Genomic DNA, 57395 nt, shown 5'->3' with positions numbered 1-57395 from the left:
GTCACCGGCGAGCTCATGCCCGAGGTCGCGGCGAAGCTCACCCGGCTGTTCGACGCGCACCTTGCACCGCGCTCGGGCGGCGGGTTCATGACCGACGAAGAGCGGGCACGCATCGCCGAGTTCGGCGAGACCCGCACCGCCGACCAGCAACGCCACGACGTGCTCGCCGCCGCGATCGACACCGCGGCGCGCTCGGGCGAGCATCCGACCATCGGCGGGGCTGCTCCGACGGTGCTCGTCAGCGTCCGGGCATCCGACCTCGCTGCCGGGCGAGGGGTCGCGCACGCCGATGGCACCGAAATCCCGATCTCCCTCCGTGCCGCGAAGCACATGATCTGCACCGGCGGCACCCAGATGGTCGTCTTCGACGACCACGGGCGGATCATGGCACTCGGCTCGGCCGAGCGGTGCTTCACCTCGCACCAACGCCGCGCGATCACCCTGCGTGACGGCGGATGCCTCATCCCCGGATGCTCCGTGCCCGCGGCGTGGTGCGAGATCCACCACGTCATCCCCGACATCGATGGCGGGCCAACTCATCCCGACAACGGCGTGCTCCTGTGCTGGTTCCACCACCGCACGATCGATACCTCGGGCTGGGCCATCCGGATGCACCGCGGCGTGCCGCAGATCCGCCCGCCCGCGTGGCTCGACCCCGGCGGCCGCTGGCGCCCCGTCACGAAATCCCCGACCAGGCTCGCCGACCGACGCGACCGAAGACCCGAGGCGCCGGCAGCGTGAACTGCCCGCGCGCTACTCGAGCACGTCGTCAGGAGCGTCGACCCCTGAACGCATCGACCGAGGAGGATCGCATGAGCGACACCAGGGGCCGCGACGACCGCGCGAACATCACCGAGAGCAACGGCCCCGATCTCGAGGCCGGTGACTACTCCTCGACGCCCGGGTCGCCGCCGTCCAACCCGCCATCGGTGGAATCGGTGAGTGGGGCAGCACTCGTCGTCGAGCCGGGGATATCGTCGCCGGTCCTCGTGGGGTCGACCGTTCGCTCGTCGTCGGGCTTCGTCTCAGCGGCCACTTCGGGCGCGTCGGGGTCTTGGGTGGTTCCGTCGGGTGCGGTCGAGTCGGTCATCGGATGCTCCTTCATCGAGTCGACGGTCAGCTGGAACTTCGGACCACCGGGATGGTCGGAATGGGTGTCAGCCTTTCGCGGTGCGCGACGCCGCGGAAGGGGTTGACATCGAGCGGTGCGGAATCGGATGCCGCGGCATCCGCTCACCGACTCCCGCTGATCGTGTTCAGCGCGAGCACGATGATGAACCCGTTGAAGAAGAAGCTGAACACGGAGTGCCAGGTCACGGTCCAGCGAACGCGGGAGGTGGTCTCGACATCGTTCGCGGTGAAGCTCGTGCCGATCTGGAACGCGACGTAGACGAAGTCGACGAGCCTCGGATTCGGGGTCTTCGGGAAGCGCATCGCGGGCACGTCGTCGCCCCTGGAGATGCCCGGGCGCTCGTGGTGGTACAGCCGGAAGTAGATCTGCGCGAAACCCCAGTGCAGGAACCCCCATGCGAGCACCATCGCCCAGACGCCCACGATGTCGATCGCGCTGCCGACCACGGGGTCGCTGTGGAGCAGGAGCAACTCGCTCGCGGCCGAGACGCCGATCAGGCTCGCTGCGATCGTCGTGACGAGGGCGACGCCGCGGCTCGGCGCCCGCGGCGGGATGGTTGCCTCGATGCCGCGCCATTCGAGGCGCGACGACCAGCCGATGATCGACATCCACGCGATCGCGTACAGCGTCGAGACCGCACACCAGGCGGCCATCAGTCCGAGCTCCAGCAGCGGGCCCGATGCGACGATGAACGCGACGCCGAGGCCGACGATGAGCGAGAGCGCGATGAGGTTCACAATGCGGATGGTGCGCATCGCTGCCGTCGACGGGCGGCGGCTCGTGACATCCGTCATGCCTGCCCCCCATCGAGCGCCGTGCCTGCGACCCGATGAACGACTCGCGTACCCATGTTGCCCGAGGTGCGGCTCGAGGACCAGTGATCGGCGCAATGTCGCAAATCAAAGCCCCGTTCACGGGCCGGCGTTGCGGGGTGCAGATGGTTCCGCCCATGACTTCGCCGACCATCCGTTTTGCAACCCTGTGCGGCGCGGCATCCGACGAACTAGCCTGAACGCATCGACCGAGGAGGTCAGTATGAGCGACACCACAGACCGCGACGACCGGGACTTCGCCGACGACGCGAACGAACAGGCGCGGCTGCACGCCGAGCACAAGCGCGAACTGGGCGTCGATCCGTTCTTCGAGGGTGCGAACATCACCGAGAGTGACGGCCCCTACCTGGAGGCAGGCGATGACCTCGACACCGGGGGCGGGCACCGCACCCCGCGCGACTGAGCGCCACGAGCTGGGAGCGCGTCGTGGCGGTCACGCCGGGCGTAGCTCATGAGAGGTCCGGCCAAGTCGTGAGATAAGAGCGGGAGCACTGGGTTTCAGGCGGCCTCATCCGTCGAGGTGGCGCCAAGCAGACCACGGCTGGTCCCACCCGCCACCGGATACAGCGACCCAACGAGGGAGACGACGTGGCGGCACGCATCGACATCGACGGCCTGAACACCTGGACCGAGACGCGCGGAAGCGGTGAGAACACCGTCGTACTCCTTCATGGCGGACTCAGCAACAGCGACGTCCTCTTCGACCTGATCGGATCGGGCTTCGAGCAGGACTTCCGCGTCTTCGGGTTCGACCGTCGCGGCCACGGCTACACCGCCGATACCGACGAGCCGTTCCACTACGACGACATGGCCACACACGCCATCAAGGTGCTCGAGCACCTCGGCGAATCGAAGGTCCACCTCGTGGGATGGAGCGATGGCGGTATCGTGGCGATGCTGGTCGCGCTTCGCCGGCCCGACCTCGTCGACCGGCTCGTGCTCATCGGCACCAACTTCCATTTCGAGGGCATTCACGAGCTGGATCTGGGCGACGATGCACCGCCCGTGGGACTGCTCGAAAGCTACGCGGAGCGCTCACCCGACGGTGCCGACCACTTCCCCGTCGTCGCGGAGAAGTTCATGGCGATGATCACCACCGAGCCGACGCTGACGACCGACGATCTCATGCGACTCGAGCATCCGACCCTGGTGCTCGTCGGCGATGACGACCTCGTGCGTCTTGACCACACGGTCGCGCTCTATGAGGCGCTGCCGGCCGGTCGACTCTGCGTCCTGCCCGGCGCCTCACATACCGTCGTCATCGAGCGTCCGCAACTCGTGGCCGCGATCATCGAAGATTTCCTCGAGGGTGCCGAGCCACCCGAGACCCTCCTCCCGATCCGGCGCGCCCGATTGGGAACCTAGGGAACCTGTTCGGCGATGTCTGAGGCTGGTGCCCCGAACAGGTCCGGTCCGGGCTGGCCGGTGAACGCGTGCGCCTGTCGTCGCCGGGCTCTTGCCGCGGCATCCGCGAGCCCGTAACGTCGCGAACGACCGCGTCCCATCACCGATGATCGGAGCCGACATGCCCGCAACCGCGCTTCCCCCCAGCGGCGACCAGCCCGGCCGGGCGGCCGGCGCGACGAAGACCTGCGACGCGAGCGGCATGGCCGAGATCCACCGGATGTTCCGGGCCGGGTTCAGCGAGGGGCCCACGCTCGTCAACGGGGTCACCGAGGGTGACTCGGCGCACGCCGACGTCGTCGGCGACCACCTCGACATGCTCTCGGTCGGCCTGCACGCCCACCACGAGGGCGAAGACTCCGGGCTGTGGGGCGCGCTCGAGAGCCGGGCGCCGTCGTGCGCCGTGCACGTCGCGCGCATGAAGGATCAGCACGCCGTGATGCTCGTGCACCTCGGCGAGCTCGATGCAGCGCTGCCCGCGTGGCGGGCGAGCGGTCGGTCGTCGGATGCCGCGGACGTGCTCACTGCCCTCGACGGCATCAATGCCGCGCTCGCCGTGCACCTGCCCGACGAGGAGCAGCACATCGTTCCGGTCATGGAGACGGTCATCACCCAGAAGGAGGTCGACGCCCTCAGCGAGCACGGACGCAAGGCGACGCCGAAAGGCCACATGTTCCAGCAGCTCGGGGCCATCCTGGCCGCGCAACCCGACGGCGGCGACGAGTGGCAGCGTGAGCACTTGCCGCCGCCGGTGCGACTCATCTGGCGGCTCGTCGGCAGGCGCAAGTACGAGGCGAATCGGGCGGAGCTGGTCGCCGGCCGGCGAGGGTAGGCGGGTCGGCGCCGTCGGCGTGCTTGCGGGCACCCGGGCTCAGCTTGCCGGCGGCACGTCTCAGCCGTCGTGCACGTCGAGCTCGCCGCCGTGCTCGTCGCCGCCACCCCCGCGCCGCTTCCGGCGAGCGGGCGACAGGCGGCTCGGGCGGGCGGGCCACTCCGCCGGGTCAGCGTGCGCCCAGCACCGGCACGAGCAGGTCGACCCCGCGGCGGGCGAACTCCGCGGCATCCGTCACCTCGCCCCGCCCCTCGTAGGCGGCGAGGAACGCCCGGTGAAACGCAAGACCGACGAGTAGTCGCGCGGCGGCCTCGAGGTCGGCGTCAGGGCGGATGCGGCCGGCCGCTTGCTCCTCGGCGAGGAGTCCGGCGACCAACGGCACGGTGTTCTCGGGCCCGTAGCCACGGGCACGGACGCCGTCGCGGTGCTCGGCGAGCAGTTCGGGCGCGCCGAAGATCGACGCGGCCATGGGGAACGTGCGCGTGAAGAACGCGAGCAGCGCGGTCACGATCGTGGCGAGCGACGACGGCAGGTCGGTGCGATCGGATGCGGCGGGCAGCTCGATGCCGGGCATCCGCTCGGTGAGCACGGCGAGGAAGAGCTCCTGCTTGTCAGCGAAGTGCTTGTAGAGCAGCGCTTCGGAGCAGCCCGCGGCGCGGGCCAGTTCGCGGGTCGTCGCGCCGACGAGGCCGCGCTCGACGAGCACCGTGGCTGCCGCGTCGAGGATGCGGTCGCGGGTCGACGAGACGGGAGTCATGCGGTCCTTCCACTTGACAGGTGAGTGTTCGCTCACCGTATCATCGATGGGTGAGTAAGTGCTTACTAACTCCAATGCATACTTACCCCACGAGGAGAAGGAGACACTATGCGAGTTGCGGTGCTGGGAGCGTCGGGGCGAACGGGCGGTTTGGTTGCGGAGGAGGCGCGAGCCCGCGCACACGAGGTGATCGCGGTCGTGCGGCGTGCCGCGTCCGCACCCAATGGCACGACCGAGCGGATCGCCGAGGGTCGGGATGCCGCGGCACTTGCGGCCGCGCTCGCCGGCTGTGACGCCGCGGTGTTCGCGATTGGTCCGTCGGGGACGAGCGCCGATCACTTGGTGATGCGAGAAAGCATGCCGGCACTCATCGAGGCGATGCGGATCGCCGGCGTGCGCCGGCTCGTGGTCGTGAGCGCGAGTGGGCCGTTCACACAGGGCGATGACCCGTTCCTGAAGTTCGTGGCGAAGCCGATCGTGCAGCGCATCCTGCGCGAGCCGTTCTCCGACTTCGTTGCGACCGAGCCGGTGGTGCGCTCGAGCCGGCTGGACTGGACCATCGTGCGGCCGCCGCAACTGAAGGACGGCGCGGCCCGCGGACGCTATCGGCGCGCGAACGGTGCGGGTGTTCCGTTCGGTGTCTCGATCCGCCGTGCCGACCTCGCGCGCGCCGTGCTCGACGTGCTCGAGGACCGCGAGACGGTCGGCGCGACTATCACCGTCGCCGCCTGACAGGGCGGGGTCGGCTCGGCGGGGTCACCCGTCGTGCACGTCGAGCTCGACCGCGATCTCGTCCCCCTGGCCGATGCCCTCCGCCTTCAGCACCGCCTTCTTGAGCGGCAGTGCATAGGTGTCGGCCGAAGGGAAGATCGAGGTGTTCCACGTCGTGCCGCCGACCGTCGCGGTCACGCGAACGGAGTCGAAGCCACGTGGCATCCGTGGCCGATCGGCGATGTCGGCGCTGGGCTCGGGCGGCACGTCGACGAAGAACCAGTTCCTGCGGGCCGACCACTCGTAGATCTCGGCGGTGAAGCGGATGCGCATGACGGCGATCGTACTCGGCGGATGCGAGTGCGGGTTCGTTGCCGGGTACCCATGCCCATCGCTGCCCGTGTGCACCGCGCATATTCTGGCGCGGTCGGCAACCGCCGGCATCGACGAAAGGACCACATTTCGTATGACTCTTCGCACCCGCCGCCATAAGTTCGCCCTCGCACTCGCCGCAGTGTCGCTCGTTGCGACTGGCGCCGTCAGCAGCGCCGGCACCGCAGCACCCGCCGAGGCGAGCACCCGCTGTGTCGACAATGTCTACGGCTATGGCGGCTACTCCACGTGCATCGGATACATCCAGAAGCTCCTCAACTTCCAGAGGATCGGGCTCTCGAGCACGTATCACAACCCCGCGGGGCCGTACCCGACACTCGCAGTCGACAACAGCTTCGGCTCCGCCACCCTGAAGGCCGTCCTCGCCTCGCAGCGCTACTGGGGCCTCAAGGACGACGGGTACGTCGGCCCGAAGACCTGGAACATCATCTGCTCCCCGCAACAGGGACCGGGCCCGGTCGCCGGCTTCCCGTACGCTGCTGCGCGCGCGGCCGGCTGCGACATCTAGCATCAGCCGGGACGGCGGCGCCAATCGTGAGACACCGCCGTCCCGTGGCTGTCCACTCGCCGGCCGCGGCCGCCCACTTGCTGGCCGCGGCCGCTATACCCCGCGTCGGCCGTGGCGCCCATGAAGTCCGAATTCCGCTGCTCCTGGAGCTTCCATGGCGGCCCGACGGGGCGAGGATGGAGGCATGTCCCGCCGGCACGCCACGCTCCCGACCTCGCTCGGTGACCTGCTCGTGGTCGCCGACGCTGACGGGCTGACGGGGATCTACTTTCCGGGGCACTGGCACCCGCCGAGCGCTGATTCGATCGGGGCCGAGGTCGACGCGGCATCCGATGACCTCTTCAGGGAACTGGGCGAGCAGCTTGCCGAGTACCTCGACGGCCGCCGCACCGCCTTCGACCTGCCGACCGCCGCCGCCGGTGACGCGTTCGAGGAGGCGGTGTGGAGGATGCTCCGCGAGATCCCGTTCGGCGCGACGACCACCTACGGCGAGTTGGCCATGCGGCTCGGCGATCGCAATCTGGCGCGGCGGGTCGGGTATGCGGTGGGCCACAACCCGCTGAGCATCCTCGTGCCGTGCCACCGCGTCGTGGGCGCGAGCGGCTCGCTCACGGGGTACGCGGGCGGCCTCGAGCGCAAGCAATTGCTCCTCGAGCTCGAGGGTGCGGAGGTCGTGGCGCAGCGGCGGTTGTTCTAGTTGGCGTCCATCCCGAACCGGGCCGATACGCTCGGCAGCATGGCAACTTGGAACTTCATGGTCGTGTTCATCGGGATCATCATTGCGGCCGTCTTCTTCGGATTGCAGTACCTCGTGATCCGGTACGGGGTGCTGCATGCGTTGCGTGCCCACACGGTGTCGAGCACGACGGGCGTGTCGATCGTGTCCGCAGTGCCGCTGCGTCTTGCGCAGGTCAGCGAGGCTGAGGCGGAGCCGGGGCGCTCCTGAAACTCGGCCTCTTCCGCGCGTGACTGGCGCCCTGCCGGGAGGAAGATGGGTCACGAGGAGGCGACGATGACGGATCGCGCGAACTGGCTCGTGGTGGCGCAGTTCCTGCTCCTCGCGCTGTTGCTCTTGCCGGGCGATCCGCTCTGGAGCGAGACGTGGATCACCGTGCTCGCGGTCGTGCTCGGGCTCGTCGGAGCCGCCCTCGTGATCGCCAGCGCCACGGTGCTCGGCCGCGACCTCGTGCCGTGGGTCGCGCCGCATCCCGGTGCGCCGCTGCGCACCCATGGCGTGTTCCGATTCACGCGCAATCCGATGTACCTCGGGCTCCTCATCGCGACGGCCGCGTGGGTGTTGTGGCGTGGGCGCATCGAGCTCATCGTGGTGTGGGTGCTGCTCGCCGCGGTGCTCGTCGTGAAGGCGCACGTCGAGCAGCGGCGCCTCATCGACGCGTTCGGCGACGCGTATCGCGACTATGCCGAGCGCACGCCGCTGCTGCTGTTCGCGCGCGGCATCCGCTGACCGTCGATCCGGCGGCCGCGGCCGGCTCGATGAGCTGGCATTCCCAGAATGCACCTCGGCATCGTCCGAGCGTCGGATGGCGCCGCCGGTTGCGCTGACCGATTCCGAGTCGGCTGAGGTGGTTTCGCCCGCGTAGCGGGCGCTGCGAGATCGCCGTGGGCGCGACTTGTCCTCAACAGGCGCCGCGAAAGCGCACTTTTCCACAGCCTGATCAGGCATTTATAGCGATCCGAATGTCAGTGGTGCCGGGAAGAATAGACCCATGACCGGCACCCGTGAAGCGCTCGAGCAGCTCCGCTCGATGCTCGCCGACGTGCTCAGGTTCGACGACGCCTCCCGATACTCTGACGATGAGTTGCTCGTCACGATGGGCGAGCTGGAGGCGCTGGGTCGGCTGGTCGATGCGCATCGTGCCGCGTTCGCCGGTGAGGTGGCCGAACGGTCCCAGGTTGAGCTCGGTGAGCAGCGGCTCTCGGCGCGCAAGTCGTGTCGCTCCGCGGTGGAGCTGGTCGAGCGGGTCACGCAGGTGTCTGGCTTCGAGGTGCGGCGGCGTATCGCGCTAGGGTCTGCGACGCGTTCGCGTTCCGGTTTCACCGGTGAGCCGATCGGGGCGGCGTTCCCGATCGTCGCTGCCGCGCTCGCCGCAGGCGATCTGGGTGCGGATGTGGCGTGCACGATCATCCGAGAGCTCGACCGCACTCGTACTGTCGCCGACCCGATCTCGCTCGCGGCGGCCGAGCAAGCACTCGTCGCCGAGGCGACCGGTGGCGGCGACGGAGCGCCGGTGCGGTGCACGGCCGATGAGTTGCGTGTGCAGGCGCAGGCGTGGTCGACGTTCCTCGACCAAGACGGCCGCGAACCTGAAGATGAGCGGGCGATGCGGCGCCGAGGGTTCCGGTTGGGGCGGGCACGCGACGGATTGATCCCGGTGGCGGGTGAGCTGATGCCCGAGGTCGCGGCGAAACTGACGCGGCTCTTCGATGCGCATTTGTCGCCGCGCTCCGGCACCGGATTCATGACCGATGAGGAGCGGGCGGCGGCTGCCGAGTCAGGTGAGACCCGCAGCACCGATCAGCAACGTCACGACGTGCTCGCCGCGGTGATCGACACGGCGGCGCGTTCAGGCGAGCATCCGATGATCGGGGGCGCCGCGCCGACCGTTCTCGTCAGTGTCAGGGCTTCCGACGTCGAGTCCGGTCGTGGTGTCGCGCACGCCGACGGCGTCGAGGTTCCGATCTCGCTCCGGGCGGCTCGGCACATGATGTGCACCGGTGGCATCCAGAAGGTGGTCTTCGACGACAACGGCCGCATCATCACCCTCGGCTCGCCCGAGCGTTGCTTCACCCCGCACCAGCGTCGCGCGATCATCCTGCGCGACGGCGGATGCCTCATCCCCGGATGTTCGGTCCCATCCTCGTGGTGCGAGATCCACCACGTCATCCCCGACGTCGACGGCGGCCCCACCCATCCCGACAACGGCGTGCTCCTCTGCTGGTTCCATCACCGCACCATCGACACGTCGGGCTGGGGCATCAGGATGCTCCGCGGCGTGCCGCAGATCCGCCCACCGGCGTGGCTCGACCCGGGCGGCGGCTGGCGCGCCCTCACGAAATCCCCGACCCGGCTCGCCGACCAACGCGACCAGCGCGGCAGAAAGCCGGCCGCGTGAGCACGGACGACCCCGGTGGTTGAGTAGCGCCGGGCGTAGCCCGACGCGTATCGAAACCACACCCCGGTGGTGGAGTAGCGCTGGGCGCAGCCCGACGCGTATCGAAACCACACCCCGGTGGTGGAGTAGCGTCGGGCGAAGCCCGATGCGTATCGAAGCGGTCGGCCCGCTTCGAACAAAACCGTTTCGCAGCGATGGCCGGAAGCTGCGCGTGCTCCCGGCCATCGCCCATCAGGCCACCGCCCATCAGTACTCCGCCCGCACGGCCGGCGCGCGCGACGTCAGCTCACTTCACCTCAGCGGCTTGAGGTTCTTCACCGCCTTCTTCACGAGCTTCTTCGCGGCATCCGCATCGCTTTGCGTCGCCCGCGAGCCGGCAAGCACGACCTCGCCGATCGCAACCGCTTCGTCGAGCCTGGCGAGCGAGGCATCCGTCCACTTGGTTCTGTCGACGGATGCCGAAACGGCGAGCGCCGACTCGAGCGCCGACGTATCGACCGGATCGGCCGCGGAAGCCGCGACGAGACGCACGTCGTCGAACACGCCCCACGCTCCCGCCGAGAGCGCGAAGTCGGCGTGCACCCCGACGACGCCGTCGCCGCCGACGACCACGGTGGGCACGGTCGCGGTGTGGAACTCGTTCCACGCCGAGAACTGCAGCGGTGCGCTCCAGCTGCCCTCCGACGTCGCCGCCGACAGCGTGCGCTGGTCACCAGCGGGGCTGCCCGTGCCCTGCGTCGTGGCCTGCAGCGTGTAGGTGCCGGCGGGTACGCCCGCGAGGGTCTGCGACACCGACGTCGTGTATGCCTGCCCGCTCCAGAACGTCACCGCGAAGTCGCCGTCCGACCCGTCGGCGGTCTGCGTTCGAGCCGCGGGTCCGGTCAGCAACCACGCGCTCAGGTCGGCGCTCTCGAAGCTGTGGTTGCGCACGAGGTTCGCCGCCAGCACCGTTACCGCCGCGACGACGTCGAGACCGGTCGAGGTCTGCCCCGGGATCTCGTACACGCCCGGTCCGCGAATCCAGTCGACCGCACGGCTCCAGGTGACCGACGGATGCTCCGTGCTGCCGTCGTTGTAGGTGACCGTGATCGTCGTGGGCAGCGACACCGGCGCGGCATCCGTCACCGTCAATGCCACCTTCTCGACCGACACCACCTCGCGCGGTGCGACCGCACCGGTGCGCACGTATTCGAACGTTCGCAGCGATTCCAGCGGAGTGCCGTCCCATGCGAAGAGGGCCTGGTTCTCCCACGCCGAGCCGCCGAACCATTCGCCGACGTGCACCGGGTCGTACTCGTTCGCGAAGCTCGTCGCCCAGCCCGAGCCGTCGCGCTCCCACAGCGCCCGGTTCGCGTCGAGCTCGCTCGGCGGCCCGACCGGCAGCCACGCGGGCTCCCAATAGAACACGCCGATGCCCGCGTCGCCCACGGCCGCGACCGCGGCGATGACGTCGCGCAGCTGCGTCGCCTGCCCCTGCACGCTCGCCGGGTAGTCGTCGGTGATCGTGCCAGCGCCGATGACGTTGGGGTGCCCGTCGCCGTCTTCGAGCGTGTGCGCCCACGAGGTCTCGGCGACCATGACCTGCTTGCCGTAGGTCGTCGCGATGTCGCTGAGCACGATCGTGAGGTTCTCGGTCGAGCCGTGCCAGTACGGGTAGTACGAGCTTGCGAACACGTCGTAGTCGACGCCGAACTGCGCGAGGCCGGCGGCATAGGTCGCATAGCGGCCGGATGTCTCGGGGTTCGTGAAGTGCACCGCCACGAGCGAGTCGGGCAGCACCTCGCGCACGGCGGCAGTGCCCGCGGAGACCAGCGCCGCGAACTGCGCGTCGATCGCCCGGCCCTCGCGGGTGTATCCGGCGATCGCGTTGTTCGTCTCGTTGCCGACCTGCACCATGCTCACATCGACGCCCGCGTCTTCGAAGGACTGCAACGCGTCGGCCGTGAAGTCGTGCAGCGCCGTGACCGTCTCGGCGGGGGAGAGCCCCGCCCACGCCTTCGGCACGAGCTGGCGGGCCGGATCGGCCCAGAAGTCGGAGTAGTGGAAATCGACGAGCACGCTGAGGCCCGCCGCCGTGGCACGTTCGCCGATCTCCACGGCACGTGCAACGTCGACGGTGCCGCCGCCATAGCCGCGTCCTTCGGCATCGAACGGGTCGTTCCACACGCGCACCCGCACGCTGTTCACGCCGCTGTCGGCGAGCACGTCGAAGAGGTCGGCCGGCTGCCCGGCGGCATCGCGGAAGACTACGCCGCTCTCCTCGAGCGAGAGCACCGTCGACGCGTCGACGCCGTTCACGAAGTCGGACGCGAGCCCATCGACCTTCTCGACGAAGATGCCCGCCTCGACGGGGCCGTCGGTCTCCTCCGACCAAGCCGCCGACGCACCCGCGGGCACTGCGACCAGGGCGGCGAGCGCGACCGCGATGGCGACGACACCTGTTCTTGCTCTGCCGGTTGACCTGCCTGTTCTTGCTCTGCCCGCTCTTGCTCTATTGCGATTCCGCAAGTTTCTTGCTCCCTCTTCATTCGGCAGCCCTTCCGGGTCGCCCACCGGAGAGGCGAGGGCGTCCGCGGCGCTGCGGTGACGAGCAGTTCTCTGTCGAGACTGTGTGCGCTCCCAGTATTACCACATGCGATCTAGGTTGTGACAGTGTTGATGCGCTCATCAAGAGGGCAGTGGGCGGCTTGGAAACTCGGAGCGATCCCAGTGGGATGGCTTCGTCGGCCGCGCCGGACCATCCGTGGTTGCGGTGCCACTCGCCGTGTCAGGGGGCGTGGAAGCGTGAAGCCATGGCCAGACACCACCAACACGGCATTCCGATGAGCATCGACTACGTCGAGATCTCCGTCACCGATATGGCGGCCGCACGCGAGTTCTACGGCGCCGCGTTCGGGTGGGAGTTCAACTCTTACGGCGACGGGTACTCGGGCATCCGCACCGCGGCTGAAGAGGGAGCCGCCGAGGCGGGCGGGCTCGTCCTCGCCGACGAAGTGACGCGCGGGGGCCCCTTCGTGCTGCTCTACAGCGACGACCTCAACGCCACGGCCGCTGCGGTCACGGATGCCGGCGGCGAGATCGTGGACGGCCCCTATGAGTTCCCTGGCGGTCGCCGCTTCCACTTCGTCGACCCGAGCGGCAACGAGCTCGGTGTCTGGGCCGAGCAGTAGCGCCGCGGCTCCCGCGGCGAACCCTTGGTGTGCGAGATGCTGGTGGTATGCCAGCGAGCGCCCCGACCCCGACCCCTGACGCGCTCGAGGTGCTCGCCCGCCGGGCCAGGCGACTGAGCCGCGAGGCCTCAGGCGCTCGCATACTCATCGGCATCACCGGCAGCCCCGGTGCGGGCAAGACCACGCTGGCGCACGCGCTCGTGGCCCAGCTGAACGGCGGCGCGGCCGAGCCGCCGGCGGTGTTCCTGCCGATGGACGGGTTCCACCTCGCGAACGCGACCCTCGACCGGCTCGACCTGCGGCATCGCAAGGGAGCGATCGAGACGTTCGACGGATGGGGCTTCGTCGAGTTGCTCGAACGCGTGCGCCGCGACACCGATCACACCGTCTACGCGCCCGCCTTCGAGCGTCACGTCGACGAGCCCGTCGCGGGGGAGATCGCGATCGAGCCGTCGGCACGCATCGTGGTCGTCGAGGGCAACTATCTCCTGAGTGACGTCGAACCGTGGTCGCGTGTGCGCGAGCTGCTCGACGAGTCGTGGTTCTGCGACACGCACGACGACGAGCGGATGCATCGCCTCGTGCGCCGGCACACCGAGCACGGCCGCTCGCCCGAGGCGGCGCGCGAGTGGGCGATCGAGGTCGACGGGGCGAACGCGCGGCGCATCGCGCCCGCGCGCGAGCGCGCCGACCTCGTGGTGTCGGGCGACACGTGGGAGGCGATCGCCGAGCGGGCGTAGGCTGCCCGTTCGTCGCGAACCCTCGCCGGTGAACTCGGTGCCTGCCCTGAGGCCGACGACCGCTGTTGAGCGAAGAATGCCGCGTGGCGGCGGCATCCGCTCGCCGCTCTCACCGGCAGCCGCACGACTCGACCCGAACGCGCCGACGACCGCCTCGCGCATCGAAAGCGGGCAATCTCATGGGAATCATCAACGGCGCGCAGAACTGAAGCCCAGCCAGACGCCGGGCATCGCACCTCGCGTCCTCGTGAAAGTCGACGAGAGCGCGCGCTTCGACCACGGCGACATGGTGCTCGACAACCTCGCCTACGTCGCCGGCCTGCTCGCCGAGCGGCAGGACGCCATCGCGAAAGAAGCGCATCTCGAGTCCCTCGTCGGCGACGACGAACCGCTCGGTCGGGGGCGGCGCGCCCGGTTCGCACCGTGGGTCGCGATCAAGGTGAAGGATCCGGATGCCGCGGCGCAGGTCGCGAAGGACCTCGGCGCTCGTGACGGCATCAGGTCGGCCTACGTCGAGGGCGGCCCCACGCCGCCACCGGTGAACCCCGGCGACGACCCGCGCAGCGGCGACCAGGGGTACCTCGACGCAGCGCCTGAGGGAATCGGCGCACGGTGGGCCTGGACTCGCACCGACGGGTCGGGTGTCGGTTTCGTCGACCTCGAGCAGGGCTGGACCCTGAACCACGAGGACCTGGCCGCCGCAGGGATCACGATCATCTCCGGCGTGAGCAACGCCTACACGGGCCATGGCACCGCGGTGCTCGGCGAAGTGGTCGCGGTGGACAACGCCCGGGGCGGGCTGGGCAGTGCGCCCGAGGCATCCGCTCGAGTCGTTTCGCAGTGGCGTACCTCGACGTCGTACAGCACCGCAGCGGCGATCGTCTCGGCGACGGATGCCATGTCGCCCGGCGACGTGTTGCTGCTCGAGGCGCAGACCACGATGTCGCACTGGAGCGGCTACCTGCCCGTCGAGGTGGAGGACGCCGTGTTCGACGCCATCCGCGACGCGGTCGACGCCGGGATCGTCGTGGTCGAGGCGGGCGGCAACGGCGGGAACGACCTCGATGCCTACACGGATGCCGCGGGCCGGCACATCCTCAACCGCGACGATCCCGACTTCCGCGACTCCGGCGCGATCATGGTCGGCGCGGGCAGCTCGTGGGCGCCGCACTCTCGACTCGGCTTCTCGAACCACGGAAGCCGCATCGACTGCTACGGCTGGGGGGAAGGAATCGACACCACCGGCGACGGGTGGACCGGCACGTCGACGACCGAGTACACGAGCTGGTTCGGCGGCACCTCGGGCGCGAGCCCCATCGTCGCGGGTGCGGCGCTGCTGCTCCAGAGCTGGCGGCGAGCGGCGACGGGCACGACGATGTGGCCCGGCACCGTGCGCTCGTGGCTGAGCGCGAACTTCAACACCCCGAGCGCCGACCCCGCCGTCGACCGCATCGGCGTTATGCCGAACCTCCAGGAGATCTTCGCCGCGATCGAGCGCACCGACCGGTTCCGCCCGTTCCAGGATGAGTACCTGGAGTGGGGCTACATCCTGTTCGGCATCCTCGACGACGCACCAGGCGTGATCTGGGTGCCCGGAAGGGGCCCGGTCCCGGTCGATCCCGACTGGCGCACGATCGGTGCCCGTCACCAGCGCGCGCTCGCGAAGGAGCTCGCCCGGGAGTTGTCGCAACAGGGCGTGCTCATCGGCGCGGAGCAGCTCGAGAAGGCGACGAGTGCTGCACTGGCCGCAATGGTGGGGGAGCTCGCCACGCGCTCAGAGGAGCTCGCGCTTCGCTGAACGGGCGAAGCGCCACCCCCTTGCCGCCCCACCGGGCGAATGCCAGCATGGGTGCGTCATCGCACATCTGAGGGGAATGCCGGATGGGGACGGTCCTGCTCTTCGGCGCCGTGGCGTCGAGCGCCCTCATCATCGGGGCGGCCATCGGGGTGCGGTTCGAGCTCCCGAAGCGGCTGTTGGCGATGCTCCTCGCCTTCGCGGCCGGCGCGCTGATCACCGCGCTGACCTTCGAGCTCTTCGAGGACTCGTATGAGCGCGGCGGGATCTGGCGCGCCGGGATCGGCCTGTTCGTCGGCGCCCTGGTGTTCACCTTGCTCAGCGCGTTCCTCGACCGGTGGGCGCAACGTCGATCTCGCCCGAAGTCCGCCGATGAGTATCGCGGGAGTGTCAAGCTCGACACGGATGCCGCCGCGGCCGAGCGACCCGCGACCGCGGCATCCGTTCGGGGTGCAGCCGGCGTGGCGCTGCTGGCGGCGGTCACCCTCGACGGCGTACCCGAGAATCTCGCGTTGGGCATCTCCGTGCAGGAGGGGACCGGCGGCGTCGCGCTGCTCGCCGCCATCTTCGCCTCCAACCTGCCGGAAGCATTGGTGGGCGCGGCGTCCATGCGCGAGCAGGGCCGGCCACGGGTTCAGGTCCTCGGTCTCTGGAGCGCGTCCGCGGTGCTGGTCACCGCCGCGGCGGTCATCGGTGCCGGCCCGCTCTCTGGCAGCGACCCCGAGATCGTGTCCCTGCCGCTGGCGTTCGCCTCCGGCGCCGTGATCGCGTCGCTCGCCGACACGCTGATGCCGGAGGCCTACGAACACGGGGGTCCGGCCGTGGCGCTCAGCACGGCGGCCGGGTTCGTGCTGTCGTTCACGCTCTCGTTGGCCTGAGGCTGGGCACGCGGTGGCCGGCGCGGGCCGGCATCGTGCCAAAACGGCGTCCCCGGAGATTTTGGCAACGCCAGAGTCTTGACTCGCTGACAACGATGTCATAGCTTGTCGCCAAGACGTTTTGCCAAATCGTCTTGGCACCTCAGATCCTGCACAGACAACTTGCACAGACAACTCGAACGGAGTGAAGTAATGAAGCTTCGCACTCGCACCCGGTTCCCCGGCCGGCGCGCACGCGTCGGCATCGCCGCCGCGACCACGCTCATCACCGCCATCGCCCTCACCGGGTGCGGCGTCGGCGGTGGCGGAGACGCATCCGCCGATGCCGACACCCTCACGGTCGTCGTCGAAGGCGGCGGCAAGGCCGAACTCGAGCCCATCGCCGACCTCTACAAGGAGGAGACCGGCACCACGGTCAAGCTCGTCGAGCTTCCGTATGCCGGCCTCTACGACCGCATCTCGACCGAGCTCTCGAGCGGCAGCCCCACCTTCGACGTCGCCGCACTCGACGCGATCTGGCTGAGCGCCTTCGCCGACGGGCTCGCCCCGCTCGACGACCTCTACACCGACGACGTGAAAGACGACCTCTTCGGCGGCCTCGTCACCGAGGCCAAGGTGAACGACAGCTTCGTCGGCATGCCCGTGTGGACGAACTCCGAGATCCTCTTCTACCGCACCGACCTCTTCGAAGACCCCACGAACAAGGCCGACTTCGAGGCGAAGTTCGGCTACCCGCTGGCCGCCCCCACCGACTGGGAGCAGTACCGCGACGTCGCCGAGTTCTTCACTCGCGACACCGACGGCGACGGCCAGACCGATCTGTACGGCACGGATGTCAAGGGTGCCGTCGAGACCGAATGGCTCGCCACCGTGTCGCAAGCCGGTGAAGAGCACATGGTGCTCGATGCCGAGAGCGGCGACGTGACGATCGCGAGTGCGGAGCACCTCGAGGCGCTCGACTTCTACACGAGCCTGCTCCCGTACGCGCCATCCGGAGCCTCGCAGCTCGACTGGGCGGGTTCGCAGAACCTGTTCTACCAGGGCAACCTCGCCATGATGCGCTTCTGGGGCCATGCCTACCGCGCGACGCCCGACGACTCGGTCGTGAAGGACTCGATCGGCGTCGCACCGATGATCGCCGGCCCCGCCGGCATCGGCGGAGTTCCCGGTGCGTGGTACCTCTCGGTGCCGACCGCCGGCGCGAAGCAGGAGGCGGCGAAGGAGTTCGTGCAGTTCGCCTACGAGCACAACGACCTCTCGGCCGACACCTCGCTCGGTCTCGTGGCACGCAAGTCCGCGTTCGAGGCGAAGAGCGGCGAGGCCGGCTTCGAGAACTACCCGGCACTGCTCGACACCCTGAACGCGCCGCAGACCCTGCCGCGCCCGGCCACTCCCGAGTGGCAGGAGATCGTCGATTCGGTACTCGTGCCGATGCTCCAGAAGGCCGTCGAACCGGGGGCAGACAATGCCGCCCTGCTCGAAGAGGCCAAGTCGCAGATCGAAGCAATCATCCAGTAGTCCGATCGAACCACCGGCATTTCCAACCACTGGCAAGGACGTCAACGTGGAAAGCACCACCCAGCAGTCCCTGACCGGGGCGGTCGACCAGACCGCCCCGGGCGGGCCGGGCGAGCGGCGGCTCGCGGCATCCGCTCGAGGCCCCGGCCGGCCACGCACTCGCCGCCACCTCAGCGACCGGGCCTTCGCCCTGTTGCTCATGGCGCCGGCCGGCCTGTTCCTCGCCGGCTTCGTGCTGTGGCCGCTCGTGCGCTTCATCGCCGACAGCTTCTTCGAGATCTCGCCGATCGCGGGTGGCCCCCGCACGTTCGTCGGGTTTGCGAACTACGCGACGGCGTTCGCGTCGGAAGCGTTCCAGAACGCGTCGGTGCGCACCGTCGTCTACACGCTCATCGTCGTCGCCCTCGAGTTCACGCTCGGGCTCGCGGTGGCACTGCTCTTCTCCGCCCTCGGGAGCCGGTCGAGCGTGTTCCGCACGATCTTCATGTACCCGCTCATGATCGCGCCGATCGTCGCGGGCCTGCTCTGGCGGTTCCTGCTCATCGACAACTTCGGCATCGTGAACGAGTTGCTGTTCCGCGCCGGCCTCCTGCAGAGCCCAGACCAGATCCACTGGCTCTCCGATCCGAACATCGCCCTGTTCTCGGTCGCGATTCCCGACATCTGGCTCACGACCTCGTTCATCACGCTCGTGCTGTTCGCGGGCCTGCAGAACATCCCGGGCGACGTGATCGAGGCGGCCCGCATCGACGGGGCGCGGTATCCGCGATTGCTCTTCAGCGTCATCATCCCGCTGCTTCGGCCGGTCATCGCCGTCGCCCTCATCGTGCGCGGCATCGACGCGGCACGAGCGTTCGACATCATCCTCATCCAGACGGATGGCGGCCCACAGGGGAGCACCACCACATTGAGCCTCTTGATCTACCGCACCATGACCCGCTTCGGCGAGCCCGGCCTCGCGAGCGCGATGGGTACGGTCTACCTCATCGTCATGCTCGCCGTCGCCATCGCCGCGATCGCGCTCATCTGGCGCCCGGGAGGTTCGGCACGATGAACGGTCTCGAAACCCGCGGCAAGAGTCGCATCGTGCTGTGGGCGCTGCTCGCCGCGGCACTCATCCTCTACGGCTTCCCCTTCATCTACCTCCTGCTCACGTCGTTCAAGACGCCGCTCGAGGCGATCTCGGTTCCGCCCGAAGTGTTCCCGACGCAGTGGACGCTCGAGAACTACGTCTCGGCGCTCAGCCGCGAGGGCGTGCCCGCGGCGCTCGTCAACAGCGTCGTCACGGCGGTCATCAGCACGGCGCTCTCGCTCGTGCTCGCCGTGCCGGCCGCCTACGCCATCACGAGGTTCCGCACCCCGAGCGGTCGCGTCTTCATCGTCGCCGCACTCGTCACCCGCATGGTGCCCACGATCGCCGTCGGCGCCCCGCTCGTCGAGATCATGCGGAACCTCGGCATCACCGACACGTCGTTCGGCCTCGCCCTCGCACACACCACGATCTCGCTGCCGTTGTCGATCTGGCTCATGGCGAGCTTCTTCGAAGCGGTGCCCGACGAGCTCGACGAAGCAGCGAAGGTCGACGGATGCTCCAGGCTCCAGGCACTCTGGCGAGTCGTGATCCCCGTGGTCACCGGGGGCGTCGCCGTCACGGCGATCTTCGCCTTCCTCGCGTCGTGGAACGAGTTCCTCTTCGCGCTGCTGCTCACCTCGGTGCGCGCGCAGACGACGCCGATCGTCATCGCGAACTTCCAGAGCCAGTTCGGCCTCGATTGGGGCGGCATGACGGCGCTCGCCGCGGTGTACTCGATCCCCGTCATCCTGCTCACCCTCTTCCTGCAGCGCCACATCGTCGCCGGGCTCACGCTCGGCGCTGTCAAGGGATGAGCGACGGCACATGATCGGCGCGAACACAACGCACCTGCGCGGTCAAGGCCGAAGAGATCACGACACGAAGGGCGATCACGCCATGCCAAGCGTCAACTCCTACGACGTGACGACGTGGCCCGTCGGCAATGCGGCCGAGGACATCGGCGAGGTCATCAACAGCATCATCGCCGACATCAAGGCGCGACAGACGGCCACCGATGAGCACCACGGCGGCAAGCCCGGCGCGGTGATCTACGTACCGCCAGGCGACTACCACCTTCGTACGCAGGTGGTGATCGACGTCAGCTTCCTCAGGATCGAGGGCTCGGGACACGGCTTCGCCTCGTCGAGCATCCGGTTCAACGTCCCTGAAGACGAGTGGCCCGATCTGCACGAGCTGTGGCCCGGGGGCAGCCGTGTCGTCGTGGACCTTCCCATCGCGGGAGAGGTTGAAGAGTCCAAGGGCGCCGCCTTCGCCATCGAGCGAAGGGGGAGCCCCCGGATCAGCTCGGTCGAATTCGCGAACTTCTGCATCGACGGGATGCACTTCGACGGGGACGGCTCGGAGCTCCACCCGGCGAACACCTACGTCAACGGCAAGACGGGCATCTACGTCGGCAGCGCCAACGACTCGTTCCGCATCACCGGCATGGGGTTCGTGTTCCTCGAGCACGCGCTGACGATCTTCAACGCCGACGCGCTCTCCGTCCACGACAACTTCATCGCCGAATGCGGGAGCTGCATCGAGCTGCGCGGGTGGGGCCAGGCCTCGAAGATCACCGACAACCTGATCGGAGCCGGCTTCAAGGGACACTCGATCTACGCCGAGAACCACGGCGGGCTACTGATCACCGCCAACAACGTCTTCCCACGTGGCGCGAGCAGCGTCCATCTCAACGGCGTCACGCGTTCGAGCATCACCAACAACCGCCTGCACTCGTTCTACCCGGGCATGGTGGTCCTCGCGGCGAACAGCTCGGAGAACCTTGTGGCCACGAACCACTTCCTGCGCGACCAAGAGCCGTGGACCCCGTTCCTGGGCGTCGGGAATGGACTCGACGACCTCTTCGGACTCCTCCGCATCGACGGCAGCAACAATTCCGTGATCGGCAACCACTTCTCCGAGGTGGTCGACGCGGAGACCATCCGTCCGACCGGTGCGACCCCCGTCATCATCCGACTCGTGGCGGGAAGCGGCAACTACATCTCCAGCAATCACGTCGTCGCGATGGACGTGCGTACCGCGTCGAGCGACTCCTGCTTCTCGGCCCAGGTGGACGCCTTGCTGACGACCGAGGCTTCGGCCAGCCTCGCCGTCACGGCCGTGCGAGTCGACTCCGATTCGGCGCGGAACACAATCCTGGATTCCGGAACCGACGCCCAAGTCGTCGTCGACCGGGCCGCGAACGCGTTCAGGGCCACCCCGGCGATCCCCGCCGCGTAGGCAATCGCGACGCGCCGGGCGCGGGGTCGGGTACGGAGTGGTACGAAGGTGAGACGGTGAGATGAGAAACGGGAGACGGATGCCTCGCAAGCAGGTCGGCATACGCGACGTCGCGGCGGCGGCCGGCGTGTCGGTGACGACCGTCTCGCACGTGCTCAACGACACGCCCCACACTCGCACGAGCGACGAGACGAAGGCGCGCGTGCGCGAGGCCGCGGCCCAGCTCGGCTACCATCCGAACCGGCTCGCCCGTGGCCTCCGCACCCAGGCGTCGGGGATGGTCGGACTCCTCACCGAGGAGATCGCGACCACTCCGCACGCCGGCCGCATCATCCTCGGCGCGCAGGAGGAGGCGAACAAGCACAACCTCACGCTCGCGATCATCAACTCGCGCCTGAACACCGACCCCGAGGTCGAGGGCGTCCAGGTGCAGGCGTTCCTCGACCGACAGGCCGACGGCGTCATCTACGCGACCGTCTGGCACGACGAGGTCGTGCCGCCCGACGAGCTGCACGCGGTGCCGGCGGTGCTGATCGGCGCGCGCGACCGCGACGGCGAGATCCCGTCGGTGGTGCCGGATGAGCGCCGCGGCGCGGCATCCGTCGTCGACCTGCTCGTTCGGCAGGGGCACCGGCGCATCGCGTTCGCCGCGAGCTCGGTCGACGTGCCGGCGACGCGCGGCCGACTGCGGGGCTATCGCGACGGCATGCTCGCCGCGAACCTCGACCCCGACGAGTTCATCGTCGAGGCGATCTCCGAAGCGAGCGGCGGGTACGAGGCGACGATGGGGCTGCTCGACCATGGGCGCGACCCGGCCACGCGCCCGACCGCCGTGTTCTGCTACAACGACCGCATGGCGATGGGCGCCTACCGGGCAGTGGCCGAGCTCGGGCTGACCGTGCCGCGCGACGTGTCGGTCGTGGGGTTCGACGACCAGGACCCGATCGCCGCGAGCCTCTACCCAGCCCTCACCACTGTGGCGCTGCCGCACTACGAGATGGGCGCGTGGGCTGTCGAGACGCTCAACTCGCTCATCGAGCGGCGCGACGAGGCGGCCCTCTTGGGGGCGCATCCGGTGCTCCTCGAGTGCCCGATCGTGGAGCGCGCGTCGGTGGCACCGCCAAAGGGCGACTGAGGTCGGTCGGCGCAGGGCCGCCTGGGCACGCTTGACATCGTTGTCAGGGCTGTTGTATCTTCGATCTCATCGCAACTAACGCGCGTTACTAAATCGTTTTGGTGACAACGAATTCGTGAAGGTCGGTCGAAGATGACTCCGGTTCCCAGCCGCTCCGTGACGATGAGCGACGTCGCCGCCCGCGCTGGAGTCTCACGCACCACCGTGTCGTTCGTGCTCAACGGGCGCGACACGATCAGCATCCCGCACGAGACGAGGTCACGAATCCTCGCGGTTGCGGCAGAGCTCAACTACCGGCCGAACGCCGGCGCCCGCGCGCTCGCCTCGCAGAAGACCCACCTCGTCGGACTCATCACCGAGATCGTCACGGCGCCGTTCGCGGTCGACATCATCAAGGGCGCACAAGATCAGGCAAAGCTCGACGACCGCCTGCTCCTCATCAGCTCCTCCGAGGATGATCCGTCCGTGCAGGAGGCCGCGGTCGAGACGATGCTCGAGCACCGTGTCGAGGGGCTCGTGTTCGCCACCACGTGGCACCGGGCGGTGCGAGTTCCCGACGCCGCGGCATCCGTTCCCGTGGTCTTGGTCAACTGCTTCGATCCCGACGGCCGCTTCCCGTCGATCGTGCCCGACGAGATCGGTGGCGGTCGCACGGCCACGAACCGACTCATCAGTGCCGGCCACCGGCGCATCGGCTTCGTGAACCTCTATCCCGACATTCCGGCCGCCATCGGCCGGCGGGCGGGCTACGAACAGGCACTGGCAGAGGCGGGCATCCCGCTCGACGAGTCGCTCATCGTCAGCGGCCACGCCACGGCAGATCGCGGCTACGATGCCGTGTCCGCGCTGCTCGACCTGCCGAATCCCCCGACCGCGCTGTTCTGCGGAAACGACCGCATCGCGATGGGCGCGTACGACGCGATCAAGGAACGCGGCCTGCGTATCCCCCAGGATGTCGCCGTCGTCGGATTCGACAACCAAGAGCTCATCGCCGCGTACCTGCGGCCCAGTCTCACCACGGTCGCGCTGCCCTTCGAATCGATGGGCGCGCGCGGGGTGCACCTGCTCGCCGAGGCTTCGGCGAGCGAGGTCGCACGGCCTGTCCGTGTGACCGCGGAATGCCCGCTCGTCGAGCGGCACTCCGTCTGATCACCCCGGCGGCGCGACTGCGTCATCGGGTGCCTTCAAAGTCGAAGAGAGGTAACTCATGCACATCACACCTCGGCGGGGCCGCACGGCCACCGTCATCGCCGCGGGAGTCGCCGCCGTCGTCGCGCTCAGCGGCTGCACGGCGAGCGGAGGCGGAGGCGGAGCATCCGAGGGTGCACTGCTCACCGTCCCCCGCGAGGACACGGCGTCGTTCACCCCGAACTTCAATCCGTTCACCCCCGATGCGTCACCGTTCACCGAGCAGGCGATCTTCGAGGGCATGTTCATCTACAACCCGGCCGACGGTCAGACCACGCCGTGGCTCGCCGAGAGCTGGGAGGCGACGGCCGACGGCACCGGCGTGACGTTCCACTTGCGCGATGACGTGCAGTGGTCGGACGGCGAGCCGTTCACCGCCGAGGATGTCGTGTACACGTTCGAGCTCCAGCAGGAGGTGCTCGGCGGCTACGCCTACGTCACCGAGGTCTCGGCCCCCGACGACACGACCGTGGAGTTCACCTTCGACGCGCCGAACTCGCCCGCGGTGTTCGATGTCGGCCAGGAGTCGATCGTGCCCAAGCACGAGTGGGAGACGTTCGACGATCCCGCTACCGAGACCAATCCCGAGCCCGTCGGCACGGGGCCGTACACCGAGCTGGCGAACTTCGGGGCGCAGTCGTTCGACCTGCTGCCGAACCCGAACTACTGGCAGCCTGACAAGCAGAAGATCCCCGGCATCCGCGTGCTCGCGTTCGCCGGGAACGACGGTGCCAACCTCGCCGCTGCGAACGGCGAGGTTGACTGGGCTCCGCAGTTCATTCCGAACATCCAGAAGGCATTCGTGGACAAGGATCCCGAGCACCGACACTACTGGTTCCCCGGCACCGGCTCCATGATCCAGTGGACGCTCAACACCACGAAGGCGCCGTTCGACGACGTCGCCGTGCGCAAGGCGCTCAGCATGGCCGTCGACCGCGAACAGGTCACCGAGATCGGCATGATGGGCTACGCCCATCCCGCCGACTGCACGGGGCTCTCCGACAACCTCGACGGCTGGAAGGATGAAGCCGTCCTCGAGGCGTGCGACTGGACGACGCTCGATGTCGACGCGGCGAACGCCCTGCTCGATGAGGCCGGCTATGCCCGTGGTTCCGACGGAATCCGCACCAAGAAGGACGGCAGCCCGTTCGCCTTCAAGATCTCGGTGGGAGCCTCGTCGAGCGACTGGCTCTCCGTCGCGCAGATCATCGCCGAGAACATGAAGGCGATCGGCGTCGCCGCGACGGTGGACTCGCCCGACTGGGGCCAGGTCGTCGAGGGGTACGAGCAGGGCACCTTCGACACCGGCATCGCGTGGAGCGGCAACGGCCCGACGCCGTGGAGCTACTACCGCACCGCGATGAGCAGCACCACGCTGAAGCCCGTCGGCGAGCAGGCCTTCGACAACTACCACCGGTTCGCCGACCCCCGCGCCGACGAGCTCCTCGCGCAGCTCGCAGCGGCGGGCGACGAGGCTGCGCAGCAGGCTGCGGCGAACGAGCTCCAGACGCTCTACTCCGAGCTGGCGCCCGTCGTGCCGCTCTTCCCCGGCCCCGAGTGGGGCGCGTTCACTGACACGCGCTTCACGGGGTGGCCGACGGAGGACGACCCGTACGCGACCCTCTCGGTGCGTTCACCGACGACGGTCCTCGTGCTGACCACGCTCGAGCCCGTCGCGAAGTAGCACCACGGCGAGCGGATGCCGCGGCATCCGTCTGCGGCATCCGCTCGCCCCTCCCGTTCCACCCAGTACAGACTCCCGCTCCAACCAGTACAGAAAGGAGGTGCCGACATGGCCTTCGTGCTCCGTCGACTCGGCTTCTACCTCATCGCCTTCTGGGCGTCGCTCACGATCAACTTCCTCCTGCCACGCCTCATGCCGGGCGATCCGATCAGCCGCATGTTCGCCCAGGTGCAGGGGCAGATGACGTCGGAAGAACTGCTGCAGCTCAAACGGCTCTTCGGCCTCGGCGACGTCCCCGTCTGGCAGCAGTACCTCGACTACCTCGGATCGGTGTTCAGCGGCAACCTCGGCATCTCGATCTCGCGGTTCCCGACGCCGGTCACCGACGTCATCGCCTCGCAGATCGGGTGGACCCTGCTGCTCAGCGCCACCGCGCTCATCATCGCCGCGTTGCTCGGCAACCTGCTCGGCATCCTTGCTGCCTGGCGGCGAGGCGGGCTCGTCGACACCGTCTTCCCGCCGCTGCTCGTGTTCGTCGGGTCGTTCCCCTACTTCTGGCTCGCGATGGCGGCCCTCTACCTGTTCGGGGTCACCCTCGGCTGGTTCCCGCTGCGCCACGCCTACGATGCCGGTCTCGTCCCCTCCTTCTCATGGGACTTCATCGCGAACGTCGCGACCCACCTCGTGCTGCCCGCGCTCACGATCGTGCTCGTCTCGATCGGCGGATGGCTCATCGGCATGCGCAACACGATGATCGCGACGAACGCCGAGGACTACATCACGATGGCCACCGCGAAGGGCCTGCGGCCCGGGCGGATCATGTACCGCTACGCCGCCAGGAACGCGATGCTGCCCTCGGTCACGGCGTTCGGCATGTCGCTCGGCTTCGTGGTCGGTGGAGCACTGCTCACCGAGGTGGTCTTCGCCTACCCCGGCGTCGGCTACCAGCTGCTCACCGCTGTCCAGGCGCTCGACTATCCGCTCATGCAGGGGATCTTCCTGACGATCAGCGCGACGGTGCTGCTCGCGAACTTCTTCGTCGACATCGTCTACGTGCGGCTGGATCCGCGCGTGAGAGTGCACTAGGAGACGACCATGACGATCATCCCTTCCACCATCGCGGCCGGCGAGCAGCCCGAGGCCGGCATGCTCACCGGCGCTCTGCCCGTGCCGCCCGCGACGCCGCCGAGCACGCGTCGGCCGCGCCGCTTCGGGGCGACCCTGCTGCGCAACGGCAAGGCGGTCGCCGGCCTCGTGCTGCTCGTCGTCTTCATCCTCATCGCCGTGCTCGCCCCCGTGATCGCGCCAGGCGACCCGAAGGCGTTCATCGGCGACCCCTGGCTCGAACCCTCCGCCGAGCATTGGCTCGGCACCACGGCGAAGGGGCAGGACGTCTTCGCGCTCACCGTCTGGGGCTCGCGCTCGTCGCTCTTCGTCGGCCTCACCGTCGGGCTCGTCGCCACGCTCGTCGGGGTGCTCGTCGGCCTCGCCGCAGCGTACTTCGGCAAGGTCGTCGACGAGGTCCTGTCGGTGCTGACGAACATCTTCCTGCTTCTCCCGGGGCTCCCGCTGCTCGTCGTGCTCGCGGCATTCCTGCCATCGGGCCCGGGCACGATCATCATCGTGCTCGTCATCACGGGATGGGCGGGCTCGGCCCGCGTCGTGCGGTCGCAGGCGATGTCGATCCGGGCGAAGGACTTCGTCGCGGCATCCGTCGTCACCGGCGAACGGCCCGCGCGCATCATGTTCCGCGAGATCCTGCCGAACATGGCATCGATCGTCATGAGCACGCTGCTCGCGTGCGTCATCTTCGGCATCGGTGCCCAGGCCGGTCTCGAGTTCCTCGGCCTCGGCGACCCGAGCTCGGTGTCGTGGGGGACGAACCTCTTCTGGGCGTCGAGCGACGGCGCGCTGCTGACCGGCGCATGGTGGACGTTCGTGCCGTCGGGTGTCTGCATCGCGCTCGTCGCCTTCGCGCTCGCCATGATCAACTATGCGGTCGACGAGGTCACCAACCCGCGGCTGCGAACCCGCAGGAAGCAGGCCGGGCGATGAACACCTCGACGACACAGCCGACCGGCGCACCGCTGCTCGAGATCTCGGGCGTGCGAATCGAATACCAGACGGATGCAGCGCCGTTCGTCGCCGCCGACGACGTGACCTTCACCATTCACGAGGGCGAGATCTTCGGACTCGCGGGGGAGTCGGGCTCTGGCAAGTCGACGATCGCGAACGCGATCCTCGGCCTGCTCGGCGATGCCGGCTCCGTGACGGCCGGCAGCATCACCTTCAAGGGGCGTGACGTGCTCGCGCTCGAGGGCGAGGCCCTGCGCACCTTCCGCTGGCGCGAGATCGCGATGGTGTTCCAGAGCGCGATGAACTCGCTGAACCCCGTGATGACGATCGGCGACCAGATCATCGACGTCTTCACGACGCATGAACGGATGCCGCAGAAGGCCGCCCGGGCGAAGGCCCTCGAGCTGCTCGAGCTCGTCGGCATCCCTGGCGATCGGATCTCGAACTTCCCGCACCAGTTGTCCGGCGGCATGCGCCAGCGGGCGGTCATCGCGACCGCCCTGGCACTGCGACCGTCGCTGCTCATCATGGACGAGCCCACGACCGCGCTCGACGTCGTCGTGCAGCGCGACATCATGGAACGCATCGTGGAGCTCCAGGCGGAGCTCGGGTTCTCGGTGCTCTTCATCACGCACGACATCGCGCTCATGGTCGAGCTCGCGCACCGCATGGCCGTCATGCGGCACGGGCGCATCGTGGAGCAGGGCGCGGCGCGACGACTCTACGAGCAGCCCGAGCACGCGTACACGCTCGAGCTCATCGAGGCGTTCCCGCCGATCTCGAGCGGGCGGGCGTCGGTGCTGGCCCGGCCGGCCGATGACGCGGGCATCGTGGGCGCTGCCCAGGCGACCACGAACGACGTCGTGCTCGCGGTTCGCGGGCTCACGAAGGAGTTCCACCAGGGCGGGGCCTTCCGCCGCACGACGGTGCGAGCCGTCGACGAGGTGACGTTCGACATCCACCGTGGTGAGATCGCGGCGCTCGTCGGCGAGTCGGGCAGCGGCAAGTCGACGATCGCGCGCGTGATCGCGCGCCTCGAGTCGGCCGATGCCGGCTCCGTCGAGCTGAACGGCATCGATGTGCTGCGCACCGAGAAGCGCCGCGCCTCAGCCGCGTATCGCAGCGACGTCCAGATGGTGTTCCAGGATCCGTTCGGGTCGCTGAACCCGGTGCATCCGGTCGCGCACTTCCTCGCCAGGCCGCTGTCGATCCACGGCAAGGCGACCGGCAAGCGAGCGCGGCTCGACGCGATGCGCGAACTCATGCACTCCGTCGGCCTCAGTGAGCAGCTGCTCTGGAGCTATCCGCATCAGCTCTCGGGCGGCCAGCGCCAGCGCATCGCGATCGCCCGCGCGCTCGCGGTCGAGCCGCAGGTCATCCTCGCTGACGAACCGACATCGATGCTCGACGTCTCGGTACGCCTCGGGGTGCTGAAGCTCCTCGACGGGCTCCGCCGCGACCGCGGGATCTCCATCCTGTACATCACGCACGACCTCACGTCCGCGCGCGTGATCGCCGACACGACGATGGTCATGTACCGGGGACGCATCGTCGAGCGCGGGCCGAGCGTCGAGCTCATGGCGGCGCCGGAGCATCCGTACACCCGGCTGCTCATCTCGGCGGTGCCCGATCCGCTTCGCGTGGAGCGGCCGAATCGCGCGGCGCGCGCCGAATTGCGCGCCCAGATCGACCAGTCGCGGCTCGAGGGTGACCTCGCAGCCGCAGCCATCACGACGGGGGCCCGATGACGACCGACCGCGAGACCGGTCTCGCCGCCGATTCCATGCCGGTGGCGGCATGGAACGACCCGCAGCGCAGCCGCTTCCACTTCGTCTCACCCGGCGGCTGGCTGAACGACCCCAACGGGGTCGGCCAGTGGGACGGCATCTACCACCTCTTCTACCAGTACAACCCCGATGCCCCGCGGCATGGGCAGATCCACTGGGGACACGCGACCAGCGCCGACCTCGTGCACTGGGTCGACGAGCCGATCGCGCTCGAGCCGACGCCCGGGCCCGATGAGGACGGCTGCTGGTCGGGTGTGCTCGTGAACGACGACGGCGTGCCGACGCTCGTGTACTCGGGGAATCACTCCGGACCTCACGGCATGCTGCAGTTGCCGTGCGTCGCAACCGGTGATCCCACGCTCACGACGTGGACGAAGGACCCGGGCAACCCGGTGATCGCGACGCGACCCCCGGCCCTCGACATCACCGAGTTCCGCGACCACAGCGTCTGGCGCGAGGGCGGGGAGTGGCAGCAGCTCATCGGCGCGGGCATCGTCGGGCAAGGCGGCACGGCGGTGCGATACACGTCGCGAGACCTGCGCAACTGGGAGTACCAGGGCCCGATCGTCATCGGCGATGCATCCGATCGCGAGCCGATCTGGACCGGCACGACGTGGGAGTGCGTCGAACTGTTCGAGCTCGACGGCGTGTGGATCCTCGTCTTCTCGGCTTGGCACGCGGGCGACACGCTCCACCCGCTCTACTACGTCGGCGACTACCGCGACGGCATCTTCACCCCGCGCTCACTGCACCATCTCGACTACGGGCTCCGCCATTTCTATGCGCCGCAGTCGTTCCGCGACGAGTCGGGTCGCCGGGTGATGTTCGGATGGCTGCAGGAGGCACGGCCCGCTGAGCAGAGCGATGCCGCGGGCTGGTCGGGGGTCATGTCGTTGCCACGAGAGCTCCGGCTCGGTGCCGAAGGGCAGCTCGTGCAGGCGCCGGTCGACGAGGTCGCGTCACTGCGCGGCGAGCGGCGCGCACTCGAACCGGCCTCGCTGCAACCGGGCCAGCTGGTTCCATTGCCGACGGATGCCTCGGGCGGCTCCTTCGCGGGCGACCAGCTCGATCTCGAGGCGAGCCTCATCCTCGGAGCCGACGCGGTCGTCGAGCTCACCGTGCGGGCGACCGCCGACCGTGTGGAGCGCACGGTCGTGCGCATCGACGCCGCAACCGGCCGCCTCGAACTCGACCGGTCGTCATCGAGCGTCGCGGAAGGACTCGACACCGTGCCGCTCGGTGGCCCGGTGCCGATCGGCGACGACGGACGTGTCGAGCTCAGGGTGGTGCTCGATCGGTCGGCGATCGAGGTGTTCGCCAACGGCCGGTCGCTCACGGCGCGGATCTACCCGACTCGGGCCGATGCGACCGGGCTGTCGTTCTCGTCATTGGCCGGTGCGGTGCGACTCGAGCGGTTCGAGGTGTGGGCGATGGCCTCCGTCTGGCACGGCCCGAGGCCGCTGCGCCCGTGAGCGGCGTCGCATCCTCCGTGCGCTCAGGCCTTGTCGCGGAATCCGTCGCCTCGTAACGTCGCTCACAACGCGACCGGGGGGATGGCATGGGAATCGAGCTCGACCAAGACGGCGAGCAGCCGCTGCGGGTCGGAATTCCCGCGGGGGAGATCGCCGGGTTCCGGCGCGCCGGGCCGACCGCCGGGCCGACCGCGGTGTTCCTCCACGGTGCCGGACTCAACGCCCACACGTGGGATCCGCTCCTCGAGCACTTCGCCGGCGCGGCGATCGCCCTCGACCTTCCGGGCCACGGGGACTCGTCGTGGCGCGACGACGTCGACTACTCGCCTGCGACGAACGCGATCGCGATCGCTGCTGCGCTCGACACACTGCTCAGCGCCCCAGCGGTACTCGTCGGCCACTCACTGGGCGGGCTGACCGCCATCGTACTGCAGCGGCTCCGACCCGACCTCGTGAACGCCCTCGTGCTCGTCGAGGCGCTCCCCTTCGGACCAGACGACTTCGCCGGGATCCCGGTACAGGCCCGGGACTTCATGGACGGCCCCGCCGACTACCCGTCGCTCGAGGCGATTGTGGATCGCGCGATCGCGTTCGGGTTCGGGCCGTCGCGGGAGGCCATCAGGCGGTCGGTCGAATCGAACATCCGCGTCCGCGACGACGGCCGCGTGGAGTGGAAGTACCACTGGGCGAAGGTGGATCCCACTGCGGTGTTCCGCGGCGACTACCGCGACCTCTGGGGTGCGCTCGAGCAGGTGACGGTGCCGGTCACGCTAGTGGCAGGGGAGCATGGGCTCATCACGCCCGCCCTCCTCCGCGAGCTTGCGCACCGGGCACCGACCGTCGTTGTGCGCAGGCTGCCAACGGGCCACAACGTGCAGGAGGATGCTGCTGACGCCCTCGCCGCGATCGTCACCGAGGTCACGGACGCCGCGCAGCGAATCGGGTCGGGAGGGATCTGAGGATGCGCGGCGATTGCCGTGTCACAGTGTGTTGCGATCGCGTCACCGGATGAGGTATCGTCGATCCCGCACGATGTTATACGTATAACTTCCGATCACCTCGATGGAGAGCCATGGTCCAGCGTCGCCCCCCCACCGTCACGATGCATCAGGTCGCGGCCGCTGCCGGTGTCTCGCAGGCGACCGTGTCGCTCGTGCTGAACCGGTCAGGCGGCTCGCGAGTCGCGGAGTCGACGCGCCGCCGGGTGCTCGACGCCGTCGATGAGCTCGGCTACCGGCCCAATGCTGCAGCCAAGACGCTCCGCGACGGAACCGCCGGCCTCATCGGCTTCGTCGGCGACGTCGTGGCGAGCTCGCCGTTCGCCGGCCGCATCGTCGAGGGTGCGCAAGCTCGCGCCTGGGACGACGGCATGCTGCTGCTCACGGTGAACACCGGCGGAGACCCGCGCATCGAGGCGGCAGCGATCGACTCGCTCCTCTCGCATCGCGTCGCGGGCATCGTCTACGCGTCGATGTACCACCGCAAGCTGCACGTCCCCGAGTCGCTCGCAGATGTGCCCACGGTCGTGCTGAACTCCGAGGATGCGAGCGGACGGGCTCGAGCGGTCGTGCCCGACGAACGCGGCGGTGGTCGCCAGGCGGCCGAGGCGCTCCTCGACGCCGGGCACCGACGCATCGCCATGATCAACATCGAGACGCTGGCCTCCGGGCTTCCCGCCGCGGTCGAGCGATACGAGGGGTATCGGCGCGCACTCGAGGATGCCGGAGCCGCCGTCGAGCCCGAGCTGGTGCGCGAGAGCGACGGCAACCCGCAGGCCGGCTACGACCACACGCTTGCACTGATGTCGCTCGCCGCTCCGCCGACCGCGATCTTCTGCGCCAACGACCGAACCGCCTGGGGCGCTTATCAGGCGCTCGAATCCCTCGGGCTGCGGGTGCCCGACGATGTCTCGATCGTGGGCTTCGACAACCAGGAGACGCTCGCACCGTTCCTTCGTCCCGCACTCACCACCCTCGAGCTGCCGTTCGTCGCGATGGGTCGCCGCGCCGTCGACATCCTGCTCGACGACGTCGTGCAGGCCGACGGCCCCGAGCGCATCGGGTGCCCGATCATCACGCGCGACTCAGTCGCCGCACCGAGAGGAGCGCACCGTGGCTGACACCGTCGTTCAGGCGCAGCCGGTGACGGCCGCGGACTCGCCGCATCAGGGGTCGTCATCCGACCCGCAGCAGCGTCGATCCGCGCCGGCTCGGCGGAAATCGCGCACGATCCGTGTGCTCCGCGCGTGGCAGTTATACGTACTACTAGCTCCGACACTGGTCTACTTCCTGGTCTTCAAGTACTGGCCGATGTACGGCGTCCAGATCGCCTTCCGCGACTACACGCCGGCGGGCGGCTTCACCGAGAGCCCATGGGCCGGCGTCGACCACTTCGTGCGGTTCTTCTCGTCGTACCAGTTCGGCACGGTCGTCTCGAACACGTTGTTGCTCGCGATCATGAACCTCGCGTTCGTGTTCCCGATCCCGATCCTCCTCGCGCTGCTCGTGAATCAACTCGCACAGGGCAGGTTCCGCCGCTTCGTGCAGAACGTGCTCTACGCGCCGACGTTCATCTCGACGGTCGTCGTCGTCGGCATCCTCTTCATCCTGCTGTCGCCGAGAGCCGGTCTGATCAACAACGCAATCGGGCTGTTCGGCGGCGAACCGATTTTCTTCATGGGCTCGGCCGAGTGGTTCCGGCCCGTCTACGTCGCGAGCTCGGTGTGGCAGGAGGCGGGCTTCAACATGGTCGTCTACCTCGCCGCCCTTGCGGGCATCGATCCCGCGCTGCACGATGCGGCGAAGGTCGACGGCGCGAGCAAGCTGCGCAGGGTCTGGCACATCGACCTGCCGGGTATCGCACCGGTCATCTCGGTGCTCTTCATCCTCGCCGTCGGCAACCTGCTGAACCTCGGCTTCGAGAAGGCGCTGCTCATGCAGACCGATCTCAATGTCGCCGCGTCGCAGGTCATCCAGACCTACACCTACGAGGTCGGCCTTCAGCAGGCGCAGTTCAGTTACGCCTCCGCCATCGGCCTGTTCAACTCCGTTCTCAATCTCGCCCTCCTGCTGACCTTCAACCAGGTCGCACGTCGGGCCCGTCAATCCAGCCTCTGGTAGGAGTTCCGATGACGACCCAGCTCATGCGTCCGCCCGTCACCCCGCGCGGCACGGCATTCCGGCGGCGCCTCGCCGATCCGCTCTTCAACGCGTTCGCGATGACGATCCTCGGCTTCGCCCTCATCGCCGTGATCTACCCGATCTACTTCATCGTGATCGCGTCGGTGAGCGAGCCCGCCCGGGTCTACGAGGGGCAGGTGTGGTTCTGGCCGGTGGGCTTCACGCTCGACGGCTATGCCCGCCTGCTGACGGATGCCACGGTGTGGCGCGGACTCGGCAACTCGCTGCTCTACACGGGGCTGGCGACGGCACTGAGCGTCGCGCTCGTGGTCTCGGCCGGCTACGTGCTCTCGCGTCGGGACCTGCCGGGGCGGAAGACGATCACCTTCCTCCTCGTCGTCACGCTCTTCTTCGACGGCGGCATCATCCCGAGATACCTCGTCGTGGGTGACCTCGGCCTCCTCGACACCGTCGGCGCCATGATCCTCCCGGGTGCCGTCGCCGTCTGGAACGTCGTCATCGCGCGGGCGTTCTTCGAATCGAGCCTGCCCGACGAGATCCGGGAGGCAGCACAGATGGACGGGGCGAGCGACTTCCGGTTCTTCTTCCGCATCGCGGTGCCGCTCTCCAAGCCGCTCATCGCGCTCATGATCGTCATCCACCTGATCTGGAACTGGAACGGCTTCTTCGACGCCCTGATCTACCTCAACAACCCCGACCTGTACCCGCTCCAGCTCGTGCTCCGCAACATCCTCGTGCAGTCCGACCTCTCGGGCAGTTCGAACCTGAGCGGCGACCTCGCCAGCTACGAGGCGGCGCAACGCCTCGCCGAGCTCCTCAAGTACTCGGCCATCGTGTTCGCCAGCGTCCCGCTGCTGCTCATGGTCCCGTTCCTGCAGCGCTTCTTCACACAGGGAGCGCTGCTCGGCGCCGTCAAGAACTGACGGCATCTCCCACCAAACCGCTGAACCCCCGACCCGGGCCGCAATGCAGCGACCCGGAGCAGAAAGGAACTCCCGTGAGACCACGCAACACCCGCGGCGGCAACGCCCGCCTCGGAGCCGCCGTCGCGGCATCCGCGATCCTGTCTCTGGTACTGAGCGGCTGCGGCAGCACTCCGGATGCCGCACTCGACGACGAGTCGAGCGCGTTCGGCTTCAATGAGACCGGCCTTCCCATCGTGGACAAGCCGCTCACCCTGTCGATCGCAGGGGAGAAGGCCTCCCTCACGCCCGACTACAACGAGTTGGCGCTCGTGCAGCAGTGGCAGGAGGACACCAACATCGAGGTCGAGTGGAACCTGCTCGCTCCCGAGGTCTACTCCCAGAAGCGCAACCTCCTGCTCGCCTCGAACGACCTGCCCGACGCGTTCATCAACTCCAGGTTCACCGATGAGGAGCTCGTGCGCTACGGCACGAACGGCACCCTCATCCCGCTCGAGGGACTCATCGAGAAGTACGCGCCCAACCTGCAGGCCGTGTTCGAGGAGCGGCCCGAGCTGGAGGCGGCGGTGACCGCCTCTGACGGTCACATCTACGCGCTCCCGAACGCCGAGGAGCTCGGACTGGCCGCCGTGCCCTTCTTCTGGTCGATCAACACATCGTGGCTCGACGCGCTCGGCCTGCCGATGCCCACGACCGTCGACGAGTACCACGACGCCCTCGTGGCCTTCAAGACACAGGACCCGAACGGGAACGGCAAGGCCGACGAGATCCCGCTGAGCTTCATCAACGACTGGTGGTGCGCCGACATCGCGGACCTCTTCGCCGCGCTCGGCGGCATCGCCGACAACGCCGACCACCGCATCGTCCGCGACGGCGAAGTGATCTACACGGGTGCGGATGAGCGCTACCGCGACGCGATCGCGACGCTGCACGAGTGGTACGAGGAGGGGCTCATCGATCCTGAGTCCTTCACGCAAGACGACAAGACGTATCTCGCGAAGGGCAAGACCGAGACGCCCGTGCTCGGCTCGTATGTCTGGTGGGAGACCGAGGAGGTCGTCGGCACCGACCGTGCCGACGACTACGCCCTGCTGCCCGTGCTCGAGGGCGTCGAGGGCAAGCTCGTCGGTCGATCCAACCTCGCCGATTTCGGCCGGAACGCGTTCGCCATCACGAGCGCCAACAAGTATCCGTCGGCCACGATGCGTTACATCGATCGGCTCTACGAGCCGACCCTGGCGGCGCAGGTCTCCTATGGGCCGATCGGCGAGACCCTCGTGGAGAACGCCGATGAGGTACTCGAGCAGGCGCCGCTTCCCGCGGGTGTCAACGCCGGCGAGCTGCGCCAGCAGGTCGCACTCGGCTCAGGAGCTCCGCACGTGCTCACTCGCGAGGACTTCGAGAACGTCGTCCTTCCTGAACCGCGAGCCCTGAAGCGCCTGCAGGATCTCGAGGAGCACTACCTCCCCTACGCGGAACCCGAGAACTATCCCTCGGTGTTCTTCTCCGTGGAGGAACTCGAGGAGATCGGTTCGATCGAGCCTGACATCACGGCGCTCGTCGAACAGAAGCGAGCGGAGTGGATCAGCTCGGGCGGGGTCGAGGAAGCCTGGGACGGCTATGTCTCACAGCTCGAGTCCATGGGCCTCGATCGTCTCGTCGAGATCTACCAGGCCGGGTACGACCGGTTCGTCGACGCGACATGAGCGGAGCACCGGGTGCGGTCGACCAGGCCGCACCCGGCCTCTCCGGAGGCCGGGTCATGACACCCCTCATCGACGTCGTGTTCGAGGGGAACCCCGTGCGCGCCGTCGATCGCGCCGGCTCCGATGCCGTCATGCTCTGCTCGGCGTCGGCGGCGCAGCGCGCAACGCTGCTCGATCCCCGGAGCGGGCCCGTCGCCGACAGCTGGGCGATGTTCCTCGACGGCTGGTCGAGTGCGGTGGAGCTTCACCGCGCGCCCTCCACCGAAGCTGTCGTAACGGTCGAGGCGTGGTTCGCGCCCCGCGCCTTCGCGCCGGGCGGTGCTCGGGGTTTCACCGCGATCGTCGATGCCTCGGAGCCGGAGTCGGAGTCGGTGCCGCAGCGGCACGCCGGCTTCGCGCTCGGCCACGATCGAGCAGGTCGCATCGCGGCCCTGGTCGATGGGCGCGTGCTCGCCGGTTCCCGACGGCTCGCGCTCGACGCGTGGAACTATCTCGCGTTGTCCATCAGCAATGGTCGCGCTGAGCTCCGCCTCGGCGGCGAACCTGTCGGTGCCTTCGAGGTGCCGGCGGGCGACATCCGTCTTCCCGCCCGGATCCTCCTTGGCCGCTTGCGTGACGGTGAGCTGCTCGAAGGCCTGTTCCCGCTCGCTGCGGCGATCGGCCTGCTCGGGCCGATGCGGATCCGGCCGGCCGCGGCATCCGCGGCATCCGTGACCAATGCTGCAGGCGCCATCGCGGATGCCGCGGCCGACACCGCACCCGATCGCGCCCGTTATGCGAGCGACCCGCACCGCCCGATCGCCCACGTCTCGGCGCCGCAGGGCTGGATGAACGAACCGCACGCCGCGCTGCACGCGGACGGCGTGCACCACCTCTTCTCCCAGCACAACCCCGGCGGGCCGTACTGGGGGCACATCGCCTGGGGCCACGCGGTGAGCCGCGATCTCGTGCACTGGGAGGATTCGGCCATCGCGATCGCACCGGCGGCCGAGACCGTCGCGCCCGACGGCATCTGGAGCGGCAGCTCGGTCGTCGCGCCCGGGGGCGAGCATCTGCTGTACTTCACGGCGGGTGACTTCGGGCGGCGTCCCGACCAGTCGGTCGTGGTCGCGCGCCCCGATGGCGTCGGCTGGGTCGTCGACGAGAACCCAGTGCTCGAGATGCCCGCGTCGGTGCCGGGCCACGACGAGGCGCTCGTCACCGGCCAGTTCCGCGATCCGTTCGTGTGGCGCGAGGGCGACGACTGGTTCCTCCTCGTCGGCGCGGGCCTTGAGGGCCGCGGCGGGGCGGCCTTGCTCTTCCACTCGCGTGACGGCGACCACTGGGAGCAGCAGGAACCGCTGCTCGTCGGCGATGTCGACGGGTTCCCGGCGACGGGCGTGATGTGGGAGCTTCCCGTGCTGCTGCCCGTGGGGAACGGCGCCGACGGCACGCTTCGGCACGCCCTCTTCGTGGCGCCGTGGTGGGCGGGCGACAGCGAGCACCACCTCCAGCACGTCTGGCACTGGATCGGGGTCTGGGATGCCGCCGCCAGGCGCTTCACGCCCGACGACCCCGACCCGCGGGAGTTCGACGGCGGCGGCCATCTCACGGGCCCGAGCGGCACGGTACTCGACGACGGGCGTTCGATCCTCTGGACCATCGCGCAGGACACACGTAGCCTCGCCGAGTTCGCCGCGACCGGCTGGGCGCACAACGCGGGCTTCCCGCTCGAACTCGGCCTGCACGACGACGGCACGCTCGCCGTGCGACCCGTCGCCGAGCTCCGCCTGCTGCGCGAGCGCCCGATCGCCCTCGATCGATCGATCATCGATGCCCGGAAGCGAGCGGATGACGCATCCGCTCTCCTTCACGGCCGGCACTTCGAGCTCGAACTCGAGGTCGACGGCGCGGGCTTCGAGATCGAGGTGCTGCGCAGCGCCGATGGATCCGAGACGACGCTGCTCGGGGTCTCGGGCACCGAGGTCTGGATCGACCGGTCGCGGAGCAGCCTTCGACCGGAACACACCGAAGGGCGGCGCAGCATCCGTCACCCTGCATCGCCGACGGTGCACGCCCGCCTGCTCGTCGACGGCTCGATGGTCGAGCTGTACGTCGACGACCGGGTGTCACTGACCTCGCGCGCCTACCCGGTGAGCGCCGACGCTCGCGACCTGCGACTGCGACTTGCCCGCGGCGCCCGGCTCATCTCCTGCTCCGCCTACGAACTCCACCCCGCATACCGACCACGAAAGGCCGACTGACATGCTCATCCTCCCCGACCACTGGACCTGGGACTTCTGGCTCATGGAGGCCGGCGAGCGCTACCACCTCTACTTCCTCATGGCGCCGATCTCGCTCGGCGACCCAGAGCTCCGACACCAGAACGCACGGATCGGCCACGCGGTCTCAACCGACCTGCGCGACTGGGAGTTCATCGGCGAGGCGCTCGGTCCCGGTGCGCCGGGGGAATGGGACGACCTCGCGACCTGGACCGGCAGCGTCATCCGCGTCGCCGGTGGTTGGCAGATGTACTACACCGGCGTGAATCGCGCCGAGGACGGACTCGTGCAGCGAATCGGACGCGCGACGAGCACCGACTTGCACCACTGGACCAAGGACGCCTTCGTGCTCGAAGTGGATCCGCGCTGGTACGAGGAACTCGATCTCGACGTGTGGTTCGACCTCACCTGGCGCGACCCGTGGGTGTACTTCGACGAGGCGACGGGCGAGTACCGCATGCTCATCACCGCGAGAGTGCGCGACGGCGCGGTGGACTCGCGTGGTGCGATCGGCCTCGCCCGCTCGCGCACCCTCGACGACTGGGAGGTGTTGCCGCCCGTCGCAACGCCGGGGGAGTTCGGTCACATGGAGGTGCCGCAGCTCGAACGCATCGGCGACCGGTGGTACCTGTTCTTCTCGGCCTACGAATGGGCGCACAGCGCAGCACGCATCTCCGACGGCGTCGCGCTGTGCGGCACCCATTACCTCGTGGGCGACACGGCGTCCGGGCCGTTCACGCTCGAGTCACGCGACTTCTTCAGCGGTGACCCGCGCGGGGAGCTCTACGCGGGACGAGTGGTGCGCACGTTCGAGGGCGAGCACGTCTTCCTCGCGTTCCTCCAGTTCGTCGACGACGGGCCATTCATCGGCGGTCTCAGCGACCCGTTCCCGATCGCCGTCGACCCCGCAGGCCGGCTCTCGATCGAACGCGGGGGCGGTTGGAGCCGACTCGTCGAGCCCGCACTGAGCGCTGCGCGCTCGGCGTAGGCCATCACCCCTTCACTGCACCGACCGTCATGCCGGCGATCACGTGGCGCTGGAAGATCGCGTAGATGACGAGCTGCGGCAGGAGCACGAGCGTCGCCGACGCCATCATCCCGCCGTAGTCGACGGTGTACTGGCCCTGGAATCGCGACACCGCGAGGGAGACGGTGACCATGCTGGGGTCGTTGATGAGGATCGACGCGAACGGGAACTCGTTGAAGACGTAGACGACGTTGAAGATGAGGATCGTCGCGATCACGGGTCGCATGAGCGGCAGCACGACCGACGTGCACAACCGCCAGAGCCCGGCGCCGTCGATGATCGCCGCCTCCTCGATCTCGCCGGGGAACTCGCGGAGGAAGCCGGTGAGCAGGAGCGTGTTGAACGGGATCGAGACCGCGACGTAGGGCAGGATCAGCGCCGCGTAGGTGCCGAAGATGCCGAGCGCGAGGTCGAGGCGATACACGGGGAAGAGCAGGATGTACACGGGCACGGCGAGGCCTGCGAGCAGGTAGAACCGGAGCGCCGACTGCGTACGACGGCGCCGGAAGATCATCCGCGTCAGGGCGAAGGCGGCCATGAACGAGATCGCCGTGCCGACCGTGACCGAGACGACCGCGATCAGGATCGTGTTGCCGTACATCTGGAGGAGCGGAAGCGACGTGATCGCCCGCACGTAGTTGTCGAACGTCAGGTGGTCGAACGAGAACGGGTTGGAGAGGATGTTGCCGCTGGGCTGGAACGACAGCAGCACGATCCAGAGGATCGGCAGCACGATGAGGAACGTCACGAGGTAGGCGGCCACGCCCACGACGATCGCGGCCGTGCGCCCGCGACGACGCCGAGGCAGCTGCGCGGGCGCCCCGGCGAGGGCGATCTCCGAGATCGGCTCGAGCCCCGTGTCCATCAGTTGTGCGCTCATGCCGGCTGCTTCCTTCCACGGGAGACGACGAGGTAGCCGGCCGAGACGACCGCGCCGAGAACGGTGATGATGACGGCGAGGGCCATGCCGTAGCCGTATTGCTGGTTGGTGAAGGTGACGAAGTACATGTAGCTCACGAGCGTCTCGGAGCGGTGCACCGGCCCACCGCCGGTGAGCATGAAGACGAGCTCGAAGATCTTGAACACGTTGGTGATCATGAGGATGGTGACGATGGCGAAGGTCTCGCGCATCATGGGCACCGTGATGTGACGGAGCTGCTGCCATCCGGTCGCCCCGTCGATGGCGCTGGCCTCCATGACATCCGACGGCAGGAGCTGCAGCCCCGCGTAGAAGATCGTCATCGCGAAGCCGATGCTGCTCCAGATGAAGACGAGCGACACCGCGTAGGGCGTCAGCGTATCGCCGCCGATCCATTGCACCGGCGCAGCGCCGAAGAAGCCGAGCACTCGATTCAGCAGGCCGATCTTCGGGTCGAGGATGAAGACCCAGATGAGGCCGACGAGGATCGGCGCGATGATCGCCGGCCCGAACACGAGCGCCCGAAGCGTGCCGCCGCCGGCGATGCGGCGCCGCAGCAGCAGCGCGAGCCCGAACGACGCGGGGATGAGGATCGCGAGGCTCACGACCAGGATCACGATCGTGTTCTGCAGCGCCTGCCAGAAGAACGGGTCGACCGCGAGCGCGGCGTAGTTGTCGAAGCCGATCCACTCGGGCGCCCCGAAGCCCTGGAACTTCGTGAAGCTGAAGCCCAGCGAGTACACCACCGGGTAGATGACGAAGCCTGTGAAGACGATCAACGCCGGCGCCACCATGAGGAGGATCTTCCAGCGGGAACTCACCCAGATCATGGATGCAACTCTCCTGTTCATCGAGAACCACCGTGGTTCCCTGGTTGGAACGGAACGGGGCCGACCGCAGGGCGGCCGGCCGGCCCCGTTCGTCCACTACTCGGCGTCGAGCGCCTTCTGCACCAGTTCGAGGGCCTGCTTGGGCGTGAGCTGGTTCTGGATCACGCCGTAGATGCTGTCGTACATCGCATTCGCGACCGGAGTCGACACGAGCAGGTCGGGCTGCGACTGCGGGCTGGTCACCCCGTCGGCGGTGGATGCGTCGAGCGCCGCCTTGAGGGCGCTCTGCGCCTGAGCGTCGACGACGGGCTCATACGTCGTCACCGGCGGCTGTCCGTTGTCGACGAGGATCTGCTGGGCTTCGTCGCCGTAGTAGAAGTCGAGGAACTTCTTCACGGCCTCGAGCTTCTGTTCGTCTCCGGCCACCTTCGCACTCACCGCGAACGGGGCGGATGCCACGTTCATGACGATGTTCTGCTCGCCGACCCCGTCATCGAACTGCGGGCCGGTCCAGAATCCGGCGTCGGGCGCGATCGCCGAGTCCTGGATGGCGCTGGATGCCCAGACGCCGGCGTCGAGCATCGCGGCGTTGCCGCTCGTGAACTGGTCGACCGCCTGCTGATAGGTCTGGGTGGAGACGTTCGAGGCGAAGGCGCCCGCGTCGCGGAGTTCGGCGATGTGCTCGTAGAGGCGGAGGAAGTCGGGGTTGTCGTACTTCACCGAGCCGTCGAGGATCCCATCGATCTTCTCCTCGTAGCCGAAGCGATCGAGGTCGACAAGGAAGCTCCACACGCTGAACGACGACTGGTTCGCCCCGTTCGAGATCGTCGTGATGCCCTTGACGCTGAGCGTCTCGGCGACGTGGAGCAGGTCGTCGAAGGTGACCGGCACCTCGAGCCCGTTGTCGCTCAGGATCTTCGAGTTGTACCAGAGGCCGGTCAGGAGTCCCTGATACGGGACGCCGTAGATGACGTCGCCGTTGGAGAAGTTCGCGACCGTGCTCTCGGGGAACGCATCGGTGAGTCCGAGCTCGTCGAGCACCGGGGCGAGGTCGAGGAGCTTGCCGGCCTCCTGCATGTCTTCGGCCGTCGACTTGTACACCCAGAAGATGTCGGGCAGCGTGTCGCTCTGCGCAGCGATCGAGAGCTTCTGCAGGTGCTCCGACACCGCCTCGCCACTCACCGTGACGGTGATGTCGGGGTTGGCCTCTTCGAACGCCTCGACGATCGCCCAGGTGGCGGGATCGGCGGACTCCACATCCGGGTTCTGCATCGAGAGGGTGATCTCGGTCTTGCCGTCGCCGGATGCACCGGCAGCGCTGCATCCGGCGAGCGCCAGGATGGCGGCGGCGGTCGCGATGGTGCCGACCGCGATCCGGCGAAGCGGATGACGATGGGGTGACAGGGGCACGTTCATCTCCTTTGATGGTGGCGGCCGGCGTGCTGCGTCGGCCGATACGTCGTGGCCACCGGGGCTTTCGAGTTCGGCCTTCGGCGGCAGATTCGGATACTACATCGAAACGTTTGCGAGAAACGTTTGTCTGAACTTAGATCGGGTGGCCACGACTGTCAAGCCCGGATTCAGGAGCGCTCGGGCTGCGATGAGCCGGACCGGTATCCCTCGGTCGAGTCACGCAACTCGAGGCGCTGGTGCAGGCGCACGCTGCGCGGGCTCGATTCGGGCGACTCGAGGCGTTCGACGAGCAGCCGCACCGCCGCCGCTCCCATGTCGAAGGCGGGCTGGCGCACCGTCGTGATGCGCGGGCGGAACAGGTCGGGGTGATTGAACCCGTCGAAGGTCGCGAATGCCGTGTCGTCGGGCGTCGATCGCCCTGCGCGCTCGATGGCACGAAGGGCGGCCGTGGCGAGCGGCGTGCTGCAGGCGATCACGGCGGTGATCGCGGTGTCCTCGAGCCCGCCTGCGAGTGCCGACTCGAGCGCAGGCGTGTCGACACCCTCGTGGATGAGCTGGTCGTCGAGGTGCAGCTCGCCGCTGCGGAGGCCGTCGTGGAATCCGTCGAGACGCTCCATGAGGGCCGGCACGCGGGTGTCACCGGCGATCACGGCGAAGCGCCGATGACCGGCCGCAACCAGATGGCCGACGAGTCGGCGCATGGAATCGCGGTTGTCGGCGCCGACCTGGTCGAAGGGGAGCTCGCCGAAGAGGCGGTCGAGCAGGATGATCGGGTGCTTCTCGCTCTGGAGGGCCTCCATGAGGCCGGCGCTCGAGTTCGCGGCACGGGCCAGGATGAGCCCGTCGACGCGGCGATCGAGGAGCGTCCGCACGGCGCGATTCTCCCGCTCGGCGTCTTCTGAGGAGTTCGCGAGGAGCAGGGTGAGCCCCCGCTCGGCAGCGGCATCCTCGACACCGTGCACCATCTCGGCGAACGCGGGCTCCCCGGCATCCGAGACGACGAGCCCGATGCTGTCGGTGCGTGAGCGGCGCATCGCCCGGGCCAGGGTGTCCTGTCGATATCCCGTCGCCTCGATCGCCGCCACGACGCGATCGCGTGTCGCCGGCTCGACGTTCCGCGTGCCGTTCAGCACGTGCGACACCGTCGAGATCGACACTCGGGCGATCCGCGCCACATCCACCATCGTCGCCATCGACAACTCCCGACTCCTGAGCTGTGTTGTCACAGCCGTTGCGCAAATCTACACCACGCGGCTGTTCGCGTGGAAATACACCGAAAACCGGTGCAAACGCGACGCGTTTGCGCTGGCAGCGCTGGACCGATAGCGTGATCGGACACGCAAACGTTTCGATGGCATTTTCGCCATCCCGTCGCATCGCAGCGGCGGAGAAGGAAAGGACGACGGTGACCGATTCCACGCGTCCGGGCGGAATGCTCGGCGATCTCACCCGGGCGCGCAGCGCTCGCACAGCCCGCGCATCGAGCTTCGATCAGACGGGCCGCAATCGCGACAACTGGATCATCATGCCCGGTGAGGAGCGCACGCTCGCCGACATCGAAGGGCCGGGATTCATCACGCACATCTGGATGACCCAGTCGTGCCGCATCCAGCCGGGCCCGGGTCAGATCGATCCGAGCGTCGTGGGCGTGCCGATGCTCGAGATCCACAATGCCCTCGGGGTGAGCTGGGAGGTCGTCGACCCCGACTACTACCGCAAGGTGGTGCTCAAGATGTACTGGGACGACCAGGAGACGCCGAGCGTGGTCGCTCCCCTGGGTGACTTCTTCGGGCTCATGAACTCCCTGTCGGGTTCCTTCGACTCACTGCCGCTGTCGGTCTCGGCCAAGGAGGCGGAGCTGCACTCCTTCGGCGGCAGCGCCGCCTTCAACAGCTACTTCCGGATGCCGTTCGGCACGCGTGCCCGCATCGTGGTGGAGAACCAGAACGACATCCCGTACCTGCAGTACTTCTACATCGACTACGAGCTCGTCAAGGAGCCGTTGCCCGAAGAGACCGTGTACTTCCATGCGCACTGGCGGCGCGCACTGCCGAACGCCGGATGGGGCCCCGATCTCCAGTCGAACAGCATCGAGACGACGGTCGCGAACCTCGACGGCGCCGACAACTACGTGGCCCTCGAGACAGAGGGGCGCGGGCACTACGTCGGGTGCACGCTGGCTGTTCGCCACTTCCAGGGTTCCTGGTGGGGCGAGGGCGACGACATGATCTTCATCGACGACGACACCTGGCCGCCGAGCCTCCACGGCACCGGCATGGAGGACTACTTCGGGCACGCATGGGGCATGCAGCACAACGCCTACCTCTTCAACGGCACGATCGTGCACGAGGAGAACGTTCCCGGATTCCACCACAGCTACCGGTTCCACATGGCCGACCCGATCCGCTTCGAGAAGCGGATCAAGGTCACCTTCGAGCACGGCCACGGCAACCATCTCAGCGACGAATGGTCGTCGACGGCGTACTGGTACCAGACGTTGCCCTCGCCGGTGCTCGAGATCCCTCCGGTCGATCAGCGGCTGCCCCTGCGCCCCGTCGACCGGGTGATCGAGGTCGCGCTGCCCGAGCTCACTGACGAGCAGCGCGCCGCCCGGGATGCCGCGGACGAGCGCATGCGCACGTTCACCGAGCGCCGCGACCGGATGCGCGCAGAGCGTCGGTCCCAGATCGACGAGTGGGAGCAGGGCAACGCCGACATCGCGCGCGACGTGCGCGCCCGCTTCGATGCGACGGGAGAGTGACCATGCGACCCTCATTCCACTTCACGGCCGAGCGCGGATGGATCAACGACCCGCACGGCATCACCGCGCGTGACGGGGAGTACCACGCGTTCTTCCAGTACGTGCCGGAGAGCACCGTCTGGGCGCCGAACTGCCACTGGGGTCACGCGAAGGGCGCCGACCTCTTCTCGCTCTCGGAACTGCCGATCGCGATCGCGCCGGGCGAGGGTGACGACGGCATCTGGACCGGATCGCTCGTGACCGACGATGCCGACCGAACCCGCATCTTCTACACCGCGACCACGCAGCCCGATATCGGCATCGGTCGGATTCGCGTCGCGACCCCGGACGGCGACGACTGGATCGCCTGGTCGAAAGGCGCAGTCGTCGCCGAAGCGCCCGCCGAGCTCGACATCATCGCCTATCGAGACCCGTTCGTCGTCAAGGAGTCCGACGGCTGGCGGATGTTCCTCGGCGCCGGACTCAGGGACGGCACGGCCACCGCATTGTCCTACCGGTCGGCGGACCTCGACGAGTGGGAGTACGAGGGCATCGCGCTGCAGCGATCGACGCACGAGGTCGACCCGGTGTGGATGGGCGCGCTGTGGGAGTGCCCGCAGATCATCGAGGTCGACGGCCGTCATGTGATGGTGTCATCCGTCTGGGACGACGACGTACTGCATTACGCGGGGTACGCGGTCGGCCGGTATGCCGACGGCGTCTTCACCGCCGAGTCATGGGGGCGGCTCACCTACGGACCGAGCTACTACGCCCCGTCGTTCTTCCGCGATGCCGAGGGCCGGCCGTGCCTCACCTTCTGGATGCGGGGAATCGCCGACCTGGAGGCCGGGTGGGCGAGTGCGCATAGCATCCCGCACGTACTCACGCTCGACGGCGACACCCTGGTCGCCACGCCGCATCCCGACCTCGATTCGTATCGCGCGGGCGTCAGCGACGGCGGCAGATTGCCGGGCCTCGCCGGCGACCTGAATTGGTCGCCCGCCGACTCTGACGAGCTGCGTATCTCAGCGGGGGGCGACGCGGTCGCATCGCTCCGGGTGTCCGGCGGCGAACTCGCGGTTCACGTGGGCGGTCAGGAGTGGTCGATGCCCGCCGGCGGCGACATCCGGGTCGTGCTCGATGGGCCCGTGCTGGCGGTGTGCTCGCCGACCGGCGTGCTCGGAGCGGCGATCGCACCGGCAGGCGATCACTTCGTCGTCGAGAGCGATCGAGGACGCCTCGCGAGCCATGAGCTCACACGTCGATGACGTTCGCGAAGGCCTTCTCGAACTTCTTCGCCAGTTGCTCGTACCCGAGGCGCTCATAGAAGGCGTGTGCGTCGACCCGCCGGAACGATGACGCGACGCTCGCCCGCACGCATCCTGCGGCCGCGCACCATGCCTCGAACGCGTCCACGAGGGCTCGGCCCGCGCCGGTGCCACGACTCGCCTCCGTCACGACGAGGGAGGTGAGTTCGGCGACCGGGGCGTCGAGTACGTAGACCCACGTGTGGTGGCCGGCCGCGAACCCGATCGGCTCGCCGTCGTCGTCGAGTGCGAGCCACGCGGCATCCTGTGCGCTGCTCGCAACGCGCACGAAGCGAGCCGCGACGGCAGACGGAGTGGTCGGATAGCCGAGCTCCCCGAGAAGCGAGGCGATCGCGGCGGAGTCGGTGGCGTCGGCGAGGCGGATCAGCACGGCTCCATCGTAGGGAGCGCCGTCGTCCCGCGGAAACGCCGCCGAGATGACGCGAATCGACCTCCCGCCGCGGGCGAAGGTCGATTTGCGTCACTTCGCGATGAGCATCGGCGCACTGGTCGGTCAGGAGTCGGAGCCCGGCCCTGGCTCGGTTGCCTCGTCGTCGCGGTTGGCGGCCGCCTCGGGGTCTTCCTCTGGCTCGAACGTGGTCGGCTCGCCGGCGCCTACGCCGACGCCGCCCGGCTCGTTGGGAATCGTGCCCTCGCTGCCGAGCCCGCCCGGCTTCTGGCGCGGTTCGTCCGTGGTGCCCTCGGTGCCCTCGGTGTCGCTCATGATGCTCCTTCCGTCCCTGCCACGATTGCATGAGACTCCGCGGCGAGGCGCGGGCTTGACAGGAGAGCGGATGCCGCCCGCCGGCCTGCCCTCACCTGGGTGACGATCACGGTCCCCAGTGCGGCGAGGAAGACGATCTGGATGAGCGTTCGCGGCAGCAGGTAGTCGGCGGTCGTCGAGGCGATGCCCTCGAGAGCGGCGTAGACGTTCGCGGGGAACATCGCGATGAGCAGGAGCGCCAGTGCGCCGGCGGCGAGGGGCGCGGTTGGCCGCAGGAGCAGGCCAGCAGCGCCGAGGAGCTCGAGAACACCCGTGACGGTGACGACGAGCTCGGGTGCCGGCACCCACGGGGGAACCATCTCGATCAGCTCGCCACGCATCCCGACGAAGTGCGAGACCCCGGTCAGCACGAACATCGCGGCGAGTCCTCCGCGCAAGGGGGCGGTCCACGGGCGGAGTCGACGCACGCCGGCGGCGCCGATGAGGAGGAGGGCGCCCGTGACGACCGCCAGGGTGATGAGAGGTTCCACTGGCTCTGCTCCGTCCAGGTGCGGCCGTAGGCCGCGTCATTGGATAGTGACTCTATCCATTAATGGAGAGTAGCACTATCTAATTGGCACCGCACATGGGAGACGACATGGCCTGCTGCACCGTCCCGCACTTCGTGCCTTCACGGGCGGTCACTCAGGAATCGGGAGCCGGTGGATCGGGTGTCTCCGGGTCGGGCGCCGAAGAGCGCATGCGCCGATCGCGACGACGCGAGCGCGGCTCGTCGAGCCCGATGTGCACGCGGGTTCGCCGGCGCTCGACGACGATGAACGCGGCGCCGAGCGCCCAGAGCGGCACTTGGGTGAGGAACGCGATGCGGAACGCCTCGAGGCTGTAGGTGTCGGGCGTGCCTGCGCCCTGCAGGTTCATCGCGATGCCGATGAAGAGGATTGCGAGGAGCGCCGCGAGGAAGCCGCCGACGTTCACGATGCCGGTCGCCGTGCTGAGCCGGTGGCGCGGGTTGAAGGTGCGCGCGTGGTCGAAGCCGATCATCGACGCGGGGCCGCCCGTGCTGAGGGCGAACGCAAGTACGAACAGGAGCCAGAGCGGTGACGGACCGGGCCACAGGATCACCGCGAGCCACGCGATCGCCTGGATGCCGATGATCGGCAATACGAGCAGGCGGGATCGCCGCATCGGGTGCCGGCTCGAGAGCGCGCCGATCACGGGCCCTGCGACCATCGCGAACACGACGTAGACGCTGAAGAGGAGCGACGCCATCGCAGGCGAGAGTCCTTCGCCGATCGTGAGGAACGGGAATCCCCAGAGCAGGATGAATGCGGTTCCCGAGAACGGCGTGGTGAAGTGCGACCAGAACGCGAGGCGGGTCGCCGGGTGCGCCCACGACTCGCGGAACCCCACGCGCAGGTCGGCCGCCGACGTCACGACGTGGATCGCTCCGGTGGCGGTGTCGACCGAGACATCCGCATTCCGATCGGGTGGACGGTTGCGGATGACCGCGAACGTGAGCACCGTGAACAGCACGCCGAGGCCCGCGAGGCTGCCGAACGCGACGCTCCAGCTCGTGGCGTGGAGGAGCGCGGCCATCGGCAGGATCGCGAGCAACTGGCCGGCCTGGCCGACGATGCCCGTGAGCTGCACGAGGAAGGGCGCCTGCCGTTCGGGGAACCACACGGCGACGACGCGCAGCACGCTCGGGAAGACGGCCGCGTCGCCCGCGCCGACGAGCATCCTCGCGAGGATCGCGGTGCCCACGTCGGGCGCGAACGCCATGACGAGCTGGCCGACGGCCATCAGGACCATGCCGATGGTGATCATCGGCCGCGCGCCGAACCGGTCGAGCAGGAGCCCCACCGGAATCTGCATCGCGCCGTAGACGAACAGCTGAATGACGGCGAAGAGCGAGAGCGTCGCGGCATCCGCGTCGAACCGGATCGCGGCGTCGACGCCGACAGCCGACAGCGACGTGCGGTTGGTGACCGAGAGCACGTAGGCGGCGACGCCGACGCTCCACACCAGCCACAGGCGCCAGGGGCGCGCGGGCGGTGGAAGTTTCGTCACGGGACCTTCGGGGGAACGGTTGCCGGCGGCACCTGGCGACCGCCTCTGGTTTCCAGCGTACCGAGAGCGCGGGCCGGGGCCGTCAATCCTGCATATCCTCGGGAGTGGAGGCTCCTGATGCGAATCCTGACGAAGATCCGAGTGTGGCTGTGGGTGTTGATCGCCGGGCTGCTCGTGAGCGGCATCACCGCGTTCCCCCTCGAGACTGAGCTGCGCCTCGCTTCAGCGTTGCTGCACGCCGATTGGTCGCCCGCGCCGGCGATCGCCCCCGACTTCGTCGGCTGGGTCGATCGAGTGAGCGTGGCGCTGACACGAGTGGGCACCGAGTACCCGTTCATCGCGTACGGGACCGATTGGCTCGCCTTTGCGCACCTCGTCATCGCGATCGTGTTCATCGGCCCGCTGATCGACCCGGTGCGGAACATCTGGGTGATCCAGTTCGGGTTCATCGCCTGCCTCGGAATCATCCCGCTCGCACTCATCGCCGGCAGCATCCGTGGCATCCCGTTCGGATGGCAGCTCATCGACATCTCGTTCGGCGTGCTCGGTGCCGTTCCGCTCTACTTCGCCTGGCGGCTCACCCGCAAGCTCGAGAGCGAAGCCCGAGCGGACCCCGCGCCGAAACCAGAACGAGCGGATGTCCCGGAAGGGACATCCGCTCGCTCGATGGTTGCGTAGGGCGGGCCGCGAACGATCCGCCCGGTCGCCCTACAGTTCGGCGCTCTCGGCCGCGGCCTCGGCGACGGCCTCGAGCGGAATCGGGCCGTCGGAGGTCACCACCTCGCCCTGCTCGGCCGCGAGCTCGGCGTCGAGGTCGGTCGCCGCCTGCTCGAACTGCGAGTTGTAGAGGCGGTAGTACGCGCCCTTCGCGGCGATGAGCTCCTCGTGCGTGCCCTTCTCGACGATGTCGCCGTGCTCCATCACGAGGATGAGGTCGGCGTCGCGAATCGTCGAGAGCCGGTGCGCGATCACGAACGACGTGCGGCCCTCGCGGAGCGCAGCCATCGCGTGCTGCAGCAGCAGCTCAGTACGGGTGTCGACTGAGGAGGTCGCCTCGTCGAGGATCAGCACCGACGGCTGCGCCACGAACGCACGGGCGATCGTGATGAGCTGCTTCTCACCCGCCGAGACGTTCGACGCCTCTTCGTCGAGCACGGTGTCGTAGCCGTCGGGCAGCGAGTGCACGAAGCGGTCGACGTACGTGGCCCGAGCGGCATCGAGGATCTCCTCATCGGTCGCCGACTGGCGCCCGTAGCGGATGTTCTCGCGGATGGTGCCCGCGAACAGCCACGGATCCTGCAGCACCATACCCGTGCGGTAGCGCACGTCGTGCCGCGTGAGCGACGCGATGTCCTGCCCGTCGAGCAGGATGCGACCACCGTCGAGCTCGTAGAACCGCATGATGAGGTTGACGAGCGTCGTCTTGCCGGCACCCGTCGGGCCCACGATCGCGACCGTCTGGCCCGGCTCCACCCGGAACGACAGGTCGCGGATCAGCGGGCGCTCCGGCGTGTACGAGAACGACACGTTCTCGAACTCGATCGTGCCGTCGCCATCGACCGGTGCCGGGGCATCCGCTGCCTCGGGCTCCTGCTCTTCGGCGTCGAGCAGCTCGAACACCCGCTCGGCCGACGCCGTGCCTGACTGCACCACGGCGGCCATGCCACCGAGCTGCGAGAGCGGCTGCGTGAACTGCTGCGAGTACTGGATGAACGCCTGCACGTCGCCGAGGCGCAACTGGCCGCTCGCGACCATGAGACCGCCGAGCACGGCGATGCCCACGTAGGTGAGGTTTCCGATGAACATCATGCCCGGCATGATGATGCCCGACAGGAACTGCGCCTTGAACGCCGACTCGTACAGTTCCTCGTTCTCTGCGCGGAACTTCTCGCTCGCGTCGCGCTCGCGGCCGAAGACCTTCACGAGCGCGTGGCCCGAGAACGACTCCTCGACGCGGGCGTTCAGTCGGCCGACCTTCTTCCACTGCACGCCGAACGCGGCTTGCGACTTCGGACCGATGATGCCGAAGATCACGCCCATGAGCGGGAGCGAGATGAGGGTGACGAGCGTGAGCTGCCACGAGATCGAGAACATCATGACCATCACGCCGACGACGGTGAGCACGCTCGTGAGCGCGCCCGAGAGCGACTGCTGCAGCGTCTGCGTGATGTTGTCGATGTCGTTCGTGACGCGCGAGATGAGCTCGCCGCGCTGCACGCGGTCGAAGTAGCTGAGCGGCAGCCGGTGCACCTTCGCTTCGACGTCTTCGCGCAGGCGCCACACTGCCCGCACCATGATGACGTTGATCACGTAGCCCTGAACCCACGACAGGAGGGAGGCGACGATGTAGAGCATCAGCACCGCGATCACGATCTGGCTCAGCGCGACGAAGTCGATGCCCTCGCCCGGCGTGAGGTTCGCGGCTGCGACGATGTTCGCGAAGTCCTCCTGACCCGACGCCCGCAGCTGCTCGACGATCTGCTCCTGCGTGACCCCCGCCGGCAGCTGGAGCGAGATCCAGCCCTCGAAGATGAGGTTCGTCGCCTCGGCGAGCACCTTCGGCGCGATGACGGTGAGCACGACGCCGATGGCGCCGAGGAGCGAGACGAACGCGAACGACCACTTCCACGGGGCGAGCAGTCGCAGCATGCGGCGGAAACTCGCGCCGAAGTCCTGCGCCTTCCCGGGTGCGACGCTGTCCCATGAGCCCGAGTTGATGCGCGCCTCTTCGGCGAGCTCGTGCTCGATGCGCTCCTCTTCGGTCATCGGCTTGGGTTCTGCCTGGCGGCCACGGCCGCGGCCGCGGCCATTCCTCTTGGTGTCGGTGCTCATGCCGTGGCCTCCACTCCGAGCTGCGATTCGACGATCTGGCGGTAGGTCTCGCTGGTTGCGAGGAGCTCGTCGTGCGTGCCGATGCCGACCATGCCGCCGTCGTCGAGCACGACGATGCGGTCGGCGTCGGTGATGGTCGAGACGCGCTGTGCGACGACGATCTTCGTCACGTGTGGCAACTGCCGCCACAACGCCTGTCTCAGCCGAGCATCGGTGGTGAGGTCGAGCGCCGAGAACGAGTCGTCGAACACGAGGAGGTCGGGGTTGTGCACGATCGCGCGGGCGATCGCGAGGCGCTGGCGCTGCCCGCCCGAGACGTTCGTGCCGCCCTGGGCGATGCGGGCGTTGAGCCCGCCCTCCATGTCGGCGACGAAGTCGCGGCCCTGCGCGATCTCGAGCGCGTGCCAGAGCTCGGCGTCGGTGGCCTCCTCGCGTCCGAATCGCAGATTGGATGCCACGGTGCCGGCGAAGAGGAACGGACGCTGCGGCACGAGACCGATGGTCTGCCACAAGCGATCGAGTTCGGCCTCGCGCACGTCGACGCCATTGACCCGAACCGAGCCCCCGGTCGCATCGAACAGACGTGGGATGAGCGAGACGAGCGTGGTCTTGCCCGCGCCGGTCGAGCCGACGATCGCGACCGTCTCGCCCGGGTCGGCGCGGAACGAGATGCCCTCGAGCACCGAGTGCTCGGCGCCGGGGTAGGCGAACGCGACGTCGCGGAACTCGACGGACCCCACCTCGGGGAACGTCGTCACGGGGTTCGCCGGCCGCGTGAGCGTCGACTCGCTCGCGAGCACCTCGCTGATGCGCTCGGCCGACACGGCCGCGCGCGGGATCATCATCGTCATGAACGCGGCCATGAGCACGCCACCGAGAATGAGCCCGACATACTGCATGAAGGCGAACAGGGTGCCGATCTGCACGCCACCGGCGTCGACCTCGATCGCGCCGAACCAGATCACGCCGATGATCGTCACGTTGATCACGAGCATGAACAACGGGAACAACGTGACGAACAGGGTGCCCACGCGGCGCCCGACGTCCATGATGTCGGTGTTCGCGCCGCGGAAGCGCTCCTCCTCGATCGGCTCGCGCACGAACGCGCGCACGACGCGGATGCCCGTGAGCTGCTCGCGCATGATCCGGTTCACCGCGTCGAGCTTCACCTGCAGGCTGCGGAACAGCGGCACCATCCGGCCGAGCACGATGATCGCGACGAGGAGGATCGTGAGCACCGACGCGCCGATGAGCCAGCTGAGGCCGACGTCTTGCGACAGTGCCAGCACGATGCCGCCGATGGCGAGCAGCGGTGCGCTGACGAGCATCGTCGCGCCCATCATCGCGAGCATCTGCACCTGCTGCACGTCATTGGTGTTGCGGGTGATGAGCGATCCGGGCCCGAACTGCGAGACCTCCCGCTCGGAGAACGCGCTGACCTTGTCGAAGACGTCGTTGCGGATGTCGCGGCCGGCGCGCATCGCGGCCTTCGCGGCGAAGTAGGTCGCGACGATCGCTGCGACGATCTGGCCGAGCGAGATCGCGAGCATGAACAGGCCCGTCGACCAGATGTACTCGGTGTCGCCTTTCGAGACGCCGTCGTCGATGATGTCGGCGTTGAGGCTGGGCAGGTAGAGGCTTGCGAGAGCCGAGATGAACTGGAAGACCAGCACGCCGAGCAATAGCCAGCGTGACGGCTTCAAGTAGCGGACGAGGAGTTTTCCGAGCATCAGTTCTCCGGAACTGGGGGTGGTGCGAGGTCCACGGATGGCGTGGCCGACACTCGAATGCGTGCGGCGTCCACGCCGGTGAGCGGCGACGCACCCCCATGCGTCGCAGCCGATTGAGCCTCCCACGAGCACCAGGGGTCGTCAAGTTGATCCGACCGTCCGATCGCCTGATCGGGCGCGATTTCGCTCAGAGCGTGAAACGTTCGATTCTTCCGGCGGATGCCCCGTGAAGCAGCGTCGGTGGCGCGTGCGAGCATGGGGAGGTGACCGCCGACCGACAGCTCCCAGCGGCAGCCGAGGTCGACCGGTCGAGCGGCGGATGGCGCGACGCCGTGGCGGCGTTGTCGCCGCGTGAGGCGGCGGATTCCGCCGAGGGCAGGCACGACGATTCCGCGGCATCTGCTGCTCCGCGTCGCCCGCTCGCACTGCAGTTCGAGTTGCGTCACCGCATCGTGCGCCGGCCCGGCAGCTGGCAGGGCCCGCGCGACGAACCCGCTCGCGATGTGGCATCCGTCGACCGGTTGGCGGTGCGTCCGGTCACGTCGGGCACTCGCGGCTGGATCAAGTCGGGCATCACGTGGCAGAACGTCGGCTACCAGGCGAGCGCGGGCGGGTTCGACCCGGCCCAATCGCGCTGGTTCGGCCAGTTCGCGTTGCTCAAGGGCGGCACGCCGGGCGTGTACAACATGTACGGCTCAGAGTGGATCACGCTCGACGAGTTCGAGAGTCCCCTGCTCTGGGCCCTGCTCGCCGAGGCCGGCCGGCTCGGCATCGCGCTCGTCGGCTCCGAGGCGACTCCCGTCGTCGTCGTGGGCGAGCTCGCGTCGATCGCGCTCGACGCAAGGGTGGAGCGAGCGGATGCCGCGATCGGCGACCTCACGCTCACGCCCACCGTCACCGTCGACGGTGCGCCCACCCACGCGACCAACGCCCGACTCGTCGCGGGCCACGGCCTCTACCGCTTCGACTTCGCGAGCGGCACGATCGAGCTCGCCCCCATCGCCGCGGCACGCGGCCGTCAGCTCAGCCCGCTCGGCGCAGCGCAGCGCACCGCGGTCGAGCACGCGCGCACCGTGCGCGTGCCGGCCGCCGAGCTCCCCGAGTTCCTGCGCGCCCACTACCCGACGCTCGCCCGGGCGCTGCCCGTCACGAGCCGCGACGGCAGCTTCCACCCGCCGGAGCCGCCCCCGGCGACTCTCGTGCTCACGGCAGGCTTCGAGCCGGGCGACGTGCTCAGGCTCGATTGGCACTGGGAGCACGGTGACGGACGGCAGAGCGCGCTCGCGGCATCCGACGACGACTTCATCGACCCCATGGCCGACCGCGCCGTCGCCGACGAGGTCGCCGAACTGCTCGGCGAGCCCGCGGCGCCCGTGGTGCTGCGGGGCATCGACGCGGCCGAGTTCACGGCCGAGGTGCTGCCGCTGCTCGAGGGCGTCGATCGCGTGCGCGTCGACGTCTTGGGCGAGCGACCCGACTATCGCGAGGCGACCGCGTCGCCGAAGCTCACCGTGACCACGGTCGAGTCGCTGCGCACCGACTGGTTCGACCTCGGCGTGATCGTCACGGTCGACGGCAGGAAGGTGCCGTTCGGTCCGCTGTTCAAGGCGCTCTCGAAGGGCGCGAAGAAGCTGCTGCTCGTCGACCGCACCTACCTCTCACTCAACCAGCCGGTGTTCGAGCCGCTGCGCGAGCTCATCGAAGAAGCCGGCACGCTCGCCGAGTGGGAGGCGGGCCTGCAGATCGACCGCAGCCGGGCGAGCCTCTGGTCGGAGTTCGAGGACCTCGCCGACGTGAGCGAGCCCGCGCTCGCCTGGCGTGAGACCGTCGCCGGGCTGAACGGCGGCACCGTCGAGCAACTGCCGCCGCCCGCCGGGCTCGCGCTGCCGTTGCGGCCGTACCAGCTCGATGGGTTCCGCTGGCTCGCGTTCCTCTACCGGCACCGGCTCGGCGGCATCCTCGCCGACGACATGGGACTCGGCAAGACCGCCCAGACGCTCGCGCTCATCGCGCACGCCGTCGAGGAGGCGAGCGCAGCGGATGCCGCGCGCCGCCCGTTCCTCGTCGTCGCCCCCACCTCCGTCGCCTCGAACTGGGCGAGCGAGGCCGCACGCTTCACCCCGGGCCTCCGCGTCGCGACCGTCACCACCACCGAGGCGAAGGGCACGACGAGCATCGCGGATGCCGCCGCAAACGCCGACCTCGTCGTCACCACCTACGCCGTCCTGCGCCTCGAGGCCGCCGCGTTCGCCGCCCTCGAGTGGGGCGCGCTCGTGCTCGACGAAGCCCAGTTCGTGAAGAATCCGGCGACGAAGGTGCACGAGGCGGCCCTCGGCATCCGTGCGCCGTTCCGTCTCGCGGTCACCGGCACGCCGATGGAGAACAACCTCGGCGAGCTGTGGGCGCTGTTCAACATCGTCGCGCCGGGCCTATTCCCGTCGGGGCGGGCGTTCACCGAGCGCTACCGCCGGCCCATCGAGCAGGACCGCAACGCCGATCGGCTCGCGACGCTGCGCCGACGCATCCGACCCCTCATGCTGCGCCGCACGAAAGAGCTCGTCGCCCCCGAGCTGCCGCCGAAGCAGGAGCAGGTGCTGCACGTCGAGCTCGGCGCCCGGCACCGCCGCCTCTACGACACCTTCCTGCAGCGCGAACGGCGCAAGCTCTTCGGTCTCATCGACGACCTCGACCGCAATCGGTTCATCGTGTTCCGCTCGCTCACGCTCTTGCGCATGCTGAGCCTCGACGCGTCGCTCATCGACCCCGAACGCTACGCGAGCATGCCGTCCGCCAAACTCGACGCGCTCTTCGAACAGCTCGACGACGTGCTCGCCGAGGGGCATCGCGCGCTCGTGTTCAGCCAGTTCACGTCATTCCTCGGCCGCGCAGCCGCCCGCCTCGACGCGGCCGGCGTCAGCTACGCCTACCTCGACGGTTCGACCACGAAGCGCGACGAGGTCATCGAGCGGTTCCGCAGCGGCGAGGCATCCGTCTTCCTCATCAGCCTGAAGGCCGGCGGGTTCGGACTGAACCTCACCGAGGCCGACTACGTCTTTCTGCTCGACCCGTGGTGGAACCCCGCGAGCGAGGCGCAGGCCGTTGACCGCGCGCATCGCATCGGGCAGGCGAAGACCGTGATGGTCTACCGCATCGTCGCCGCCGACACGATCGAGGAGAAGGTCATGGAGCTGAAGGCGCGCAAGGGCGAGCTCGTCGCGTCGATCGTCGACGACGACGCGCTCTTCAGTGAGGCGCTCACGGCCGACGACGTCCGCGGGCTGCTCGGGCCGTGAGGCGGCGCGCTCAGCCGAGT

The 57395-nt window shown here is 68.5% G+C and carries 52 protein-coding genes (2 of these 52 only partly in view); 36 read left to right on the top strand and 16 right to left on the bottom strand.

The window, feature by feature from the left end; translation table 11 throughout:
* On the top strand, positions 1 to 741 hold the 3' portion of the coding sequence (locus tag QFZ29_RS14570; RefSeq protein WP_306894763.1) for an HNH endonuclease signature motif containing protein. The gene continues 666 nt to the left of window position 1, outside the view; 741 of the gene's 1407 nt are visible here — the last part of the coding sequence; its start codon lies off the left edge, out of view; its stop codon occupies positions 739 to 741.
* A gap of 145 nt (positions 742 to 886) precedes the next feature.
* Here the strand turns inward: QFZ29_RS14570 and QFZ29_RS14565 are convergent, their stop codons facing one another.
* Complete coding sequence (locus QFZ29_RS14565) at positions 887 to 1090, bottom strand: hypothetical protein (protein ID WP_306894762.1); 204 nt, start codon at positions 1088 to 1090, stop codon at positions 887 to 889.
* 143 nt (positions 1091 to 1233) lie between these two features.
* Entirely contained in the window at positions 1234 to 1926 is a 693-nt protein-coding gene (locus QFZ29_RS14560) for a DUF1345 domain-containing protein (RefSeq protein ID WP_306894761.1), read from the bottom strand.
* Between the two features lie 241 nt (positions 1927 to 2167).
* Here QFZ29_RS14560 and QFZ29_RS14555 point away from each other — a divergent pair, with 241 nt between their 5' ends.
* The 3 genes from QFZ29_RS14555 (at position 2168) to QFZ29_RS14545 (ending at position 4201) form a co-directional block, all read left to right on the top strand.
* Positions 2168 to 2368: a hypothetical protein gene (locus QFZ29_RS14555; protein WP_306894760.1), complete on the top strand. Its 201-nt coding sequence runs from the start codon at positions 2168 to 2170 to the stop codon at positions 2366 to 2368.
* Between the two features lie 185 nt (positions 2369 to 2553).
* On the top strand, positions 2554 to 3330 hold the full coding sequence (locus tag QFZ29_RS14550; protein ID WP_306894759.1) for an alpha/beta fold hydrolase: 777 nt from the start codon (positions 2554 to 2556) through the stop codon (positions 3328 to 3330).
* A gap of 160 nt (positions 3331 to 3490) precedes the next feature.
* Positions 3491 to 4201, top strand: coding sequence for a hemerythrin domain-containing protein (locus QFZ29_RS14545; RefSeq protein WP_306894758.1), 711 nt, complete (start codon positions 3491 to 3493; stop codon positions 4199 to 4201).
* A 169-nt stretch (positions 4202 to 4370) separates the two neighbouring features.
* On the opposite strand, the gene QFZ29_RS14540 is transcribed toward QFZ29_RS14545, so the two are convergent.
* Positions 4371 to 4958, bottom strand: a complete 588-nt coding sequence (locus tag QFZ29_RS14540; protein ID WP_306894757.1) for a TetR/AcrR family transcriptional regulator — start codon at positions 4956 to 4958, stop codon at positions 4371 to 4373.
* A gap of 108 nt (positions 4959 to 5066) precedes the next feature.
* Here QFZ29_RS14540 and QFZ29_RS14535 point away from each other — a divergent pair, with 108 nt between their 5' ends.
* The gene (locus tag QFZ29_RS14535) at positions 5067 to 5690 is read left to right on the top strand and encodes an NAD(P)-dependent oxidoreductase (RefSeq protein WP_306894756.1); all 624 of its coding nucleotides are present in this window, start codon (positions 5067 to 5069) and stop codon (positions 5688 to 5690) included.
* A 24-nt stretch (positions 5691 to 5714) separates the two neighbouring features.
* Here QFZ29_RS14535 and QFZ29_RS14530 read toward each other — a convergent pair whose 3' ends face one another.
* Entirely contained in the window at positions 5715 to 6002 is a 288-nt protein-coding gene (locus QFZ29_RS14530; protein WP_129521761.1) for a DUF1905 domain-containing protein, read from the bottom strand.
* A gap of 133 nt (positions 6003 to 6135) precedes the next feature.
* Here QFZ29_RS14530 and QFZ29_RS14525 point away from each other — a divergent pair, with 133 nt between their 5' ends.
* The 5 genes from QFZ29_RS14525 (at position 6136) to QFZ29_RS14505 (ending at position 9704) form a co-directional block, all read left to right on the top strand.
* Complete coding sequence (locus QFZ29_RS14525) at positions 6136 to 6570, top strand: peptidoglycan-binding domain-containing protein (protein ID WP_306894755.1); 435 nt, start codon at positions 6136 to 6138, stop codon at positions 6568 to 6570.
* Between the two features lie 184 nt (positions 6571 to 6754).
* Positions 6755 to 7267, top strand: a complete 513-nt coding sequence (locus QFZ29_RS14520; RefSeq protein ID WP_306894754.1) for a methylated-DNA--[protein]-cysteine S-methyltransferase — start codon at positions 6755 to 6757, stop codon at positions 7265 to 7267.
* Positions 7268 to 7306: 39 nt separating this feature from the next.
* Positions 7307 to 7516, top strand: a complete 210-nt coding sequence (locus QFZ29_RS14515) for a hypothetical protein (RefSeq protein WP_306894753.1) — start codon at positions 7307 to 7309, stop codon at positions 7514 to 7516.
* A gap of 66 nt (positions 7517 to 7582) precedes the next feature.
* Positions 7583 to 8035, top strand: coding sequence for a methyltransferase family protein (locus QFZ29_RS14510; RefSeq protein WP_306894752.1), 453 nt, complete (start codon positions 7583 to 7585; stop codon positions 8033 to 8035).
* A gap of 262 nt (positions 8036 to 8297) precedes the next feature.
* Positions 8298 to 9704, top strand: a complete 1407-nt coding sequence (locus QFZ29_RS14505) for an HNH endonuclease signature motif containing protein (protein WP_306894751.1) — start codon at positions 8298 to 8300, stop codon at positions 9702 to 9704.
* 291 nt (positions 9705 to 9995) lie between these two features.
* On the opposite strand, the gene QFZ29_RS14500 is transcribed toward QFZ29_RS14505, so the two are convergent.
* The gene (locus tag QFZ29_RS14500; protein ID WP_306894750.1) at positions 9996 to 12101 is read right to left on the bottom strand and encodes a glycosyl hydrolase 53 family protein; all 2106 of its coding nucleotides are present in this window, start codon (positions 12099 to 12101) and stop codon (positions 9996 to 9998) included.
* Positions 12102 to 12496: 395 nt separating this feature from the next.
* Between QFZ29_RS14500 and QFZ29_RS14495 the strand changes: the two genes are divergently transcribed.
* The 22 genes from QFZ29_RS14495 to QFZ29_RS14390 all read left to right on the top strand — a co-directional run bounded on the left by QFZ29_RS14495 (position 12497) and on the right by QFZ29_RS14390 (position 39478).
* Positions 12497 to 12874: a VOC family protein gene (locus QFZ29_RS14495; protein ID WP_306894749.1), complete on the top strand. Its 378-nt coding sequence runs from the start codon at positions 12497 to 12499 to the stop codon at positions 12872 to 12874.
* A gap of 47 nt (positions 12875 to 12921) precedes the next feature.
* Positions 12922 to 13614 (top strand): nucleoside/nucleotide kinase family protein, encoded by a 693-nt coding sequence (locus tag QFZ29_RS14490; protein WP_306894748.1) that lies wholly within the window; start codon positions 12922 to 12924, stop codon positions 13612 to 13614.
* A 247-nt stretch (positions 13615 to 13861) separates the two neighbouring features.
* Positions 13862 to 15412: a S8 family peptidase gene (locus tag QFZ29_RS14485; RefSeq protein WP_306894747.1), complete on the top strand. Its 1551-nt coding sequence runs from the start codon at positions 13862 to 13864 to the stop codon at positions 15410 to 15412.
* An 83-nt stretch (positions 15413 to 15495) separates the two neighbouring features.
* A complete protein-coding gene (locus tag QFZ29_RS14480) occupies positions 15496 to 16287 on the top strand; it encodes a ZIP family metal transporter (protein ID WP_306894746.1) in 792 nt (263 codons plus the stop codon).
* A gap of 192 nt (positions 16288 to 16479) precedes the next feature.
* Positions 16480 to 17805, top strand: a complete 1326-nt coding sequence (locus tag QFZ29_RS14475; protein ID WP_306894745.1) for an extracellular solute-binding protein — start codon at positions 16480 to 16482, stop codon at positions 17803 to 17805.
* 199 nt (positions 17806 to 18004) lie between these two features.
* Positions 18005 to 18859: a carbohydrate ABC transporter permease gene (locus QFZ29_RS14470; protein ID WP_306896740.1), complete on the top strand. Its 855-nt coding sequence runs from the start codon at positions 18005 to 18007 to the stop codon at positions 18857 to 18859.
* A complete protein-coding gene (locus QFZ29_RS14465; protein WP_306894744.1) occupies positions 18856 to 19692 on the top strand; it encodes a carbohydrate ABC transporter permease in 837 nt (278 codons plus the stop codon). The genes QFZ29_RS14470 and QFZ29_RS14465 overlap by 4 nt, the downstream gene beginning before the upstream one ends.
* An 82-nt stretch (positions 19693 to 19774) precedes the next feature.
* Positions 19775 to 21118, top strand: coding sequence for a NosD domain-containing protein (locus QFZ29_RS14460; protein WP_306894743.1), 1344 nt, complete (start codon positions 19775 to 19777; stop codon positions 21116 to 21118).
* 79 nt (positions 21119 to 21197) lie between these two features.
* A complete protein-coding gene (locus tag QFZ29_RS14455) occupies positions 21198 to 22253 on the top strand; it encodes a LacI family DNA-binding transcriptional regulator (RefSeq protein WP_306894742.1) in 1056 nt (351 codons plus the stop codon).
* A 162-nt stretch (positions 22254 to 22415) separates the two neighbouring features.
* On the top strand, positions 22416 to 23402 hold the full coding sequence (locus tag QFZ29_RS14450) for a LacI family DNA-binding transcriptional regulator (protein ID WP_306894741.1): 987 nt from the start codon (positions 22416 to 22418) through the stop codon (positions 23400 to 23402).
* A gap of 58 nt (positions 23403 to 23460) precedes the next feature.
* Positions 23461 to 25125: an ABC transporter substrate-binding protein gene (locus QFZ29_RS14445; RefSeq protein WP_306894740.1), complete on the top strand. Its 1665-nt coding sequence runs from the start codon at positions 23461 to 23463 to the stop codon at positions 25123 to 25125.
* Positions 25126 to 25233: 108 nt separating this feature from the next.
* Complete coding sequence (locus QFZ29_RS14440) at positions 25234 to 26211, top strand: ABC transporter permease (RefSeq protein ID WP_306894739.1); 978 nt, start codon at positions 25234 to 25236, stop codon at positions 26209 to 26211.
* A 60-nt stretch (positions 26212 to 26271) separates the two neighbouring features.
* Positions 26272 to 27180: an ABC transporter permease gene (locus QFZ29_RS14435; protein ID WP_306896738.1), complete on the top strand. Its 909-nt coding sequence runs from the start codon at positions 26272 to 26274 to the stop codon at positions 27178 to 27180.
* Positions 27177 to 28949: a dipeptide ABC transporter ATP-binding protein gene (locus QFZ29_RS14430; protein ID WP_306894738.1), complete on the top strand. Its 1773-nt coding sequence runs from the start codon at positions 27177 to 27179 to the stop codon at positions 28947 to 28949. The genes QFZ29_RS14435 and QFZ29_RS14430 overlap by 4 nt, the downstream gene beginning before the upstream one ends.
* Positions 28946 to 30460 (top strand): glycoside hydrolase family 32 protein, encoded by a 1515-nt coding sequence (locus QFZ29_RS14425; protein ID WP_306894737.1) that lies wholly within the window; start codon positions 28946 to 28948, stop codon positions 30458 to 30460. Before QFZ29_RS14430 ends, QFZ29_RS14425 begins: the two co-directional genes overlap by 4 nt.
* Positions 30461 to 30546: 86 nt before the next feature.
* Positions 30547 to 31419, top strand: a complete 873-nt coding sequence (locus QFZ29_RS14420) for an alpha/beta fold hydrolase (RefSeq protein WP_306894736.1) — start codon at positions 30547 to 30549, stop codon at positions 31417 to 31419.
* A 113-nt stretch (positions 31420 to 31532) separates the two neighbouring features.
* Entirely contained in the window at positions 31533 to 32579 is a 1047-nt protein-coding gene (locus QFZ29_RS14415) for a LacI family DNA-binding transcriptional regulator (protein ID WP_306894735.1), read from the top strand.
* Positions 32572 to 33579, top strand: coding sequence for an ABC transporter permease (locus QFZ29_RS14410; RefSeq protein WP_306894734.1), 1008 nt, complete (start codon positions 32572 to 32574; stop codon positions 33577 to 33579). The genes QFZ29_RS14415 and QFZ29_RS14410 overlap by 8 nt, the downstream gene beginning before the upstream one ends.
* Positions 33580 to 33587: 8 nt before the next feature.
* Complete coding sequence (locus QFZ29_RS14405; RefSeq protein WP_306894733.1) at positions 33588 to 34523, top strand: carbohydrate ABC transporter permease; 936 nt, start codon at positions 33588 to 33590, stop codon at positions 34521 to 34523.
* Positions 34524 to 34597: 74 nt separating this feature from the next.
* Positions 34598 to 36229 carry an ABC transporter substrate-binding protein gene (locus QFZ29_RS14400; RefSeq protein WP_306894732.1) on the top strand — a complete coding sequence of 544 codons (1632 nt, stop codon included), beginning with the start codon at positions 34598 to 34600 and terminating at the stop codon, positions 36227 to 36229.
* Complete coding sequence (locus QFZ29_RS14395) at positions 36226 to 38472, top strand: GH32 C-terminal domain-containing protein (RefSeq protein ID WP_306894731.1); 2247 nt, start codon at positions 36226 to 36228, stop codon at positions 38470 to 38472. Before QFZ29_RS14400 ends, QFZ29_RS14395 begins: the two co-directional genes overlap by 4 nt.
* 1 nt (position 38473) lies before the next feature.
* Positions 38474 to 39478 (top strand): glycosyl hydrolase family 32, encoded by a 1005-nt coding sequence (locus QFZ29_RS14390; RefSeq protein ID WP_306894730.1) that lies wholly within the window; start codon positions 38474 to 38476, stop codon positions 39476 to 39478.
* Positions 39479 to 39482: 4 nt separating this feature from the next.
* Here QFZ29_RS14390 and QFZ29_RS14385 read toward each other — a convergent pair whose 3' ends face one another.
* The 4 genes from QFZ29_RS14385 to QFZ29_RS14370 form a co-directional block, all read right to left on the bottom strand.
* On the bottom strand, positions 39483 to 40397 hold the full coding sequence (locus QFZ29_RS14385; protein ID WP_306894729.1) for a carbohydrate ABC transporter permease: 915 nt from the start codon (positions 40395 to 40397) through the stop codon (positions 39483 to 39485).
* Positions 40394 to 41266 (bottom strand): carbohydrate ABC transporter permease, encoded by an 873-nt coding sequence (locus QFZ29_RS14380; RefSeq protein ID WP_306894728.1) that lies wholly within the window; start codon positions 41264 to 41266, stop codon positions 40394 to 40396. The genes QFZ29_RS14385 and QFZ29_RS14380 overlap by 4 nt, the downstream gene beginning before the upstream one ends.
* Positions 41267 to 41362: 96 nt before the next feature.
* Complete coding sequence (locus tag QFZ29_RS14375) at positions 41363 to 42676, bottom strand: ABC transporter substrate-binding protein (RefSeq protein WP_306894727.1); 1314 nt, start codon at positions 42674 to 42676, stop codon at positions 41363 to 41365.
* 170 nt (positions 42677 to 42846) lie between these two features.
* A complete protein-coding gene (locus QFZ29_RS14370) occupies positions 42847 to 43872 on the bottom strand; it encodes a LacI family DNA-binding transcriptional regulator (protein WP_306894726.1) in 1026 nt (341 codons plus the stop codon).
* 212 nt (positions 43873 to 44084) lie between these two features.
* On the opposite strand from QFZ29_RS14370, the gene QFZ29_RS14365 reads away from it, so the two are divergent.
* Positions 44085 to 45440 carry a glycoside hydrolase family 172 protein gene (locus QFZ29_RS14365; protein WP_306894725.1) on the top strand — a complete coding sequence of 452 codons (1356 nt, stop codon included), beginning with the start codon at positions 44085 to 44087 and terminating at the stop codon, positions 45438 to 45440.
* Positions 45441 to 45442: 2 nt separating this feature from the next.
* Positions 45443 to 46687 (top strand): glycoside hydrolase family 32 protein, encoded by a 1245-nt coding sequence (locus QFZ29_RS14360; RefSeq protein WP_306894724.1) that lies wholly within the window; start codon positions 45443 to 45445, stop codon positions 46685 to 46687.
* Here the strand turns inward: QFZ29_RS14360 and QFZ29_RS14355 are convergent.
* The 4 genes from QFZ29_RS14355 to QFZ29_RS14340 all read right to left on the bottom strand — a co-directional run bounded on the left by QFZ29_RS14355 (position 46674) and on the right by QFZ29_RS14340 (position 49520).
* The gene (locus QFZ29_RS14355) at positions 46674 to 47117 is read right to left on the bottom strand and encodes a GNAT family N-acetyltransferase (protein ID WP_306894723.1); all 444 of its coding nucleotides are present in this window, start codon (positions 47115 to 47117) and stop codon (positions 46674 to 46676) included. The genes QFZ29_RS14360 and QFZ29_RS14355 overlap by 14 nt on opposite strands.
* Positions 47118 to 47240: 123 nt before the next feature.
* Positions 47241 to 47450, bottom strand: a complete 210-nt coding sequence (locus tag QFZ29_RS14350) for a hypothetical protein (RefSeq protein WP_306894722.1) — start codon at positions 47448 to 47450, stop codon at positions 47241 to 47243.
* On the bottom strand, positions 47447 to 47980 hold the full coding sequence (locus QFZ29_RS14345; RefSeq protein WP_306894721.1) for a DoxX family protein: 534 nt from the start codon (positions 47978 to 47980) through the stop codon (positions 47447 to 47449). The genes QFZ29_RS14350 and QFZ29_RS14345 overlap by 4 nt, the downstream gene beginning before the upstream one ends.
* A gap of 154 nt (positions 47981 to 48134) precedes the next feature.
* Positions 48135 to 49520, bottom strand: coding sequence for an MFS transporter (locus QFZ29_RS14340; protein WP_306894720.1), 1386 nt, complete (start codon positions 49518 to 49520; stop codon positions 48135 to 48137).
* Between the two features lie 117 nt (positions 49521 to 49637).
* Between QFZ29_RS14340 and QFZ29_RS14335 the strand changes: the two genes are divergently transcribed.
* A complete protein-coding gene (locus QFZ29_RS14335; RefSeq protein ID WP_306894719.1) occupies positions 49638 to 50198 on the top strand; it encodes a hypothetical protein in 561 nt (186 codons plus the stop codon).
* Positions 50199 to 50228: 30 nt separating this feature from the next.
* Here QFZ29_RS14335 and QFZ29_RS14330 read toward each other — a convergent pair whose 3' ends face one another.
* Both QFZ29_RS14330 and QFZ29_RS14325 read right to left on the bottom strand, forming a co-directional pair.
* Entirely contained in the window at positions 50229 to 52286 is a 2058-nt protein-coding gene (locus QFZ29_RS14330; RefSeq protein WP_306896736.1) for an ABC transporter ATP-binding protein, read from the bottom strand.
* 62 nt (positions 52287 to 52348) lie between these two features.
* Entirely contained in the window at positions 52349 to 54082 is a 1734-nt protein-coding gene (locus QFZ29_RS14325; RefSeq protein WP_306894718.1) for an ABC transporter ATP-binding protein, read from the bottom strand.
* A 263-nt stretch (positions 54083 to 54345) separates the two neighbouring features.
* Here QFZ29_RS14325 and QFZ29_RS14320 point away from each other — a divergent pair, with 263 nt between their 5' ends.
* On the top strand, positions 54346 to 57375 hold the full coding sequence (locus QFZ29_RS14320; RefSeq protein WP_306894717.1) for a DEAD/DEAH box helicase: 3030 nt from the start codon (positions 54346 to 54348) through the stop codon (positions 57373 to 57375).
* A gap of 10 nt (positions 57376 to 57385) precedes the next feature.
* Here QFZ29_RS14320 and QFZ29_RS14315 read toward each other — a convergent pair whose 3' ends face one another.
* Positions 57386 to 57395: the end of an NAD(P)-binding oxidoreductase gene (locus QFZ29_RS14315; RefSeq protein ID WP_306894716.1), read on the bottom strand. Its footprint extends 647 nt past the window's final position; only the last 10 of its 657 coding nucleotides appear in the window; the start codon falls outside the window, past its right edge; the stop codon is at positions 57386 to 57388.

The sequence above is a fragment of the Agromyces albus genome, assembly GCF_030815405.1.
GTDB lineage: Bacteria > Actinomycetota > Actinomycetes > Actinomycetales > Microbacteriaceae > Agromyces > Agromyces albus_A.
Note: the sequence above shows the minus strand (reverse complement) of the source record. Positions and strands in the feature narration are given on the sequence as shown.

Excerpts from the sequence above, each read along its gene's own strand:
- QFZ29_RS14415 (WP_306894735.1), top strand. The coding sequence starts at position 31,533 with ATGGTCCAGCGTCGCCCCCCCACCGTCACGATGCATCAGGTCGCGGCC.
- QFZ29_RS14395 (WP_306894731.1), top strand. The coding sequence starts at position 36,226 with ATGAGCGGAGCACCGGGTGCGGTCGACCAGGCCGCACCCGGCCTCTCC.
- QFZ29_RS14390 (WP_306894730.1), top strand. The coding sequence starts at position 38,474 with ATGCTCATCCTCCCCGACCACTGGACCTGGGACTTCTGGCTCATGGAG.
- QFZ29_RS14380 (WP_306894728.1), bottom strand. The coding sequence starts at position 41,266 with ATGATCTGGGTGAGTTCCCGCTGGAAGATCCTCCTCATGGTGGCGCCG.
- QFZ29_RS14360 (WP_306894724.1), top strand. The coding sequence starts at position 45,443 with ATGCGACCCTCATTCCACTTCACGGCCGAGCGCGGATGGATCAACGAC.
- QFZ29_RS14525 (WP_306894755.1), top strand. The coding sequence starts at position 6,136 with ATGACTCTTCGCACCCGCCGCCATAAGTTCGCCCTCGCACTCGCCGCA.
- QFZ29_RS14475 (WP_306894745.1), top strand. The coding sequence starts at position 16,480 with ATGAAGCTTCGCACTCGCACCCGGTTCCCCGGCCGGCGCGCACGCGTC.
- QFZ29_RS14430 (WP_306894738.1), top strand. The coding sequence starts at position 27,177 with ATGAACACCTCGACGACACAGCCGACCGGCGCACCGCTGCTCGAGATC.
- QFZ29_RS14335 (WP_306894719.1), top strand. The coding sequence starts at position 49,638 with ATGCGAATCCTGACGAAGATCCGAGTGTGGCTGTGGGTGTTGATCGCC.
- QFZ29_RS14505 (WP_306894751.1), top strand. The coding sequence starts at position 8,298 with ATGACCGGCACCCGTGAAGCGCTCGAGCAGCTCCGCTCGATGCTCGCC.
- QFZ29_RS14435 (WP_306896738.1), top strand. The coding sequence starts at position 26,272 with ATGCTCACCGGCGCTCTGCCCGTGCCGCCCGCGACGCCGCCGAGCACG.
- QFZ29_RS14450 (WP_306894741.1), top strand. The coding sequence starts at position 22,416 with ATGAGCGACGTCGCCGCCCGCGCTGGAGTCTCACGCACCACCGTGTCG.
- QFZ29_RS14520 (WP_306894754.1), top strand. The coding sequence starts at position 6,755 with ATGTCCCGCCGGCACGCCACGCTCCCGACCTCGCTCGGTGACCTGCTC.
- QFZ29_RS14330 (WP_306896736.1), bottom strand. The coding sequence starts at position 52,286 with ATGACCGAAGAGGAGCGCATCGAGCACGAGCTCGCCGAAGAGGCGCGC.
- QFZ29_RS14420 (WP_306894736.1), top strand. The coding sequence starts at position 30,547 with ATGGGAATCGAGCTCGACCAAGACGGCGAGCAGCCGCTGCGGGTCGGA.
- QFZ29_RS14460 (WP_306894743.1), top strand. The coding sequence starts at position 19,775 with ATGCCAAGCGTCAACTCCTACGACGTGACGACGTGGCCCGTCGGCAAT.
- QFZ29_RS14540 (WP_306894757.1), bottom strand. The coding sequence starts at position 4,958 with ATGACTCCCGTCTCGTCGACCCGCGACCGCATCCTCGACGCGGCAGCC.
- QFZ29_RS14480 (WP_306894746.1), top strand. The coding sequence starts at position 15,496 with ATGGGGACGGTCCTGCTCTTCGGCGCCGTGGCGTCGAGCGCCCTCATC.
- QFZ29_RS14350 (WP_306894722.1), bottom strand. The coding sequence starts at position 47,450 with ATGAGCGACACCGAGGGCACCGAGGGCACCACGGACGAACCGCGCCAG.
- QFZ29_RS14445 (WP_306894740.1), top strand. The coding sequence starts at position 23,461 with ATGCACATCACACCTCGGCGGGGCCGCACGGCCACCGTCATCGCCGCG.
- QFZ29_RS14530 (WP_129521761.1), bottom strand. The coding sequence starts at position 6,002 with ATGCGCATCCGCTTCACCGCCGAGATCTACGAGTGGTCGGCCCGCAGG.
- QFZ29_RS14440 (WP_306894739.1), top strand. The coding sequence starts at position 25,234 with ATGGCCTTCGTGCTCCGTCGACTCGGCTTCTACCTCATCGCCTTCTGG.
- QFZ29_RS14370 (WP_306894726.1), bottom strand. The coding sequence starts at position 43,872 with ATGGCGACGATGGTGGATGTGGCGCGGATCGCCCGAGTGTCGATCTCG.
- QFZ29_RS14490 (WP_306894748.1), top strand. The coding sequence starts at position 12,922 with ATGCCAGCGAGCGCCCCGACCCCGACCCCTGACGCGCTCGAGGTGCTC.
- QFZ29_RS14510 (WP_306894752.1), top strand. The coding sequence starts at position 7,583 with ATGACGGATCGCGCGAACTGGCTCGTGGTGGCGCAGTTCCTGCTCCTC.
- QFZ29_RS14385 (WP_306894729.1), bottom strand. The coding sequence starts at position 40,397 with ATGAGCGCACAACTGATGGACACGGGGCTCGAGCCGATCTCGGAGATC.
- QFZ29_RS14565 (WP_306894762.1), bottom strand. The coding sequence starts at position 1,090 with ATGACCGACTCGACCGCACCCGACGGAACCACCCAAGACCCCGACGCG.
- QFZ29_RS14515 (WP_306894753.1), top strand. The coding sequence starts at position 7,307 with ATGGCAACTTGGAACTTCATGGTCGTGTTCATCGGGATCATCATTGCG.
- QFZ29_RS14470 (WP_306896740.1), top strand. The coding sequence starts at position 18,005 with ATGGCGCCGGCCGGCCTGTTCCTCGCCGGCTTCGTGCTGTGGCCGCTC.
- QFZ29_RS14495 (WP_306894749.1), top strand. The coding sequence starts at position 12,497 with ATGGCCAGACACCACCAACACGGCATTCCGATGAGCATCGACTACGTC.
- QFZ29_RS14325 (WP_306894718.1), bottom strand. The coding sequence starts at position 54,082 with ATGCTCGGAAAACTCCTCGTCCGCTACTTGAAGCCGTCACGCTGGCTA.
- QFZ29_RS14545 (WP_306894758.1), top strand. The coding sequence starts at position 3,491 with ATGCCCGCAACCGCGCTTCCCCCCAGCGGCGACCAGCCCGGCCGGGCG.
- QFZ29_RS14535 (WP_306894756.1), top strand. The coding sequence starts at position 5,067 with ATGCGAGTTGCGGTGCTGGGAGCGTCGGGGCGAACGGGCGGTTTGGTT.
- QFZ29_RS14465 (WP_306894744.1), top strand. The coding sequence starts at position 18,856 with ATGAACGGTCTCGAAACCCGCGGCAAGAGTCGCATCGTGCTGTGGGCG.
- QFZ29_RS14405 (WP_306894733.1), top strand. The coding sequence starts at position 33,588 with ATGACGACCCAGCTCATGCGTCCGCCCGTCACCCCGCGCGGCACGGCA.
- QFZ29_RS14560 (WP_306894761.1), bottom strand. The coding sequence starts at position 1,926 with ATGACGGATGTCACGAGCCGCCGCCCGTCGACGGCAGCGATGCGCACC.
- QFZ29_RS14425 (WP_306894737.1), top strand. The coding sequence starts at position 28,946 with ATGACGACCGACCGCGAGACCGGTCTCGCCGCCGATTCCATGCCGGTG.
- QFZ29_RS14555 (WP_306894760.1), top strand. The coding sequence starts at position 2,168 with ATGAGCGACACCACAGACCGCGACGACCGGGACTTCGCCGACGACGCG.
- QFZ29_RS14455 (WP_306894742.1), top strand. The coding sequence starts at position 21,198 with ATGCCTCGCAAGCAGGTCGGCATACGCGACGTCGCGGCGGCGGCCGGC.